This window comes from Georgenia sp. G2120, assembly GCF_055326485.1.
This window is the reverse complement of record NZ_JBUZNL010000003.1, coordinates 313,943-366,476: the sequence shown is the minus strand read 5'-3', so window position 1 is coordinate 366,476 and position 52,534 is coordinate 313,943. Positions and strand designations below refer to the sequence as shown.

General features: G+C 73.0%; 37 protein-coding genes and 1 riboswitch. Of the genes, 11 read left to right on the top strand and 26 right to left on the bottom strand.

Annotation, left to right across the window (positions count from 1 at the left end):
- From ACZLMO_RS05610 to ACZLMO_RS05575, 8 genes are all read right to left on the bottom strand, one after another.
- A partial coding sequence (locus ACZLMO_RS05610) for an ExeM/NucH family extracellular endonuclease (protein WP_463653108.1) occupies positions 1-2,830 on the bottom strand: 2,830 nt, incomplete at its 3' end.
- A 318-nt stretch (positions 2,831-3,148) separates the two neighbouring features.
- Complete coding sequence (gene pulA / locus ACZLMO_RS05605) at positions 3,149-9,709, bottom strand: pullulanase-type alpha-1,6-glucosidase (protein WP_463653107.1); 6,561 nt, start codon at positions 9,707-9,709, stop codon at positions 3,149-3,151.
- 278 nt (positions 9,710-9,987) lie between these two features.
- Positions 9,988-10,758: a hypothetical protein gene (locus ACZLMO_RS05600; protein WP_425715425.1), complete on the bottom strand. Its 771-nt coding sequence runs from the start codon at positions 10,756-10,758 to the stop codon at positions 9,988-9,990.
- A 29-nt stretch (positions 10,759-10,787) separates the two neighbouring features.
- Positions 10,788-11,093, bottom strand: coding sequence for a hypothetical protein (locus tag ACZLMO_RS05595; RefSeq protein WP_425715424.1), 306 nt, complete (start codon positions 11,091-11,093; stop codon positions 10,788-10,790).
- Positions 11,094-11,121: 28 nt separating this feature from the next.
- Positions 11,122-11,835 carry a hypothetical protein gene (locus tag ACZLMO_RS05590; protein ID WP_425715422.1) on the bottom strand — a complete coding sequence of 238 codons (714 nt, stop codon included), beginning with the start codon at positions 11,833-11,835 and terminating at the stop codon, positions 11,122-11,124.
- A 301-nt stretch (positions 11,836-12,136) separates the two neighbouring features.
- Positions 12,137-13,126, bottom strand: a complete 990-nt coding sequence (locus ACZLMO_RS05585; RefSeq protein ID WP_425715421.1) for a malate dehydrogenase — start codon at positions 13,124-13,126, stop codon at positions 12,137-12,139.
- Between the two features lie 93 nt (positions 13,127-13,219).
- Positions 13,220-14,701 (bottom strand): hemolysin family protein, encoded by a 1,482-nt coding sequence (locus ACZLMO_RS05580; RefSeq protein WP_425715419.1) that lies wholly within the window; start codon positions 14,699-14,701, stop codon positions 13,220-13,222.
- Positions 14,702-14,812: 111 nt separating this feature from the next.
- Positions 14,813-15,079: a hypothetical protein gene (locus ACZLMO_RS05575; protein ID WP_425715418.1), complete on the bottom strand. Its 267-nt coding sequence runs from the start codon at positions 15,077-15,079 to the stop codon at positions 14,813-14,815.
- Between the two features lie 22 nt (positions 15,080-15,101).
- Between ACZLMO_RS05575 and ACZLMO_RS05570 the strand changes: the two genes are divergently transcribed.
- On the top strand, positions 15,102-16,397 hold the full coding sequence (locus ACZLMO_RS05570; RefSeq protein ID WP_425715417.1) for an FAD-dependent oxidoreductase: 1,296 nt from the start codon (positions 15,102-15,104) through the stop codon (positions 16,395-16,397).
- A gap of 204 nt (positions 16,398-16,601) precedes the next feature.
- Here the strand turns inward: ACZLMO_RS05570 and purH are convergent, their stop codons facing one another.
- Positions 16,602-18,344, bottom strand: a complete 1,743-nt coding sequence (gene purH, locus ACZLMO_RS05565; RefSeq protein WP_463653118.1) for a bifunctional phosphoribosylaminoimidazolecarboxamide formyltransferase/IMP cyclohydrolase — start codon at positions 18,342-18,344, stop codon at positions 16,602-16,604.
- Between the two features lie 144 nt (positions 18,345-18,488).
- Positions 18,489-18,577, bottom strand: a riboswitch (ZMP/ZTP riboswitch).
- A gap of 4 nt (positions 18,578-18,581) precedes the next feature.
- Positions 18,582-19,205: a phosphoribosylglycinamide formyltransferase gene (gene purN, locus ACZLMO_RS05560; RefSeq protein ID WP_425713502.1), complete on the bottom strand. Its 624-nt coding sequence runs from the start codon at positions 19,203-19,205 to the stop codon at positions 18,582-18,584.
- A gap of 40 nt (positions 19,206-19,245) precedes the next feature.
- Here purN and ACZLMO_RS05555 point away from each other — a divergent pair, with 40 nt between their 5' ends.
- Both ACZLMO_RS05555 and ACZLMO_RS05550 read left to right on the top strand, forming a co-directional pair.
- On the top strand, positions 19,246-19,881 hold the full coding sequence (locus tag ACZLMO_RS05555; protein ID WP_425713503.1) for a hypothetical protein: 636 nt from the start codon (positions 19,246-19,248) through the stop codon (positions 19,879-19,881).
- A 122-nt stretch (positions 19,882-20,003) separates the two neighbouring features.
- Positions 20,004-21,182 carry a cystathionine gamma-synthase gene (locus tag ACZLMO_RS05550; protein ID WP_425713504.1) on the top strand — a complete coding sequence of 393 codons (1,179 nt, stop codon included), beginning with the start codon at positions 20,004-20,006 and terminating at the stop codon, positions 21,180-21,182.
- Positions 21,183-21,268: 86 nt separating this feature from the next.
- On the opposite strand, the gene ACZLMO_RS05545 is transcribed toward ACZLMO_RS05550, so the two are convergent.
- The 8 genes from ACZLMO_RS05545 to ACZLMO_RS05510 all read right to left on the bottom strand — a co-directional run bounded on the left by ACZLMO_RS05545 (position 21,269) and on the right by ACZLMO_RS05510 (position 32,973).
- Positions 21,269-22,936, bottom strand: a complete 1,668-nt coding sequence (locus ACZLMO_RS05545; RefSeq protein WP_425713505.1) for a cell division protein PerM — start codon at positions 22,934-22,936, stop codon at positions 21,269-21,271.
- 136 nt (positions 22,937-23,072) lie between these two features.
- Positions 23,073-23,999: a succinate--CoA ligase subunit alpha gene (sucD, locus tag ACZLMO_RS05540; RefSeq protein ID WP_425713506.1), complete on the bottom strand. Its 927-nt coding sequence runs from the start codon at positions 23,997-23,999 to the stop codon at positions 23,073-23,075.
- A 16-nt stretch (positions 24,000-24,015) separates the two neighbouring features.
- Positions 24,016-25,182: an ADP-forming succinate--CoA ligase subunit beta gene (gene sucC / locus ACZLMO_RS05535; RefSeq protein WP_425713507.1), complete on the bottom strand. Its 1,167-nt coding sequence runs from the start codon at positions 25,180-25,182 to the stop codon at positions 24,016-24,018.
- A gap of 183 nt (positions 25,183-25,365) precedes the next feature.
- Positions 25,366-27,690, bottom strand: a complete 2,325-nt coding sequence (locus tag ACZLMO_RS05530; RefSeq protein WP_425713508.1) for an acyltransferase family protein — start codon at positions 27,688-27,690, stop codon at positions 25,366-25,368.
- Positions 27,691-27,910: 220 nt separating this feature from the next.
- Positions 27,911-30,613, bottom strand: coding sequence for a UvrD-helicase domain-containing protein (locus tag ACZLMO_RS05525; protein WP_425713509.1), 2,703 nt, complete (start codon positions 30,611-30,613; stop codon positions 27,911-27,913).
- Between the two features lie 71 nt (positions 30,614-30,684).
- Positions 30,685-31,272, bottom strand: a complete 588-nt coding sequence (locus ACZLMO_RS05520; RefSeq protein WP_463653106.1) for a DUF4352 domain-containing protein — start codon at positions 31,270-31,272, stop codon at positions 30,685-30,687.
- Between the two features lie 32 nt (positions 31,273-31,304).
- A complete protein-coding gene (locus ACZLMO_RS05515) occupies positions 31,305-31,868 on the bottom strand; it encodes a DUF4352 domain-containing protein (RefSeq protein WP_463653105.1) in 564 nt (187 codons plus the stop codon).
- A 352-nt stretch (positions 31,869-32,220) separates the two neighbouring features.
- Positions 32,221-32,973 carry a DUF4352 domain-containing protein gene (locus ACZLMO_RS05510; RefSeq protein WP_463653104.1) on the bottom strand — a complete coding sequence of 251 codons (753 nt, stop codon included), beginning with the start codon at positions 32,971-32,973 and terminating at the stop codon, positions 32,221-32,223.
- Positions 32,974-33,133: 160 nt separating this feature from the next.
- Here ACZLMO_RS05510 and ACZLMO_RS05505 point away from each other — a divergent pair, with 160 nt between their 5' ends.
- Both ACZLMO_RS05505 and ACZLMO_RS05500 read left to right on the top strand, forming a co-directional pair.
- Complete coding sequence (locus ACZLMO_RS05505) at positions 33,134-34,531, top strand: sensor histidine kinase (protein ID WP_463653103.1); 1,398 nt, start codon at positions 33,134-33,136, stop codon at positions 34,529-34,531.
- A gap of 9 nt (positions 34,532-34,540) precedes the next feature.
- Positions 34,541-35,203, top strand: a complete 663-nt coding sequence (locus tag ACZLMO_RS05500) for a response regulator (RefSeq protein WP_463653102.1) — start codon at positions 34,541-34,543, stop codon at positions 35,201-35,203.
- A 116-nt stretch (positions 35,204-35,319) separates the two neighbouring features.
- On the opposite strand, the gene ACZLMO_RS05495 is transcribed toward ACZLMO_RS05500, so the two are convergent.
- The 5 genes from ACZLMO_RS05495 to ACZLMO_RS05475 all read right to left on the bottom strand — a co-directional run bounded on the left by ACZLMO_RS05495 (position 35,320) and on the right by ACZLMO_RS05475 (position 39,012).
- Positions 35,320-35,628, bottom strand: a complete 309-nt coding sequence (locus tag ACZLMO_RS05495) for a hypothetical protein (RefSeq protein WP_463653101.1) — start codon at positions 35,626-35,628, stop codon at positions 35,320-35,322.
- Between the two features lie 298 nt (positions 35,629-35,926).
- Positions 35,927-36,400 carry a DUF456 domain-containing protein gene (locus tag ACZLMO_RS05490; protein WP_463653100.1) on the bottom strand — a complete coding sequence of 158 codons (474 nt, stop codon included), beginning with the start codon at positions 36,398-36,400 and terminating at the stop codon, positions 35,927-35,929.
- Positions 36,401-36,463: 63 nt separating this feature from the next.
- On the bottom strand, positions 36,464-36,811 hold the full coding sequence (locus ACZLMO_RS05485; protein WP_463653099.1) for a hypothetical protein: 348 nt from the start codon (positions 36,809-36,811) through the stop codon (positions 36,464-36,466).
- Between the two features lie 126 nt (positions 36,812-36,937).
- Positions 36,938-38,542 (bottom strand): glutamine-hydrolyzing GMP synthase, encoded by a 1,605-nt coding sequence (gene guaA, locus ACZLMO_RS05480; protein ID WP_463653098.1) that lies wholly within the window; start codon positions 38,540-38,542, stop codon positions 36,938-36,940.
- Positions 38,539-39,012, bottom strand: coding sequence for a DUF3817 domain-containing protein (locus tag ACZLMO_RS05475; protein ID WP_463653097.1), 474 nt, complete (start codon positions 39,010-39,012; stop codon positions 38,539-38,541). Before ACZLMO_RS05475 ends, guaA begins: the two co-directional genes overlap by 4 nt.
- Positions 39,013-39,118: 106 nt before the next feature.
- Here ACZLMO_RS05475 and ACZLMO_RS05470 point away from each other — a divergent pair, with 106 nt between their 5' ends.
- Both ACZLMO_RS05470 and ACZLMO_RS05465 read left to right on the top strand, forming a co-directional pair.
- Complete coding sequence (locus ACZLMO_RS05470; RefSeq protein ID WP_463653117.1) at positions 39,119-40,990, top strand: ABC transporter transmembrane domain-containing protein; 1,872 nt, start codon at positions 39,119-39,121, stop codon at positions 40,988-40,990.
- Complete coding sequence (locus ACZLMO_RS05465) at positions 40,987-42,720, top strand: ABC transporter ATP-binding protein (protein ID WP_463653096.1); 1,734 nt, start codon at positions 40,987-40,989, stop codon at positions 42,718-42,720. The genes ACZLMO_RS05470 and ACZLMO_RS05465 overlap by 4 nt, the downstream gene beginning before the upstream one ends.
- Before the next feature lie 130 nt (positions 42,721-42,850).
- On the opposite strand, the gene ACZLMO_RS05460 is transcribed toward ACZLMO_RS05465, so the two are convergent.
- Entirely contained in the window at positions 42,851-44,020 is a 1,170-nt protein-coding gene (locus tag ACZLMO_RS05460) for an SURF1 family protein (protein WP_463653095.1), read from the bottom strand.
- A gap of 137 nt (positions 44,021-44,157) precedes the next feature.
- Between ACZLMO_RS05460 and pta the strand changes: the two genes are divergently transcribed.
- Together pta and ACZLMO_RS05450 are read left to right on the top strand one after the other, a co-directional pair.
- Positions 44,158-46,230, top strand: coding sequence for a phosphate acetyltransferase (gene pta / locus ACZLMO_RS05455; protein ID WP_463653094.1), 2,073 nt, complete (start codon positions 44,158-44,160; stop codon positions 46,228-46,230).
- Complete coding sequence (locus tag ACZLMO_RS05450; RefSeq protein ID WP_463653093.1) at positions 46,227-47,414, top strand: acetate/propionate family kinase; 1,188 nt, start codon at positions 46,227-46,229, stop codon at positions 47,412-47,414. Before pta ends, ACZLMO_RS05450 begins: the two co-directional genes overlap by 4 nt.
- A 312-nt stretch (positions 47,415-47,726) precedes the next feature.
- On the opposite strand, the gene ACZLMO_RS05445 is transcribed toward ACZLMO_RS05450, so the two are convergent.
- On the bottom strand, positions 47,727-49,121 hold the full coding sequence (locus ACZLMO_RS05445) for a class II fumarate hydratase (RefSeq protein ID WP_463653092.1): 1,395 nt from the start codon (positions 49,119-49,121) through the stop codon (positions 47,727-47,729).
- A 206-nt stretch (positions 49,122-49,327) separates the two neighbouring features.
- On the bottom strand, positions 49,328-50,452 hold the full coding sequence (locus ACZLMO_RS05440; protein ID WP_463653091.1) for a GuaB3 family IMP dehydrogenase-related protein: 1,125 nt from the start codon (positions 50,450-50,452) through the stop codon (positions 49,328-49,330).
- A gap of 65 nt (positions 50,453-50,517) precedes the next feature.
- On the opposite strand from ACZLMO_RS05440, the gene ACZLMO_RS05435 reads away from it, so the two are divergent.
- Together ACZLMO_RS05435 and ACZLMO_RS05430 are read left to right on the top strand one after the other, a co-directional pair.
- Complete coding sequence (locus ACZLMO_RS05435) at positions 50,518-51,234, top strand: exonuclease domain-containing protein (RefSeq protein ID WP_463653090.1); 717 nt, start codon at positions 50,518-50,520, stop codon at positions 51,232-51,234.
- A gap of 130 nt (positions 51,235-51,364) precedes the next feature.
- On the top strand, positions 51,365-52,486 hold the full coding sequence (locus ACZLMO_RS05430) for a DNA glycosylase AlkZ-like family protein (RefSeq protein WP_463653089.1): 1,122 nt from the start codon (positions 51,365-51,367) through the stop codon (positions 52,484-52,486).
- Positions 52,487-52,534 lie beyond the last annotated feature (48 nt).

The window sequence follows — 52,534 nt, the reverse complement described above, 5'->3', positions numbered from 1 at the left end:
ACCCACGACCCGGGGTCGGGGGAACCGGCTCGGGGTCGGGGTCCGGCGTCGTGCTGTCGTCGAAGGTGTGGCTCCACTCGGTGGTGGCGTCCTCGGCCAGCTCGTACCCGTCGGCGGCGCGCGCCGTGACGGTCACGGTCCCCTCGCCGGGGTGCGTGCCCGCCTCGACGACCTCGTCGCCGACCAGGTACTCCACGCCCTCGACCGCCGGGACCGTGAAGGTGTCCGCGTCGGTCCCGTCCGCGTCCGTGAACACCACGTCCTCAGGAGTCACCACGACCGGCTCCTCCGGCTCCTCGCCACCGGAGACCGGGATGTCGAGACCGACGATGCCCGGGTTGTGGTCGGAGGACCGGAACGGCGAGACCTCGTGGAAGTTCGTCACGTTGTAGTTGTGCCGGCTGTACTCGAGCGCGAGCGGCTCGTTGGCGTTGATCTCCCAGATCGCGGAGCCGGTGAACAGCTCCAGCGCGGCCTCGTTGGCGAGGATGTGGTCGAGCGACCCGTCCATGCCGTCGAAGTTGTAGCTGTGGGCGCCGGAACGCTCGAACTCGGTGAGGTTGGTGTAGCCGGCGCCGTAGAGGATCTGCATGGGGTCCTCGGCGGTGTAGGCGTTGAAGTCACCGGCGTGGAGGACGGGCTGCTCAGCGCCCCAGTTCTCCTCGGTGAACTCGACGAGCGCCTCGGCCTGGGCGATGCGGTCCGGGTTGGCGTTGCCCTGCCCGGTGCCGTCGTCCGTGCCGGAGCCCTTGGACTTGAAGTGGTTCGCGGTGACGACGAAGGTCGTCTCCGAGAGCTCCTCGTCCGCGCCGACGGCGGCGAACTCCTGGGCCAGCGGCTCGCGCGCGTTGCCGAACGCGGGGCTGTCCGTGAGGATCACCGAGTCGCCGACGGGCGAGATCGTGTCGATCCGGTAGATGAAGGCCGTGCGGATGACGTCCTCGTCCGCGGGCAGCTCGGCGGGCGACTCGACGTAGCCCCACGTGCCGGCGCCGGCGTCCTCGTTGAGGGCCTCGGTCAGCGTGGCGAGGGCCGCGTCGCGGTCCTGGCCGAACTCGGCCGAGTTCTCGATCTCCTCGAGCGCGACCACGTCGGCGTCGAGGGTGTTGATCGCCTCGACGATCTTCTCCTCCTGGCGGGCGAACGCCTCGCTCGACCAGGCGCCGCGGACGTCGCACCAGTCGGCGGTCGTCGGGTTGCCTTCGCGGTCGGGGTAGAACTCGCAGCCCTCCTCGTCCTCGCCGAGGGTGGAGAAGTAGTTGAGGACGTTGAACGAGGCGACCTGGATGTTGCCGCCGACCTCTGCGGGTGCGGCGTGCTCCGCGCGGTCGTTCTCGAACGAGACCCACTCGGTGTAGTTCTCGCCGGTCGCACGCGTCGTGGGCTGGAAGCTCCACGCGCTGTCCCCGTTCTGGACACGACGGAAGTCAACGACGACGGGCGAGCTGATCGTGGCCGACGCCCCGGTCCGCAGCGGCGCCTCCGGCGTGACGTACGGCAGCGGGATCTCGTGGTCCTCGAAGTTGAAGTTGATGAGGTTGAAGCTCGAGCCGTCGTTGAGCACGACGCCGCGGGCGGCGTTGTCGGCCTCGGCCGCGGCGACGCCCTCGGGGTCGGTGACCGGGTTCGCGACGTCGGTCGGGGTGACGAGCGGGCTGTCGCCGGTGGCGAGCCCGACCTCGCCGTACTGGAGCGTCCAGTACGTGTTCGAGACGGTGAACTCGTCGGTCGGGAGCATGAGCATCGACTCGTAGAGCTCGCGCTCGGCGTCCGTCTCGGGCCACGCGGCCTCGACCGGCTCGACGGCGGCGAACTCCTCCTCGAGCGGCGTGACGGTCGGGCCCGAGATCTGCGTGAGCCCGAAGTACTCGCCGGCCTCGCCGGAGACCTCGACGAAGTCACCGATCTCGACGTCTCCCACGACGTCGGGTCCGTAGACGAAGATGCCCGACGACGCGGTGTGCTCCGTCAGGTCGCCGCCCGTGCCCTCGGTCTGGATCGTGAAGCCGTTGAAGCCGCCGGTCGGGTAGACGGCGGTGACGACGCCGCGAGTGGTGACGGACTGGCCCGCGAGCGGGGTCGCGTCGCCCTCGCCCTGGATCTCCTCGATCGTCACGGGCTCGCCGGGCTCGGGGTCCGGGTCGGGGTCCGGATCGCCGCCGCCCTCGATCTCGGGGGTCGGGGCGGCCATCGTGAAGTCGGTCGAGTTGTCGTCCGAGTCGGCGAACCCGTCGCGCTGCCAGGACAGCGGAGTGCTGTTGTTTCCCTCGGAGGCGGCCGCGGCTGTCTCGAAGGTCGTGGCGGTGCCGGTGCCGACGAGGTCGACGATCGCGCCGTCGAGGTCACCGGTGGCCACGGTGCCCTGCGGGAGAGTGACGTTGTCCGTGCCGTCGACCAGCACGACGACCCCGTTGGTCCCGCCCGGGTTGAACGAGCCCCCAGCGTCCTGGTCGGCCAGCGCGGAGATGTCCTCACCGTTGCCGCCGTTCGAGGCACCGGAGACGACGAAGTGCTCACCGGGCTCGATGGTGCCCTCGAGGGCGACGTTGTTGTTCGTCGCGCCGCTACCGGTCGCGGACCGGTACTGCAGCGACATCCCGGACAGGTCGATCGGCTCGTCCGTCGGGTTGTACAGCTCGACGAACTTCTGCTGGTACGGCGCGTTCGCGGACCCGCCGCGCGCGTAGTACTCGGTGATGACGACGGCCGAGTCGTCGGGTGCGGCGGCGGCCGGCAGGGCGGCCACGGGGACGACCACGGAGGTCAGGCCGAGAGCGACGACGGCGCCCAGCCCCACCCCCCGTCGTCCGGTGGTGGGGCGATCAGTCACGTCGCGCAGCTCCTCGGTGGTGTGCGGTCGGCGGCACCGGTCCGGTGCCGCGCGCGGTCATGGTGACACGCGGCACCGACGCCGGGACCGCTCGCACGGACCCGCCCACCAACGGTCATCCCGCGTTCAGCGGGCCGTCACCCGGACAGCGGTCCTGCCCGCTACGCGGTCACTGCCCGTAGACGCTCAGCGTCTCGTCGATGGAGGCCGCGGAGTCGCCGTCGGCCGGCTCGTCGTCACCGCTGCAGGCCGCCACCCCGAGTGCGAGGAGCGCGGGCGTCGCGAGAGCGGGCGTGCCCGCCGGGACCTTCGGCCCGGTCAGGACGGCCGACGACGCACCCCCAGCGTGTCCGTCCCGTCGCCGTCCCAGTCGCCGACGAGCACCTCGTCGTCCGCGCGTCCGTAGGTGAGGTCGAGGTCGGCCCAGCCGTCGGTGAACGAGTTGCGCAGGAGGTACCGGTTGCCTCGGCGGACCGCGAGCGTGTCGTGACCGTCGCCGTCCCAGTCGCCCACGAGCACGACGTCACCGTCGCGTCCGTAGGTGAACTCCTGGGACGCCCACCCGCCAGCGAGGGAGTCGTCGAGGAAGTAGCGGCTCCCCCGGCGTACGCCGAGGGTGTCCGCTCCGTCGGCGTCCCAGTCCCCCACGAGCACCGGATCGCTCGCCCGGCCGTAGTCGAGCGTGACGTCCGCCGGGCCGCTGGTCAGAGAGTTGCGCAGGTGGAACCGGTTGCCGCGGCGGACGGCGAAGGTGTCCACACCGTCGCCGTCCCAGTCGCCGACGAGCACCTCGTCCCCGCGGTGCCCGTAGACCAGCACGACGTCGGCCGAGCCGGCGGCGTGCCGGTTGCGCAGGAAGAACGTCGCGTTGTCGCGCACGCCGACGGTGTCGGTGCCGTCGCCGTCCCAGTCGCCCACGACGACCTGGGCCGACGGGACGCCGAAGCGGAAGATGTGGTCGGGCGAGTCGTCCCAGCCGTTGTCGAGGAAGAACCCGTGGGTCGGGGCCGGCTCGACGGGCGGCTCGGCGTCCTGCTCCGCCACGAGGACGGCGACGGTGCGCGCCGGGATCGTCACCGTGCCGGTGGCCGCGTCCCACGTGGTGCCGCGGACCACCTCGTCGTCGCCGTTCGCCTGGACCTCGTGGAGGGCGAGCTCGACACCGGCCAGTCCGTCGACGGCCTCGGTGATCGGCTCGGGCGAGGCGTTGAAGACCGTGACGAGCCGGTCGAGATCCGGGTCGACGTCACGTCCCGTCGTGTCGTCCACCGACATGACGAGCAGACCGGGGGTGGCGTCCGCTCCCCCGTTGGGGAAGGTGACCATCTCCTGGATCGCATCGGCGTCCCCGAGGCGGAACAGCTCGGTCGATGTCCGCAGCCGCATCAGGTCGAGCGACTGCTCGTGCGCGGCCGCGATGTCCGCCGGCTCGGGGGTGAGCGCCGGATTCTCCAGCAGCGGCGTGAGCAGGTCCCAGTGGGCGCCGTTCTTCTCCTCCGGCGGCAGGCCGACCCCGAAGTTGTTCGACTGCCCGGACCAGTCGACCGCGTTGAAGTGATCGCCGGAGTTGTAGCTGTCCCGGTCCATCGACTTCGATCGGAGCAGGTCGGTGCCTGCGTGCCAGAACGCCGGGGACTGCCCGAGCGCGACCGTGGCGAGGGACAGGGTGTTCATCCGGACCCGGTCAGCCATCGACGTGTCGGTGGGCAGGCGCCAGATGCCGAGGTCGTAGAGCGTCTCGTTGTCGTGCGCGTCGACGTAGTTGACGGACTCCGACGGCGAGGAGGCGTACCCGGCGGGCGCCCCGTTGTAGTCGAGCTCGTCGCCGCGCTGCTCGGACCCGGTGCTCGTGACGAACGTGTAGTCCGCCAGGTTGCCCGCCATGCCGAGCCGGACGAGGTCCGTGCGGTGGAGAAGGTCGGCGCGCTGCTCCTCGGGTGTCGCCGTCGAGACGCCGTTGGGGTCGGTGAACAGTCCGGTGCCGAAGCCCTGGTTCTCCCGCTTGTCCTCGTCGAACGGGCCGCCGCCGTGGACGGCGTCGCGCAGCCGGTCGTTGAAGGCGCCGATGTCGGTGCCGTCGAGCTGGCCCTGCGTGGCCTGCTCGAACCGGGCGTTGTCCGTCACCTCGCCGAAGTTCCAGCCCTCGCCGTAGATGTACATCTCGGACCCGTCGACGCCGTCGTCCTCGAGGGTGAGCTCGTCGAGCGCGGCCCGGACGGCCTCCATGTTCTCCCGGCTGTGGTGGCCCATGAGGTCGAACCGGAACCCGTCGACCCGGTACTCCCGCGCCCACGTGACGACCGAGTCGACCATCAGCTGCTCCGCCATCGCATGCTCGGTGGCGATGTTCTGGCAGCAGGTCGAGGTCTCCACCTGCCCCGTCAGCGAGAGCCGGTGGTAGTAGCCGGGCACGACCCGGTCGAGCACGGACTGCTCGGACTGGCCCGACGCGGCCGTGTGGTTGAAGACCTGGTCGAGGACCACCTGGTAGCCGGAGCGGTGCAGCCCGCCGACCATCTCGCGGTACTCGACCACGCGGTCGCCGCCGTCCTGGTTCCCGTCGGACGCGTAGGAGCCCTCCGGGACGGAGTAGTGCAGCGGGTCGTAGCCCCAGTTGAAGGCGTCCTGGTCGGCCACCGCGCTCACCGCGGCCTGCTGCTCGGTGGACGCCGGTCCGGCGTCGGGGATCTCCGGGACGACCTGCTCCGCCCGGTCCTCCTCGATCGTGGCGATGTCGAAGGTGGGCAGGAGGTGGATGGTGTTCATCCCGGCGTCGGCGAGCTCCTCGAGGTGCTCGACCCCGTCGGTGCCCTCGAGCGCGAACGCGCCGTACGTGCCGCGCAGCTCCTCGGGGACCGTCTCGTCGGAGATGGAGAAGTCGCGCACGTGCAGCTCGTAGATCGACCGGTCGACGAAGTCCTCGATCACGGGGGCCTCGCTGTCCGTCCAGACCTCGGGGGCCAGCGCGGGGTCGTCGAGGTCGAGCAGCACCGAGTGCGTGCTGTTCGTCGTCAGTGCGAGGGAGTAGGGGTCGGTGACGACGTTGTGCTCGACCTGCCCGGTCGACGGGACGAACACCTCGACGTCGTAGCGGTAGGCGCGGCCCAGCCAGTCGGCGCTGCCCGCGGCGGACCACGTGCCGTCCTCGTCCCGGGTCATCTCGACCTCGGTGGGCTCACCGGTGCCGGCGGCGTCGTCGAAGAGCTGGAGGGTGACGGTGCGGGCGGTGGGCGCCCAGATCGCGAGGTGCGGGACCCCGCCCTCGACGACCGGGCCGAGCGCGGTCTGCCTCGCGCCGTCGGCGTAGAGGTCGTCGAGCACCCCGGGGACCTGCACGCCGGTGGCCGCCTCGACCGTGTCTCCGGTGCGGGTGACGAGGAGCTGGCCGCGCAGGGCCTCCTCGAAGACTGCGCGGTCCGCCTCGTCGACGCTCAGGGCCGACATGCCGGCGAGGTGCGGCCAGGTCGCGGCCTGCTCGTCGGTGGGACCGGCCGTGTCGTAGCTCAGGGTGATCGAGCCGTCAGCCCCGGTCACGGCCCCGTCGACGACGGCCATGCCGCCGTCGGCCGCGTGATGGAGGGTGTAGGTCGATCCGGTCGGGTCGTCACCGGCGAGGTCGGTGGGCCACAGGATGGTCCCCCGGTCGACCCAGTGGGCCAGCGTCTGGCCGGTGCCCGGCACCGCCGGGTTCTCCACCGAGATGTCGAGCACGTGGGTGGCGAGGTCGTAGGAGAAGGTGACCTCCTCGCCGTCGGAGGAGACGACGAACGGGTAGTTCGCGCCGTCGAGCTCGCCGCCGACCCCGTAGTTCTCGGCCCAGGAACGGCCGTGCGCGGCCTTGACCTCGTGGCTGCCCACGGGGATCTCGGTGGTGGTGAAGGTGTAGACGCCGTCGCCGTCCGCGTCCCACATGAGCGAGGCGAGGCAGTCGGGCGCCCAGTCGGAGCCGCAGCCGAGCGCCGGCTGGAACGATCCGGGAAGGGTGACGAGCGGCCCCTCGGCGGTGCTCGTGAACAGGTGGGTGGCGGGGTCGTAGACGAAGGTGATCTCGCCGCCGTCGTGGCTGTAGCTGACGTTGTCTCCGCCGGGGACGCCGCCGGCGCCGTAGTTGACGTCCCAGCTGTCGCCGATCGCAATCTTGTACTCGTAGTCGCCGGCGGGGAGATCGAAGGTGCCGACGTAGAGGCCGGAGGCCTCGTCGAGGGTGAGCGCGGAGTCGGCGCAGCCGGGCTGCCAGTCACCGGGGCAGCCCATGGCGGCCTGGTGGGAGCCGGGGACGGTGACGATCTCGCCGTCGCCCGGGCCGTCGTCCGCCGGCGTGCCGGAGAGGTCGTATCCGACGACGCCGAAGGTCGAGCCCGCGAACGAGGCACCGTCGGCGTCGGTCGCCACGGCGCGGTACTCGACGACGGTGCCCGCGGCGAGTCCCTCGACGTCGTGGAAGACGCGCGGGGTGTCGTCCTCGGCGACGCCGAGCGGCTGCCAGTCGGTCTCGCCGGCGACCCGGTAGGCGAACGAGGTCTCGAGGTAGTGGTTGTCCGGGACGTCGGCGGAGATCGGTGCCAGGGTCGGCGTGTTGCCGGACCCGGCGAGCTCGGTGCCGCCGGGGAACATCTCGAGGGTGCCGTCGCCCACCGGTGCGACGGTGGTGTCGGCGACCCACGCGAGGGCCGTGAGCGGCGGGACCTCGATCGTCACCTGAGCGCCGTCGGCGGTGAGGGCGGCGCCGTCGCCGAGGATCGGGGTGTAGGTCGCGTCGCGGCTGAGCGTGTCGAGGGTGACGGTCTGCGGCGTCGTCAGGTTGTTGACGGCCACGAGGTGCTCGACGGGGTCCGCGCGATCGACGCGGCTGAAGGCGTACACGCCGCCGCCCGACTCGGCGTAGAGCTCGACCTGGGCGCCGGTGACGAGGGCGGGGTGGTCCTCGCGGAGCTGCGCGAGCTCGGCGATGTGGGTGTAGAGCGGGGCGCCGGTGTCGAAGAGGTCGCGGGAGCCGACCTGCTCCCCGGTGAGGAGGGTCTGGTCGGTGTACTCGGCGGTCCGGGAGGCGAAGAGCGACTGCCGGGCGCCCTTGTCGTTGCCGGTCCCGACGAACCCTTGCTCGTCGCCGTAGTAGACGACCGGCTGACCGCGCGTGAGGTACATGAGGGAGTGGCCGAGCTCGGAGCGGGCGAGCTCGTCGCCGCGCCCCTGGAGGAGGTAGCCGACGCGCCCCATGTCGTGGTTGCCGAGGAAGGTCGGCAGGGAGGTCGAGGTCGAGTGCGGGGTCGTGTAGTAGTCGTCGGACGCGAAGAGACCCGCGAGGCCCTGGGCGGTGTAGCCGCTCGCATAGTTGAGGGCCGAGGACTGGTAAGCGAAGTCGAGCACCGAGGTCATGTCGGTGTCCCGCACGTACGGGGACGTGAGCGTCGCGTCGGCGTCGAAGACCTCGCCGAACGTGAAGAAGTCGGGGTTCGTAGCCTCGGCGTGAAGGTCGAGGGCGGCGGTGAACTCCTCCCAGAACTCGACGTTGACGTGCTTGACGGTGTCGATGCGGAACCCGTCGATGCCGAGGTCCATCCAGGTCGTGTAGATGTCGATGAACTCGGCGACCACGCGCGGGTCCTCGGTCATCACGTCGTCGAGGTTCTCGAAGTCGCCGAAGGTGACGGACTCGCCCTCCCAGGTCGAGCTGCCGCGGTGGTGGTAGACGGTGGGATCGTTGAACAGCTCGGGGACCATGTCGACGGCGCCGTCGTTGCGCACGGGCGTGTAGGGGAACGACGTGGCCGGGTCGAGCTCGGGGAAGTCGGGCGAGCCGGCGAGCGCGGAGACGTCGACGGCGGTGCCGGCCGCGTCCGTGTAGGGGTAGGTCGCGATGTCCCGGTAGGCGTACTCCCCCTCGGCGAACGAGAAGTTGTCGGCCGTGTGGTTGGTGATGATGTCGAAGTAGACGTCGATGCCGCGGGCGTGAGCGTCGTCGATGAAGGCCTCGAGCTCGGCGTTCGTGCCCAGGTGCGGGTCGATCTGCGTGAAGTCGGTGATCCAGTAGCCGTGGTACCCCGCGGAGGCGTCCTCGCCCTCGCCCTGGACGGGGCGGTTGACGAACGACGGCGTGAGCCAGATCGCGGTCGTGCCCAGGCCCTCGATGTAGTCGAGCTGCTCGCTCAGGCCGGCGATGTCGCCGCCCTGGTAGAAGCCTCGGTTCGTCGGGTCGAAGCCGTGGTCGAGCCGGTCGCCCGCGATCCCGCCGGTGTCGTTCGACGGGTCGCCGTTCTCGAACCGGTCGGTGAGGACGAAGTAGAAGCTCTCCCCCGCTCCCGCGTCGCGATAGGGCTCGGCGACGAGCGCGTCATCGGTGGACTCGTCGTACTCGCCCGGGAGGTCGGGCAGATCGATGGCGAGGGTGCCGGCGGCGTCGTCGACCCGGAAGGTGACCGTGGTGGGCGCGGCGAGGGTGATCGAGTAGTTGTCCTCGCCGTCGCCGATCGCGCCGTCCCAGACACCGTCGAGCGCGGCCTTGAACTGCCAGGTGCCCGCCGGGACCTCGGCGGTGAGCTCGTAGACACCCTCGACGTCGGTGCCCGTCAGTGTGGTCTCCGCACAGGCGGTGTCCCAGTCGGCGGCGCAGCCGAGTTCGGTCTGGAGGTCGCCTGCAAGGACGACCTGGCGGTCGCTCGCGTCGGGCGCGGGTACCGCGGGAGTGTCCGGCGCGGGAAGCGGCGCCGCGGGGCTCGGCGCCGCGGGCAGTGCCGTCCCGGCGGCGGGCGAGGCCTGTACCGCGCCGGCCGACGTCGCGGCGGCGAGCGTTCCGCCGGCCGCGAGGCCGGAGCCCAGCAGAGCGACCGCCGAGAGGACGGCGAGGGTGGACGTGACTGGGCGAGGTCGGGTGACGCTCATGGACCGGTGACTCCTTCGTCGGGCGCGGCGGTGCGCTGGCGCCTACCCAACCAGGCTGCAAGTCATCCTGCAAGAGGTGCTGCAATTTTCCGCACGCGATTTCAGACGGCCCCGCTCACTGGTCGAGAGTGCGGTTCGGGGCCCTCGGACGCCCTGCCGGGAGACCGATCGGCGAGGCTCGGCGCGCCGTCGACGGATGCCTCGCCGCGCACGACGACGGGGCCACCACCCGAAGGTGGCGGCCCCGTGAGGTCCGGTCCCGTGCCGGACCGGACGCGTCAGTTGATCGCGATGTGCGGCGGCCACGTGCCGCTGTCAAGGTTGGCGTGATTGCCGATGGGATCGTTGAGCATCCTCTGGAGCTCACCGAGAGCATCGACGGTGATGCCATCAAGTTCGGCCATGACATCGTCCCACTTGCCCGGGAGGGTGACCAGCGCGGTGATGGACGCGATCAACGCACTGACAGCCGCAACGATTCCCAGCGCGAGGAGACCTGCGGTGAGGCCGGTCGCAAGGCATGCCGCGATGAGTCCCGCTATGGATCCGATGACCCCGACGACCCCACCAACGAGCTGGCCGATGAACTCGAAAGCTTCTCGCCAGTAGTTTTCCAGGTGCTGCGCCATGTCTTCGAGCTGATCATGGATCGCATAGGCGATCTCGGGCAGAGCGGTACCGACTGCTGCGTGCTGCTGCCCCGCCACCGTCGAATAGACGTCCCCGTTGTCGTCCCATGAGTCGAGCGAGGGAAGATTGGTCCCCGTCGGGCTGATGCTCGTGGCATGACCGCCCATGTCATCGCCCCAGGTCTGCCAGTCCAGTGCGACCTCTCGGATGAGTTCCGCATCGCCCAGACGATCGATGAGCTCCTCGACATATTCGATGAGCACCTCGGCGTCCTCACGGAGAGGATCGATCGTCGGGTCCACAAGATATCGGAGGAAGCCTGGGCAGCTGTTCTGCACCTCGGTGCAGTCGGCAAGGAGCTGCTCGATCTCGAGTAGCGCCTCGCCTCCGTCGCTGATGATCGAGTCCTTGAGCGACATGTCTTGGTGTCCCTTCTATCGTGCTGCGCTCAGACGCGCGAGAAATCGATCTCGGACTGGTAGTCGGTGTCCTCGTAGATGTCGGCCGCTCGCCGCAGCACGCTGGCGACGGCGGTGAAGGCTGTCGGCCCGTCGCCCGCGAGCGTGTCGACCGTCGATCGGACCGCCTCGTACGCCTCCTTCACGCCGAGCTCGATCGCAGCACCTGGAAGTGCACCTTCCGGCATCGTGAGGTCGTCGACCTGGTTCGCGGTGGGGGTGAAGGTATCGGTCGAGAACGCCTCCCAGTGCGAGGCGTCCGTGCGAAGGTCGTCGGTGTCGACCCTGACGTTCATTCCATTGCTCCGATCGTTGGTGAGAGTGTCAGCGGTTCTGCGCGCGCGTGATGAGTTCGGTGGTTGCCGGGAAGTCCTGCGCGAGTCGTCGGTTCATCTCGTCGAGACGAGCGGCGGCGGCGTCGACGATCTCGAGCAGGGCGCGCGCGAGAGGCTCTGCCCGTCGACGCGTCCAGATCTCCCCGATCGACAAACTGACAGGAGAGCCGTGACGTGAGACGACCGCCAAGTTTTTCTCTGAGTTCGCATCCTCGAACTCGGTCGAGTACATCTCCATCAGGCGGTCGCGGTAGAGCTCACGCTCCTCCCGTGCCCGACGCGCAAGCTCGATCATGCGTTTCGCCTGTTCGAGCTGGTCGCCGCGGTTCGGTTCTGTCCCGATACCGCTATCCGGCTGCGCACCGGTGCTGCGACGGGCGGCATCCCTAGCACCGCCGGCGGTCCCGTTGCGCCGCGCCTCCAGCCGTGCGCGAACCTCATCCGCGATCGGGGTGACCTGCGGAATCCGTCGTCCTCCGGCCGACACAGGCTCGTCCCCCTCAGCCGGTACACGCGCCATCTGAGCGGCACCGTATGCCTCCATCAGCGCTGCAGCCAGCTCCTCCGGGGTCAGCTCGGACGCCCAACCGCCGTCGATCTCCACGTAGGCGATCCGCCCGGCCTCGTCCACACCAATCTGTGCGAACTGCCCCTCGTCGACACCGAATGAGAGCTCCGGCCCGGCATGGTTGTCCTCGGTCATGCGACTCCTTCTGGATGGTCGAGGTAATTGATCGGCAAAGATCCGCCACGCAGGTCGAGATGGGGCGTTCCGGCAAGTAAAACGCCTGCTTGAAGAACGGATGATCCAGGCCACGGGGAGTTGTCCCCTCGGGGTCGATCGACGCCTGATCCTTCGACGAGCGAAGAGGGGCGGTCGACCCACGACGACGGGGCCGCCACCCGAAGGTGGCGGCCCCGTGAGGTCCGCTCCGGCGTCGTGCCGGATCTTCCGCCAGCACATCGGCCGGGCAACCGCCGGCTCATCGGCCGACGGAACCCCGTCAGATCAGCCCGAGCGCCGCAACCGCGTCGCGCTCCTCGACCAGCTCGGCAGCCGTCGCGTCCATCCGCCCGCGCGAGAACTCGTCGATCTCGAGCCCCTCGACGACCCTCCACTCCCCGTTCTCCGAGGTCACGGGGAACGAGTAGACGACGCCCTCGGGCACGCCGTAGTGCGAGCCGTCGGAGTAGATCGCGGCCGAGGTCCACGAGCCCGTCACACCGTTGACCCAGTCGTGCACGTGGTCGATCGCGGCCGACGCGGCCGAGGCCGCCGACGACGCACCGCGCGCCTCGATGATCGCGGCGCCGCGCTTGGCCACGGTCGGGATGAAGTCGTTCTCCACCCACTCGCGGTCGGCGAGCAGGTCGGTCGCCGGCGCCCCGGCGATCGTCGTCTGCGTGAGGTCCGGGTACTGGGTCGAGGAGTGGTTGCCCCAGATGGTCAGCCGGTCGATGTCGCTGACGGCGGCGCCGGTCTTGGCGGCGAGCTGGCTGACGGCCCGGTTGTGGTCGAGCCGCGTCATCGCGGTGAATCGCGAGGCCGGCACGTCGGGCGCGTTCTTCGCGGCGATGAGGGCGTTGGTGTTGGCCGGGTTCCCGACGACGAGGACCCGGATGTCGTCCGCGGCCCCCGCGTTGATCGCCTTGCCCTGCGGGCCGAAGATCCCGCCGTTGGCGGCGAGCAGGTCGCCGCGCTCCATGCCGGCGCCGCGCGGACGCGCGCCCACGAGCAGGCCGACGTTGGCGCCGTCGAACGCCTTCGTCGGGTCGTCGAAGATGTCGACCCCGGCCATCAGCGGGAACGCGCCGTCGGCCAGCTCCATCGCCGTGCCCTCGGCGGCCGTGACGGCCTGCGGGATCTCCAGCAGGCGCAGGCGCACGGGGGTGTCGGGGCCGAGCAGCTGGCCCGAGGCGATGCGGAACAGGAGGGCGTAGCCGATCTGGCCGGCGGCGCCCGTGACGGTGACGTTCACGGGGGTGGCGGACATGCAGGACTCCTTCGTCGGGGTACGTGGACGTGGTCGGTGGGGTGCGAGCCGGTCGGATCGCGACCGGCCCGTCGAGCCCCGCACCACCCCAGGCTAGTGCGCCCCGGTACCGCCCGCGCCGGATCGTCCCTCGCCGCTCTCGATCCGGCCGTCGACGGCAAGCGGGTCCTCGCCCCGCTCCGCCGCGTTCCGGAGCTCGACCTGGGGGCCGGACGGCCCCCTGGGGGTTCCCGCCTCCTTCGGCCCGTCGGCGCCGATCTCGTCCGCACCGACGGCGAGATCGCGTCCGCCGTCGTCGACCGGGTCGCGCTCGGCCCGGGTGACGGTCACGCGGTCGACCCGGCGGCCGTCGAGCGTGCGGACCGTGAGGGTCGCGTCGCCCCAGGCCACGGTGTCGCCCTCGGCGGGCAGGCGGCCGAGCTCGGACATGATGTAGCCGGCGAGCGTGTCGTAGGGCCCGTCGGGCAGCTCGACCTCGAAGAGCCGCTGGATCTCCGCGCGGCTGAGCAGCCCGGAGACGTCGTCCGCACCGGCGCCCTCGACGACCTCGGGCTCCTCCCGGTCGTACTCGTCGTGGATCTCGCCGACGAACTCCTCGACGACGTCCTCCATCGTCACGATGCCGTCGGTACCGCCGTACTCGTCGACGATGACGGCGAAGTGCGCGTGCGTGCGGCGCATCTCGGTGAGCGTGGACAGGACCGCCTTGCCCGTGGGGAAGTAGAGGGTCTCGCGCACGAGGTCGCGGACGAACCGGATCTCCGGCCCGGGGTTGATGAAGTCGCGGACGTGGACGAAGCCGAGGATGTCGTCGTCGTTCTCGCCCCGGACGGGGTAGCGCGAGTGCTCCATCGCGCCGACGGTGGCGCGGGCCTCGTCGATCGTCGTGTCGGCGTCGAGGAACTCGACCTCGGTGCGCGGCGTCATCACCTCCTGGACGGACCGCTCCCCCACGGCCAGCAGGTCGGCGACGATCTGCCGCTCCTCGTCCCCGAGTCCCTCGTGACCGACGACGATCTGGCGCAGCTCCTCCGCGTCCATCTCCTCGGCGCGGGCGTGCGGGTCGCGGCCGAGCAGGCGCAGCACGAGGTTCGTCGAGACGTCGAGCAACCAGATGACCGGGCGCAGCACGAGGGCGATGAGGTTGAGCGGGCGGGCCACCACCATCGAGAACTTCTCGGCCCCCTGCATGGCGAGACGCTTGGGCACCATCTCGCCGAAGACGAGGGACATGTAGGACACGATGAGGGTGATCCCGATGAACGAGACCGTCCCGGCGGCGCTCTCGGACAGACCCCAGTCCACGAGGTACGGGGAGACGTAGGGGGCGATCGTCGACGCGCCGTAGGACGCCGAGAAGAAGCCGGCCAGCGTGACGCCGACCTGCACGGCGGACAGGAAGGTGTTCGGGTTCTCCGTCAGCCTGGCGACGGTCGCGCCGCTGCCGCCCTTCTGGGCCATCGACCGGACCTGCGACTCGCGCAGGGAGACGAGCGCGAACTCCGAGGCCGCGAACACACCGCCGATGAGGACGAAGACGAGAACGAGCAAGGAGTCCTGCAGTAACGGGTGCACCCGTCCATTATCAGGTCGGGGGCCCGGGAGCGACACGTGCCCGCGTGTGGCACTGCGCTCGTGCTGGGCACCGCTCCCGCGCCGGGCGGCGCGCTCCCGCGGGCGGGCCGGTCAGACCGCGACGGCCTCGCCCCAGGGCGCGAGGAACGCGAGGACCGCCGCCGCGCCGAGCAGTGTGACCAGGTCGATCGCGAGCGCCCGTCCGCCGATGATCTCCCGTGCCCCGAAGGCGGCCCGGACCACCGCGACCACGACGAGCATCCCGGCGAGCAGGTAGCAGGCCGTGGGGACGTCGACGACGACACCCACGAGCACGACGACGACGAGCCACCCGAGGATCGCGAGCCCCGGCAGCACGGGTGCGCGGTTGGTCGTCACGCGGCGAGGCTACCGTGGCCGGATGCAGGCTCCCGGCTCCCCCTCCGACGACGACGCCACCCCCGAGACCGCCGTCGACGTGCTCGTGGTCGGTGGTGGCGTGGCCGGCCTGAGGACCGCCGCCGCGCTGCGCGAGGGCGGGTTCGACGGGTCAATGCTGCTGGTCGGGGCCGAGGACCGCGCGCCGTACGACCGCACGACCCTCTCGACGCACCTGCTGACCCAGGACGCTCCGCCGGCCCTTGCCGACGCCGGGCTCGGCGACCTCGCCGCGCTGGACGTCGACCACCGGCTCGCGAGGGTCACCTCGGTCAGCGACCTCGGCGAGGAGGCCGCGATCACCCTCGACGACGGCGCCGTCATGAGGGCGAGGACCGTCGTCGCGGCCTCCGGGGCGCGGGCGGTCGACCCGCCGTGGCCCGGTGCGCGCGTGCTCCGGTCGGCGGCGGACGCGGCCGCGTTGCGCGAGGCGTTGGCCCCCGGTGCGCGGCTCGTCGTCGTCGGGGCGGGGTGGATAGGAGCGGAGGTGGCCGGGTCGGCGGCCGCGGCGGGCGTCGACGTGACCGTGGTCGAGGCCGGCGCGCAGCCGCTCGGACGGGCGCCGGGGGTCCTCGGCGCGCACGTGCGCGCGTGGTTCGACGCGGCCGGGGTCGGGCTCGTCACGGGCGCGGCGGTCAGGGACGTCACTGGATCGGCCGACGACGGGGCCGCGCGATCGCACCCGTCCGTGCGGCCCGCCGGACGGACCGTCAGGCTCGCGGACGGCCGCGAGCTGCAGGCCGACACCGTGCTCGCCGCCCTCGGCGCCGCGCCGGAGACGGGCTGGCTCTCCGGCGTCGCGGAGCTCACCGGCTCCGGGCACGTCCTCGTGGACGCGACCGGCCGCGCGATCGGTGGGCCGGCCTGGCTGCGGGCGGTCGGCGACGTCGCGGCCACCGCTCTCCCCGACGGCTCCGTCGAGCCGGGCGCCCACTGGAAGGGCGCCCTCCACCATCCCGCGGCCGTCGCCGCGGGACTGCTCGGTCTCGAGCCGCCGCCCCGCCCGGCGTCGTACGTGTTCTCCGAGATGTTCGGCCACGACGTGGCGGTGCTCGGCGCGCCCGCGGGCGAGCCCGCGGTCGTCCGGTCCGACGACGCCGGCACCACCTGGCTGTGGACCGATGCGGCCGGCCGGCTCACCGGGGCCGCGACGGCGGACCACCCGCGCGACGTCCCGCCGCTGCGGCGGTCCCTCGCCGGCGACGCCCGTCCGATGCTCGATCTGGAGGTCGCCGCCGACCCGGCCCGCCGCCTCCGCGACGCGATCGCCCGCCCCTGACCCCTCCGTCGTCGAGATTGCGGTTGGTGCCCATCGAGGTTGCGGTTGGTGCACGCCGAGATTGCGGTTGGGAGCCACGATTGCTCGAGAGTGCGGGTCAGGCGGTCCTCCCGCCACCTGAACCGCACTCTCGACGAACTCAACCTCGACGAACCGCAATCTCGGCGACGACGAACCGCAATCTCGACGAGGGGACGTGCGTCGTCAGTGGGCGAAGTGGCGCGTGCCCGTGAGGTACATCGTCACGCCGGCGGCCTGGGCGGCCGCAGTCACCTCGTCGTCACGGATCGAGCCGCCCGGGTGGACCACCGCACGGACGCCGGCGTCGATGAGCACCTGCAGTCCGTCGGCGAACGGGAAGAACGCGTCCGACGCCGCGACCGAGCCGCGCGCACGCTCGGGCGTCGCCCCGGCCGCACCGTCCTCCGCACCGGCCTGCGCACCACCGGCGGACTCGACGTCGGAGCTCACCTCGACCCCGAGCGTGTTCGCCCGCTCGACCGCGAGACGGCACGAGTCGACGCGGTTGACCTGCCCCATGCCCACGCCGACCGTCGCGCCGGCGTCGGCGAGCAGCACGGCGTTCGATCGCACGGCCCGCACGGAGCGCCACGCGAACTCGAGGTCGGCAAGGGTCGCCTCGTCGGCGGGCTCCCCGGACACGTGGGTCCACCCCTCGATCGAGTCGCCGGGCGCGTCCACGGCGTCGCGGGCCTGGACGAGCGCCCCGCCGGTGATCGGCCGGATCTCGGTGCCGCCGCGCGGTTCGGGCGTCACGGTGAGCACGCGCAGGTTCTTGCGCCGGGCGAGCAGCTCGCGCGCCGCCTCCTCGACCTCGGTCGCCACGAGCACCTCGGTGAACACGCCCGCCATCGCCTCGGCCATCGCCGCGGTCACGGGCCGGTTCGCCGCGATGACGCCGCCGTAGGCGGAAACCGGGTCACAGGCGTGCGCGGCACGGTAGGCGGCCTCGACGCTCTCGCCGACCGCGATCCCGCACGGGTTGGCGTGCTTGATGATCGCCACGGCGGGCCGCTCGTGGTCGAGCGCGGCGCGCAGGGCGGCGTCGGCGTCGACGTAGTTGTTGTAGCTCATCGCCTTGCCCTGGAGCTGGGTGGCGCCGGCGATCCCGCCCTCGACGCCGGCGGCCGCGTAGAGCGCGGCCGCCTGGTGCGGGTTCTCGCCGTAGCGCAGGGTGGCGCGCCGCTCGAGACCGAGCCCGACGTAGGCGGGGGCCTGCGCGGCGGGGGCGTCGGCCTCGTACCCGGAGGTGGCCGTCTCGGCGTCGGCGGCCTGCTCGGCGAACCAGGTGGCCACGGCGGCGTCGTAGGCGGCGGTGTGGGCGAACGCCACGGCGGCGAGGGCGCGCCGCTCGGCGAACGTGAAGCCGCCCTCGGCGAGCGCCCGGGTCACCTCGCCGTACCGGTCCGGGTCGACCACGACCGCGACCGACGGGTGGTTCTTCGCCGCGGCCCGCACCATCGTGGGGCCCCCGATGTCGATCTGCTCCACGGCGTCGTCGTACCCGGCGCCGGAGGCGACGGTCTGCGCGAACGGGTAGAGGTTGACGACCACGAGGTCGAACGGCTCGATCCCCAGCTCGTCGAGCTGCTCGCGGTGGTCGGCGAGCCGCCGGTCCGCCAGCACGCCGGCGTGGACGTTGGGGTGGAGGGTCTTCACGCGCCCGTCGAGGCACTCGGGGAATCCCGTGACCTGCTCGACCGGGGTGACGGGGATGCCGGCCTCGGCGATGCGGGCAGCGGTCGACCCGGTCGAGACGATCTCGACGCCCGCCTCCGCCAGCGCCCCCGCGAGCTCGACCAGCCCGGTCTTGTCGTACACGGAGACCAGCGCGCGGCGCACGGCGTGGCGGTCGGCGGCGGCGCGGGTCGTGCGCTCGGGCCCGGCGCCGGGGGCGGTGTCCGCGGTCGGGGTCGCGTCGGCCACGGGACTGTCGGCTACGGGGCCGGCGGCTACGGGGCCATCGGCAGCGGGTCCGGCGGTTGCGGTGCCTGCAGCGGCGTCGGGGGTCGGCTGGGCGTTCACGGGGTCCTCCTCTTCTCGGCGGTCCCGGGCGCGGTGCGCACCCGGCCCCGGCGCCCAGGCGAGCGGCGCGGTGAGGGGTTCGTCGGCCGCTCCCCGGTGGTCACCCACCTCGTTCGCCAGTCGCGGCCGTCCCCGAGTCTACGCGGGCGGGACCGCCCCGTGCCGGGGGGTCGGCAGGCTGAGATCGCTGCGCGCGAGACGCGTGAGGACGTCGACGAGCATGGCCCGCTCCTCGACCTTGATCCGCTCGTGGAGGGTCTCCTCGGTATCGCCGTCCTCGATCCGGACGGCCCGCTGGTCGACGATCGGGCCGGTGTCCACCCCGGCGTCGACCACGTGGCACGTGCACCCGGTGACGCGCACGCCGTGGGCGAGGGCGTCGCGGACCCCGTGGGCGCCGGGGAAGGACGGCAGCAGCGCGGGGTGGGTGTTGAGGACGGGCCGCGCGCCGAGCACGGCGGGGCCGAGGATCTTCATGAAGCCTGCGCTCACGACGACGTCCGGCTCGTACGCGGCGATCTCGCCGGCGAGGTGGGCGTCCCAGGCGGCGCGGTCCGGGTGGTCACGGAGGGGGGCCACGAAGGTCGGGATCCCCGCGCGCCGAGCCCGCTCCTCGCCGAGCGTCCCGGTCCGGTCCGTCCCCACGCCGACGACGACGAACGGCGCGCCCGGTGCGGCGGCGTCGAGGACGGCCTGCAGGAGGGTCCCGGAGCCGGAGACGAGCACGAGGAGGCGGAGCGGGCGCGGGGGTGCGGAGGTCACGACGTCCAACGGTAGACGCCCGGCGGGTGACAATGACCGGGTGACGACGCCATCGAACGGACGGCAGCCCGCCCCGACGACGGACCCGGCGCCGCCGCGGAGCTCCGAGGAGGAGCGCGCGCACGAGCTCGGCCGGTGGTCGACGGCGGCCAGCGTGCTCGTCATCGGCAGCGCGCTGGGCACCCTGGTCGTCACCCGCTTCCCCGCGACGATCGGGCTGGGCGTGCTCGCGCTCCTCGGCGTGGCGGCGGCCGTGTACGCCCGCCGGTTCCGGGAGCCGAGGAGCGGTACGGACGCGCGGTCGAACCCGGCGGGCGCGCCGGCGGGCCGGACGACGGACCCCCGGGGCGGTGCCGGCGTCCCGGGAACGGGCGTGCCCGGCGTGCTGCCGCCGAGGCGGGGCGGGAGCAGCCCTCCCGGCAGGGGCACGAGCGAGGACGGCGGGTCGTCGGAGCGTCCCGCGGGTCCGACCCTCGCCCAGCGCCGCGAGCGCTCGCTCACGGTCACCGTCGTCATCGGCTCGATCATCGCCGCCCTCCACCTGGTCCCGGCGTTCGCCTGGAACATGCAGATGGAGAACCAGGAGTGCCTCGACGGCGCCGTGACGAACCAGGGCCGCGACGCCTGCGCGAACGAGCTCGACGACCAGCTGCGGGGCCTCCTCCCGACCGGTTGACCGGGGCCGACGCCCGCTCGCGTCGGCCCGCGTCGAGCCCTCCGTCAAGTCCCCGTCCCACGTCCCGGACACCGCGAGGCACGCGCACCGGTCCCCCGGCTCGCACCGTTAGCGTCGGGAGCATGACGCAGCCGAGCACACGCACCATCCACGCAGGTCAGTCCCCCGACGAGGCGACGGGGGCCGTGAGCAGACCGCTCCACCTCTCCTCGACCTTCCGGCACGACTCCGTCGGCGTGCTGCGGGCCGGCTTCGAGTACACCCGCACGGGCAACCCGACCCGGTCCGCGCTGCAGGACACGCTCGCCGAGCTCGAGGGCGGGCGGTCGGCACTGACGTTCGCGAGCGGGATGGCCGCCGAGGACGCCGTGCTGCGCGCGCTGACCGGGCCGGGCGCCCACGTGCTCCTCGGGGACGACGCGTACGCCGGCACCCACCGGCTGCTCGAGTCGACCTACGGCGCCTGGGGCGTCACGCTCGCCACCGTGGACCTCACGGACGTCGACGCGGTCCGCGCCTCCGTGACCGCGCAGGCGCCGACCGTCGTGTGGGTCGAGACGCCGAGCAACCCGCTGCTGCGGATCGTCGACGTCGCCGCCGTCGCCGAGATCGCCCACGCGGTCGGGGCCGTGGTCGTCGTCGACAACACGTTCGCCACGCCCTACCTGCAGCAGCCGATCACCCTCGGCGCGGACCTCGTCCTGCACTCGCTGACGAAGTACCTCGGCGGGCACTCCGACGTCGTCGGCGGCGCGGTGGTCCTGGCCGACGACCGGTGGCGAGAGTCGCTCGCCGACCTGCAGAACGACACCGGGACGGGCCTGGCCCCGTTCGACTCCTGGCTCGTCAGCCGCGGGATCAAGACCCTCGCGGTGCGCATGGACCGGCACTGTACGAACGCCGCCAGGGTGGCTGACGCCCTGACGGCCCACGACCTCGTCACCGAGGTCGCCTACCCCGGCCTCGCCACGCACCCGGGGCACGACGTCGCCGCCCGCCAGATGAGCGGCTTCGGCGGCATGGTCTCGGTCCGCCTGCGCGACGCCGAGACCGCGCGTACCTTCGTCGAGTCCACCGAGCTGTTCACCCTCGCCGAGTCGCTCGGCGGGGTCGAGTCCCTCATCGAGCACCCCGCGACCATGACCCACCTCGCCGCCGTCGGCACGCCGCTGCAGGTGCCCGACGACCTCGTGCGCATCTCGGTGGGCATCGAGGATGCCGGGGACCTCGTCGACGACCTCCACGCCGCGCTCGACCTCGCGCGCAGCGCCACCGGGACGCGGGTCACCGGCCGCGCCTGATCAGGTCCCCGGGCCTGACGAAGGGCCCGTACCGGGCGAGACAGGTCCGGACCGACGACGACGCCGGCACGCGAGGGGCGCCCGGGTCAGCCGGCGGTGCCGCTCGCGGTCGCGCCGTGCCCGTACGCGCGGCGCGTCGGCGTCGCGCTGGCCATCGACCCGGTGGCCGACCAGCGGCCGGAGCGGGACGCGTTCCCCTGGGCCGCCGACGCTGTGCGGGTGGCGGTCGCGCCGGAGCCCGTGCCCGTGCGCGTGCCGCTCTTCGCGCTACCCGCTCCCGTCGAGCCGGCGGCAGTGCCCGCGCCCGTGCCGCCCTTTGCACTGCCCGCGCCCTTCGCACCGCTCGTTGCCGTGCCACCCGTTGTCCCGGTCGCGCCCGACTCTCCTGCCGCACCAGCGCGCGCACCACCGCCACTCGCGCCTCCACCGGGCGTGTCGTCGCCCGACGCGGCGGTGCCAGGCCTCGAACCGCGCGTGTCGTCGTCGGAGGGTGTGTCGTCGTCGGGCGCCTCGTCCGTGGTCCCGTCGGTGCGCTCGAGGCGCTCCCGGACCGAGCCCACTCCCCCGGCCAGCGCGGTGCGGGTGCGGGGGTGGAGGAGGGTGGCGACGAGGACGGCGCCGAGCGCGACCTCCCCGGTGACGAGGCCGGCGAGGACGAGGGCGTCCGGCCCGAGGTCCGCCATGCGACCCGAGCCGATGGCGCCGGCCGACACGAGGCCCGCCAGCAGCGTCGCGACGCCGACGAGGAGGGCAGCACCGAGCGCGGAGGCGACGGCGTCGAGCAGGCGGTGCGCGTGCCCGGGACGGCACATCCACCAGGCCCCGACCGCACCGGCGAGGACGACGAGCAGGGTGGGCCAGATCCCCAGCGGGGACGGGGACTCCGGCAGGGCTCCGAGCAGCGGGATCGCCGGGACCGCGCCCAGCTCGACGCCCCCGTGGCCGACCGCCGTCCCGGTGCCCACGGCGAACCCGGGCCCGGCGACGTAGGCGAACGCCCACACGCCGAGTGTCGGAAGGTAGGCGAGCTGGCCGAGGACGAGGACGGTTCCGCCGACGATCCCGGCGTCGTAGCTCTCGTGCAGGGCGAGGACCCGGTCCGCGTGCAGCGCGATCGCGGCGACGGCGGCGGCGAGCCCGACGACGACGAGCACGGCCAGCGTGGCACCCGCCCCGCGCAGCGCCCGCACACCGACGAGTCCCGCACGGTGGGTGAACCGGTCGCTCGGGGCGCCGGCCGCGTCGTCCTCGATGAGGTCCCGGGTCCGCGCGCCGGTCCGCCACCAGGACCAGGCGCAGCCCGCGGCCGCGACGACGGCGGACCCGACGGCGAGCCGCACGTGGTCGACCGCGAACGGCGAGAGCAGGCTGACGAGCTGGACGAGCACGACGTACCCGAGCGCGACCACCACGTGCGCACCGCCGCGGAGGACGTGCCGGCGGGCGGTGCCCATGACGAGGGCGGCGAGCACGGCACTGAGCCCGAGCGGGACGAGGGAGAGCGAGCCGGCCGGGGCGCCGTGGCCGAGCAACCAGGCGGCGGAACCGATGCCGAGCCCGGACTGCCACGTGCTGTCCCCGAGCGCCGGCGAGGCGGCGGTGGCGACGTACGCGGCGATCGCGGGGACCACGCAGACGAGCCAGCCGAGCAGCGCGGCCTCGAGCGCGGCGACGAGCGCGCGCAGCCAGCCCTCGGGCAGGAGCGAGGCGCGGGCGGCACCGGTCGCCTCGGGTCGGGTCGTCGTGGCGGTCATCGGAGCCATGGTCGCGCCGATCGCCCCCGGCGAGCGGGAGCCACGCCCAGGTGTCGGCGCTCACCACGGCGCGACCCCGCAGACGACGCACGCCCCCGACGACCACGGAGGTCGCCGGGGGCGTGCGTCGGAAAGGTCAGGCCTTCGCCGCGAGGATCTCCTTCGCGAGGTTTGCCGTCTCGGTGGGGGTCTTGCCCACGCGGACGCCGGCGGCCTCGAGGGCCTCCTTCTTGGCGGACGCGGTGCCGGCGGAGCCGGAGACGATCGCGCCGGCGTGGCCCATCGTCTTGCCCTCGGGGGCGGTGAAGCCCGCGACGTAGCCGACGACCGGCTTGGTGACGTTCTCCTTGATGAAGGCCGCCGCGCGCTCCTCGGCGTCGCCGCCGATCTCGCCGATCATGACGATGAGGTCGGTGTCCGGGTCGGCCTCGAACTCGCGGAGCGCGTCGATGTGGGTGGTGCCGATGACCGGGTCGCCGCCGATGCCGATGGCGGTGGAGAAGCCGATGTCGGACAGCTCGTACATCATCTGGTAGGTCAGCGTGCCGGACTTCGAGACCAGGCCGATGCGGCCGGGGCCTGTGATGTCCGGGGGCGTGATGCCGACGTTGGACTGGCCGGGCGTGATGATGCCGGGGCAGTTCGGGCCGATGAGGCGCACGCCCTTGGACTGGGCGTAGGTGAAGAACTCCGCCGAGTCCTTGACCGGGATGCCCTCGGTGATGATGACGACCAGCTCGACGCCGGCGTCGACGGCCTCGACGACGGCGCCCTTGGCGAACTTCGGCGGGACGAAGATGATCGACACGTTCGCGCCGGTGGCCTCCTTGGCCTCGGCGACCGTGCCGAACACGGGGACGGAGACGGCCCCGCCGGTGCGCTCCTCGGCGCCCGGGCCGACCGGCGTCACGTCGAAGTCGACGGTCGTGCCCGCCTTGCGGGGGTTGGTCCCGCCGACGACGTTCGTGCCGGCGGCGAGCATGCGGCCGGTGTGCTTGGTGCCCTCGGAGCCCGTGATGCCCTGGACGATGACCTTGGACTCGCGGTTGAGAAAGATCGACATGTGTGGGTCCCGTTCCTTACTTCGCAGCCGCGAGCTCGGCGGCCTTCGCCGCTCCGCCGTCCATGGTGTCCGCCTGGGTGACCAGGGGGTGGTTGGCCTCGGCGAGGATCGCCCGGCCCTCCTCGACGTTGTTGCCGTCGAGCCGCACGACGAGCGGCTTGGTCGCCTGGTCGCCGATGATCTCGAGCGCCTGCACGATGCCGCGGGCGACCTCGTCGCAGGCGGTGATGCCGCCGAAGACGTTGACGAACACCGAGCGGACCTGCGTATCGCCGAGGATGACGTCGAGGCCGTCGGCCATGACCTGCGCCGAGGCGCCGCCGCCGATGTCGAGGAAGTTCGCGGGGCCGACCCCGTGCGCCTCGCCCGCGTAGGCGACGACGTCGAGCGTGGACATCACGAGGCCCGCGCCGTTGCCGATGATGCCGACCGAGCCGTCGAGCTTGACGTAGTTGAGCCCCTTGGCCTTGGCCTTGGCCTCGAGGGGGTCCTCCGACGCCGCGTCGACCAGCGCCTCGTGGTCCTCGTGCCGGAAGGAGGCGTTGTCGTCGAGCGAGACCTTGCCGTCGAGGGCGATGATCTCGCCCTCCGGGGTGCGCACGAGGGGGTTGACCTCGACGAGCGTGGCGTCCTCCTCGCGGTAGACGGTCCACAGCTTCTGGATCGCGTCGGCCACCTTCGGGGCCACGTCCGCGTCGAACCCGGCGGCGGCGACGATCTCGTCGGCCTTGGCCTGGTCGATGCCGACGATCGGGTCGACGGGCACGCGGGCGAGGGCCTCCGGGCGCTCGACGGCGAGCTGCTCGATCTCCATGCCGCCCTCGACGGAGCACATCGCGAGGTAGCGGCGCTCGGAACGGTCGAGGAGGACGGAGAAGTAGTACTCGGTGTCGATGTCGGCACCGGCGGCGACGAGCACCTTGCGGGCGGTGTGGCCCTTGATGTCCATGCCGAGGATGGCCTGGGCGTGCTGCTCGGCCTCGTCCGCGGAGCGGGCGAGCTTGACGCCGCCGGCCTTGCCGCGGCCGCCGATCTTCACCTGCGCCTTGATGACCGCGAGCTCGCCTCCGAGCTGCTCGTACGCGGCACGCGCCTCGGCCGGGGTCGAGGCGACGATGCCCGGCAGCACGGGGACACCGTGCTTCTCGAACATGTCGCGCGCCTGATACTCGAAGAGGTCCACCCGATGGTTCCTTCCCTCGCTCATTGGCGGTGTCTCGGCTCCGGGACACCGCTCGGAGCCTAGCGCGGGACGAAGGTCCCTCCCGGGCCGTCTCACCGTGTGCCAGGCCACGTTCGACGCCGGTTTCCCGCCGTTTCTCGCGGTCGTGGCCGAGTCTTGGCACGCCCGTGGCGGGGTGTTGTGCTACCCCTGGCCGTGGCGTGCGGCGAGCTCCTCGAAGGCGGCGGTCAGGGTGTGCGTGTACTCGTGCGCCCCGTCGATGTCCGGGTGGATGTTGTCCGCCTGGAGCGCCCCGGGGTTGGCGGACGCGGTCGCGTTCCAGTCGGCGATCGCCACGTTGTCGCGCCCCTCGGCGAGGCGCTCGAGCTCGGCGTTGGCCTCGGGGATCCACGACGACGATCCGTAGAGGTTGACGAGGACGACCGGTCGGTCCGGGCCGAGCGAGTCGAGGATCCGCTCGGGGATGCTGGGGTCGGGCACGCCGCCGTTGGTGCCGTAGTGGATGACGACGGCGCGGCGCACGGAGTCGGTCGCGAACGCGGCCTCGACGGCGGCCTCGCCCTGCGGCCACTGGTCGTTCGACAGCGCGCTGACGTGAACGCCCGGGTAGTAGTACTCGAGCGCGTCGAGGGTCGTGACGACCATGGAGTCGCCGAACACGGACAGCTCGTCGCCCGTGGGGACGGAGAAGTCGGCGTCGGTCTCGATCGGGTCCTCGTCGCCGGGGGCCTCCTCCGACGGCGTCTCCTCGCCCTCGGGAGGCGTCTCACCCTCGCCGGGCTCCTCGCCGGGAGCGCCCTCGGAGGATCCCTCGCCCTCGGGGGGCGGGTCGCCCTCGGCGGGCGCGTCGTCGGAGGGGCTCTCCCCCTCCCCGCCCTGGGCGTCCTCGGCGGCGGCGAGCTCCTCGGCGCGCTGCTGGGCGAGGCGCTCCTCGTTGGTCGCGATCTGCTCGGCGGTGTCCGTCTGCTCGGGGGCCGTGGCGACGGCGACCCCGGTGCCGGCCACGAGCAGGAGACCGAGCGCGCCGGCGATCCGGGCGGGGGCGGTGAACGAGGGGCGCATGCCGGTGACGGCGGCCAGCCAGCCGCGCAGGGTCGCGCGGATCCCGTTGCGCCGGACCGGCTGCTCGAGCCACTCGTAGGAGGCGGCCGAGACGCCGAGGGTGACGACGAGCGCGGCGAGCCGGAGCACGGTGCGGGCGGCCGACCCCTCGGCGGTGGGCACGAGGGCGTCGAGGATGATGACGACCGGCCAGTGCCACAGGTAGATGCCGTAGGAGCGCTCGCCGAGCCAGCGCAGCGGGGCCAGCTCCATCACGCGGGTGAACCAGGTGCGCGGGCCGAGCAGGGCGGCCACGAGCACGGCGCCGGCGAGCGAGGCCGCGAACAGGCCGCCGCGGAAGGTCCACACCGACTCGAAGGGCACGAGGGTCGAGAGCAGGAGGAGGGCGGCGAGGCCCGCGAGCGGGACGAACGGGCGGGCCCGCTGCCAGGCGGGCGTCGTCAGCGGGCCGCGCGAGTCCTGGGCGACGAACGCCAGCGCGATGCCGAGCATGAGCCCGAACAGGTGGGTGTCGGTCCCGTAGTAGACGCGGGTCGGGTCGGCGCCCGGCGTGACGAGGACGGCCATGAGGACGGCCGAGAGCACCGCGACGACGATCGCGATGAGGGCCAGCGCCCGCGGCGCCCGGACGAGCTTGACGAGCGGCAGGGCGAGCAGCGGCCACAGCAGGTAGAACTGCTCCTCGACGGCGAGGGACCAGAAGTTGACGAAGAGCTGCGGAGCGGTCTGGTCGGCGTAGGAGGAGCCGGCGGCGATCTCGAGCCAGTTCGACGAGAACGTCAGGGCACCGAGGACCTGCCGCCCGATGTTGACCATGAGGTCGCGCTCGACCAGGGCCGCGACCGGCACGGTGACGACGACGACGAGCGCGAGCGCCGGCAGCAGGCGTCTCGCGCGCCTGCGCCAGAACCCGGGCAGGTCGATGCGGCCCGAGCGCCCGATCTCGCGCAGCAGCAGGGTCGTGATGAGGAACCCGGACAGCACAAAGAACAGGTCGACGCCGATGAACCCGCCCGGGGCGAGCACCGGGAAGAGGTGGAAGACGAGCACGGCCCCGACGGCGAGCGCCCGGACGCCGTCGAGCCCGGGGATGCGCCCCGACCGGACGATGTCCTTGGCGGAGGTGCCGCCGCGGGGCGGGGCCTGGTCGGAGGTGCCGGCTGAGCGCCCGGAGGTGCCGGTCGAGCGATCGGAGTGACCGCCGGTGCGCTCGGAGCGTGACGGCGACGCCTGGCGGGAGCGGGACGGTTCACGGCTGCCGGCCGGTGCGTGCGTGCGAGTCGAACCGCCGGTGCGGGGCGACCTCTCACCGGGGGTCTCCCGGCCGGAGCGGCCGGACGCCCCGGGCCCCGGAGCGAGCGGACCGCCGGCGAACGGGGACCCGGAGCGCGCGGTGGGGCCGCGTCGTGCGCCGGACCCCCCGTCCGGCCCGTGACGGCCGTCCATCGCTCCTCCACCAGTCGCTCGCTGTCCCGGCCGTGCCGGAACCACGTCTTGAGCGCACACGCTATGACCACGTTCCGACACCGAACAGGTCGACGCGCGGACAGACGTCCCCGATCGGCCGACCCCGCGCACCACTGTTCCCGCACGTCACATGCGCACCACAGGCACCTCACGCTCCGTCGCCCGCACCCCGGGCCGGAGCATCGGCGGCTGCGTTCCGTCAGAGCTTGGTGACCGGCGCGTAGCGCAGGAGGAGCCGCTTGACCTGTCCCCCGCCGAAGTCGACCTTGGCGACGGCGGACGGGCCGGGGTTCTCGAGGCTGACGACGGTGCCGAGCCCGTACGCGTCGTGGGTGACCCGGTCGCCCGGACTGAGGTCGGGCACCTCGACGTCGGCCCGCGGGGTGGCGGACCCGAACCGGGCCTCGCCGTCCTTGCGCACGTTCTCACCCGGCTTCCACGGTCCCTTCGGCGCCCCGCCGCGCGGCACCGACCGCGGTTCGGCCCGGGAGACGCGTACGCCCGACGCCCACGTGCGGCCGTCGGCGCCCCGGCCGGAGCCGCGGATCGCGTCGGTCGAGGACTGCTCGCGCCGCCACTCGACGAGCTCGGGCGGGATGTCGGAGACGAACCGCGACTCCGGCATCTCCTGGGGCAGTCCGAACGCGGTGCGCACGGCGGCGCGCGAGAGGTAGAGCCGCTCGCGGGCGCGGGTGAGCGCGACGTAGGCGAGCCGGCGCTCCTCGGCGATCTGGTCGGACTCCCCCAGGGAGCGCTGGTGAGGGAAGGTGCCGTCCTCGAGGCCGGTGACGAACACGACCGGGAACTCGAGCCCCTTGGCGGTGTGGACGGTCATGAGGGTGACGACGCCCTCGTCCCCGGCGCGCCCGGGGATCTGATCGGCGTCGGCCACGAGCGCGACCCGCTCGAGGAAGTCCCCCAGGGTGGCTTCCGGGTCGGCCTCGGCGAACTCCTGCGCCACGGCGTGGAGCTCGGCGAGGTTCTCCACGCGGCTCGCGTCCTGCGGGTCCTCCGAGGCGCGCAGCTCGGCGAGGTAGCCGGACCGGTCGAGCGCGGCGTCGAGGATCTCCGCCGTCGTCGACCCGTTCTCGGCGAGCTCGCGCAGACCGCTCATCAGCTCGTGGAAGCCGGCCACCGCGGTGCGGCTGCGGGTGGCCAGTCCGAGGACCTCGGGGGTCGACCGGCCGTCGACGACCTCCCCCACGGTGCCGGCGGCGTCGGCGATCGCCTGGCCGAACGAGACGCGCTCGCGGGCCGCGTGCCGCTCGAGCGCCTCCTCCGCCTTGGTCCCGAGGCCGCGCCGCGGGACGTTGATGATGCGCCGGAGGTTCGCCTCGTCGTCGGGATTCGCGACCGCGCGCAGGTAGGCGACGGCATCCTTGATCTCGCGGCGCTCGTAGAACCGCGTGCCCCCGACGACGACGTACGGCACCCCGGCGCGGACGAGCACCTCCTCGAGCGCCCGCGACTGGGCGTTGGTGCGGTAGAAGATCGCCATGTCGCCGTAGCGCATGCGGCGCTCGCCGGGACCGGGACCACCCGTGGTCGCGGACTCGTCGTCCCGCAGGCGGTCGATCTCCTCGACGACGAACCGCGCCTCCTCGTGCTCGCTGTCCGCCACGTAGCCGACGATCCGCGGCCCCGACCCGGAGTCGGTCCACAGGTTCTTCGGCCGCCGGCCCGGGTTCGGCGTGATGACGGCGTTGGCGGCGGTGAGGATGTTCTGTGTCGAGCGGTAGTTCTGCTCGAGCAGGATGGTGCGGGCCTGCGGGTAGTCGGCCTCGAACTCGAGGATGTTGCGGATCGTGGCGCCGCGGAAGGCGTAGATCGACTGGTCGGCGTCGCCCACCACCGTGAGCTCGGCCGGTGGGACCGCCGCCCCGGGACCCATGGGCGCCGTCGCCTCCTCCGTGCCGCCGGAGAGCTCGCGCACGAGGACGTACTGGGCGTGGTTGGTGTCCTGGTACTCGTCGACGAGGACGTGCCGGAACCGGCGGTGGTAGTGCTCGGCGATCGCGGGGAACGCCTGGAGGAGATGGACCGTGCGCATGATGAGGTCGTCGAAGTCCATCGCGCTGGCCTGGCGCAGCCGGGCGTCGTAGCCGCGGTAGACCTGGGAGACGATCTCGTCGAGCTCCTGGCCCGAGCCCATGACGGTGGCCGCGTGGTCGTCCGGGTCGACGAGCTCGTTCTTCAGGTCGGAGATCTTGCGGGCGAGCAGCTTGGCAGGGAAGCGCTTGAGCTCGACGTCGAGCTCCTTGGCCACGAGCGTGATGAGCCGCTGGCTGTCGGCGGAGTCGTAGATGGAGAACGACGAGCGCATGCCGAGCGCCTCGTGCTCGCGGCGCAGGATCCGCACGCACGCGGAGTGGAAGGTCGAGACCCACATCCGCTGGGCGGAGGAGCCGACGAGGTCCTCGACGCGCTCGCGCATCTCGGCGGCGGCCTTGTTCGTGAACGTGATCGCGAGGATCTCCCCCGGGCGGGAGCGGCCCGTGGCGAGCAGGTGCGCGACGCGGTGCGTGAGGACGCGGGTCTTGCCCGAGCCGGCGCCGGCGACGATGAGCAGCGGAGCGCCCGCGTGCGTGACCGCCTCGCGCTGCTGCGGGTTGAGGCCGACGAGCAGGGACTCGGCGCGCTCCTCGTCGCTCCCACGTGCGGCGGCGCGCGCGGCGTCGCGCTCCGCCCGGCTGGGCAGCTGCGCGCCCGAGCCGGCGCCCGGCAGCCCGGCGAACGGGTCGGCCTGGGTGGGCAGCAAGTCCGAGGGGCCCGCGTCCTCCTCGGGCGGCGGCTGGGCGGGCACCCAGCCGTCCTCGTCCGGGCGCGGGGCAAGGGTCGCGGGCAGGGCAGTGGTGCGGCCCGGGCGCGCGGGGAGGTCGAGTCCGTCGAACAGGGTGCTCATCGTCGGTCCAGGGTAGTTGGCCGGGCCGACACTCGAGAGCGAGGCTGTGGACGAGAGCGCAGTGGGCCTCTCTACGGCTCCGTGAGCGCCACTAGTTGCTCACCGGTCAGCGGGTCGCCCCACTCGGTCCCGCCGACGAGGCGGACGTGGTCGAGCGGCCCGAGGTGCCCGGCATCGAACACGAGCACGCGGCGGACCTCCTGCCCGGGATTGACGTGGAGGGACGGCGGCATGGCCCGGTCGCCGAGGAGCGTGTCTGCGAGCCCGGGCCCGCCCAGCCAGTCGGGCTCGGTCGTCGTGCCCCAGCGTCCCTCGTGGTCCACCAGCACGCTGTTGACGAGGCCGATGGTCCGCGGGTCGTCGGTCGGGTTGCTGATCGCGACCGTGACGAGCTCGATGTCGCGTCCGTACGACCCGGTGCTCTCCTCCGCGAGCGGGTCGCCCACGGTCATCGAGACGGTGTCGCCCTCGACCTCGACGACCCGCACGTCGAGCTCGCCCACCCGGACGGTGTCGCCCACGCCCGGTCCGTCTCCCTCGACCGTGCCGAACCTGCCGGGAAGTCCGTTCGACCCCGCCACCAGGATGAGCACCTGGACGACGGCGATTGCGAGCAGGACCGCGGCCACGACCGACAGCACCTTCTGGGGTCGCGTCATGGCGGTGAACCACCGCCGCACCCGCGCGGCACTCACTGCAGCTCCACGAGGACGTCACCGGTGCCGCTCTCCGGCGTGAGGTCGTCCGGGATCCAGAGCGCCTCGGCGACGACGTCGGTCGGCATGTCGACGACCATCTGTCGACCCGCCTGTCCACCGGGATTCACCGACAGGAAGTCCCCCAGCAGCCGCGGGTGCTCCCTCTCGAGCTCGTCGGTGACCTGGGTACCGTGCCGTCGGCCCTGATCGTCGATGATGCGGAGCCCGTCGGTGTGGATACCGAACGGGCTGTCGCCCGCGACCGACTCGAGAACGATGCGCAGGACCACGTACCGACCATCCGGATCCCCGAACCCGGTCGGACTGTTCGCGTCGAGGTCGACCGACTCGACCGTCAGCATGCCGGTGGGCCGGCTCCCCTCCTGAGACCCGTCGGAGTACATGTGCCCGACGCCCACCGGATCACCGGCCCCGACAGTCTCGGCGTCGCCGTCGGGGCTTCGCCCCCACGGGAGCTCGGGCCACCCGTCGAACCAGAGTGCCACGTTCGCGCCGAGCAGCAGCGCGACGACGACCACCAGCAGCCGTGTACGCACGCGTCGGGGGTCGTGGACGGAGCTGAGTCCCTCCATGGGTGGTCTCTCGGTCCGTTCGCTGTCCATCGCGTCCCCCGGTCGTCGTCGCCCCTCGGGCAGGTCGTCGAGCGGATCGTCGCAGCCCGGCGGGTGGTTCCGCGGCGGTTCCGGCGGGTCCTTCTACCTGGAGACTTGTCCCCTCGGGCTCGGCGGGTAGGGACGAGAACGGCCCGACGACGACCAGCGGCCCGACGACGGACCGGGTGGGGTTCGTCGTCGGGCCGCCGTGGTGCCCGGGAGTCGCGCGCCGGGGGTCGCGCGATCCCGGGGCCCGACCCGCGCCGGGGAGGGTCGCGGGCCGGGCGATCGGGGGTCAGCGCAGGCGGATGTCGACGTCGTCGGAGAACAGGCCCGCGGAGACCTGAAGGAGGTCGGCCTCGGCGTCGGCGGGGATGTCGAAGAGCAGGGCGCCGTCGGCCGTGTTGCCAGGGTTGATGTCCGTGATCAGCCAGGACGTCGACTCGTCGAGGTAGATCGACGCCGACGACGTGTCGTGCTGCCGGCCCTCGGTGTCGACGAGCACAGCGTCCTGCTCGAAGAAGGTGGCCGCGCTGTCGCCGGTGTTCGTCATCGTCACCTGGACGAGCACGAACTGGCCCTGAGCCTGCTCGCCGAGGTACTCGTCGCCGACCGACGCGATGCCGGGTTCGACCTCGGTGACGGTGACCTCGAGGTCTCCGACCTGGACGGGAGTACCGACCTGCGAGCCGGCGGCCTCCTCGGCCGGCGCCTCCTCGACGACGGCCTGCTCGGCGGAGGGCTGCTCCTCCGCCGGTGCCTCGGTCATGGCGTCGGGCGAGCTCACAGGGGCCTCGGCCGCTGCGGAACTGGTGTCGGCGTCGGCCGTGGTGTCCTCCTCGCCGCCGCCGACGATGCCGGCGACGGCCGCGACACCCGCGATGGCCAGCACGCCGGTGAGGATCTTGTGGCGGGCGACCCAGGGACGCGCCGCCTTCTGCATCCGCTTCTGGACCTTGAGCTCCTTCTTGCTCATCGGCGCCGCGGGCGTGCCGTAGGGGTTCGGCGCGGCGGTGCCGCCGGTCTCGGGGGTGTGCTGCGTGGTCATGGTGTCCTCCGGTGGGGGCTGAGCGGTACGGGTGAAGACTCGCCCGCCGGCCCTGCCCGCCGGATCCCCCGACCGGTCCGCCCCACCTCCTCCGATCGGTCGCGGGCGGCGGACCGTCCGGAGGGGGTCGGCGTCGGCGCATGCGGTGACAATGTCCGCCATGCCCATGTCGAACGCCGCCGGACGGCCCGCCGCGCGCACCGCGCCCGTCGGCGACGACGGCCAGCTGCGGCGCGACGTCGTCGGTCGCCTTGTGGTGCGCCCGGCGCGCGGGCTCGTACTCGGCGTGGTCCTCGCGGTCGTCGCCCTCATGGACCTCATCTACACGCCGTGGGTGCGGGGCTGGATGGAGGAGGACCCGGACACGGTCGCCGGCTGGAAGGTCGGCGTGCTGATGGCGCTCATGCTCGGCGCCATGCTGCACGGCCTCGTGCTGCGTGCCCGAGCCCGCAGGCCGACGGCGACGCTCGTGGTGGTGACGGTGATCGCCCTCGTGCTGCCGTTCTCCCCGCTCGCGGCCCTCGTCGTCCTCTCGAGCCACCTCTCCCACCGCCGGCTCGACCGCCCGGTGCTCGCCTGCACGGCCGTCGCACTGGCGACCGTGGTCTGTACGTGGCGGGACCTGCTCGGTCAGTCGACGTGGACCTCGTGGGTGCGGGTGATGCTCGCGAGCTCACCGTCCGACCACGCGCCGGCACCGGTGCCGTGGGTCGGGGTCGTGCTCTTCGTGGCGCTCGCCGTGGGGTCGGCGATCGGGGTCGGCCTGCTGCGCCGGTCCCGGGCGGACGCCCGGCGGGCGCGCGTCCTCGCAGAGGAAGCGCGAAGCGCCGAGGAGGCCGCCCGCAGCGCCGCGCAGCAGGCACGGACCGCCGAGTCCGACGCGCGACGCGAGCGCGACGATGCCGTGACCACCGCGTCCCGCACGGCCGAGCGCGAGCAGGTGGCCCGGGAGATCCACGACGGGATCGGGCACCGGCTCTCCCTGCTCAGCCTCGAGGCCGGCGCGCTCCAGCTCGAGGTGCAGGACGACCCGCGCCTGGCCGAGTCGGCGGCCCGTGTCCGCTCGCAGGCCGCGGCCGCCACGGAGGACCTGCGCTCGCTGGTCGGCATGCTCCGAGAGCCCACCCCCGAGCCGGTCGTCACGCTCGACCACCTCCAGACGGTGCTCGACGAGTCCGCCGACGCCGGCCAGCTCCTCTCGGCCACCGTGCGGATCGACGACGGCGCGTCCGCCCCGGCCACGCTCGCCCGTGCGGTGCACCGCATCACTACCGAGCTCATGACGAACGCCCGCAAGCACGCCCCGGGCGAGATCCTGCGCCTGCGGGTGACCGGTGGTCCGGGGCACGGGGTCGAGATCGAGGCCGCGAACCGCGTTCCGGAGTCGCTGGTCCGTGAGGGCGCCCGGCCGGCGGGCGGTCGGTCTGCCGGCCTCGTCGGCATCGTCGAGCGTGCCGAGCTGCTCGGCGGGGACGTCCGGTACGGGATCGACGGCGACCGGTTCCGGGTGACCGTCCAGCTCCCGTGGCCGGTGGGTGATGTCGGGGGCCGCTCCTAGACTGCTCGGGTGCCCCTACCGGTCCGCGTGCTCGTCGTCGACGACGACCCGATGGTGCGCACCCTCGTGCGGCGGATCGTCGAGACGGACGAGACGCTGGAGGTGGTCGGCGAGGCGGCCGACGGCGCCGCGGCTCTCGACGAGGTCATCGCCCACCACCCGGACGTCGTCCTCATGGACCTGACGATGCCCGGGACGGACGGCGTGGCCGCCACCCGTGCGATCCGCGCACGGCCGTCACCGCCGGCGGTCCTCGTCCTCACCACGTGGGACCTGGACACGAGCGTCGACTCGGCGCTGGAGGCGGGCGCCGACGGCTACCTGCTCAAGACCGCCGAGCCGGCGGAGATCCTTGCCTCGGTCCACGCGGTGGCCGCCGGGCACGGGGCGATCTCCCCCACCGTGCAGCAGGGCGTGCTCCGGCGGATCCGCGGTGATGGCGGCACCCGCCGGAGGGAGGCGCGGGCAACGCTGGAGACCCTGACGGAGCGCGAGCTCGCGGTGGCCCGGCTCGTGGCCCGGGGGGACGGCAACGCCGAGATCGCGCGTCGCCTGCACCTTGGTGAGACGACCGTGAAGTCGCACCTCAGCAGCGTCCAGGCCAAGCTCGGCGCCGCGAACCGCACGCAGGTCGCCGTCGTCGTCGACCGCGCGGAGCCCGAGGACCGCTAGACGAGCAGCCGTCCAGCGATCCCGGAGGCCCCGGCGGCGCCGTCCTCGACGAACCCGGGGTTCGGCTCCGCGAGCTCAAGGGCGTCCGCGACGGTCCACGTGTCGCGCGCCGCGGGTCATCCGGACGGCGCAGGAGCCTCGGACGGCGTCTCGTTGCGCTCGATCACGTCGATGTAGGCGACCGTGTTCGCGTCGACGACCTCGACGACGATGACGACTCCTCCCCATCGAGTGCCCGAGGCGTCGAACAGGTTGAGGTCGTCGAGCGGGGCGCCGGTCAGCTCGAGGATCGCTGGCGAGCAGACGGGCGGATACGAATCGCCGACGAGGTCGCACAGCTCGGCTCGCTCGTACTCGATGAGCGTCGCGTCGACGACCACGACATCGCCGGGCCGTGCTGTCTCTGCGACCTGGCGCGCGGACATGGGCGGCCCCGTCGGGTCCTCACGAGCCGGCGGATCGGTCGCGGTCGGCGACTCCGCCGTGGCGGTGCCGGAGGTCGGACCTGAGCCCGGCGTCGGCGACCCTTCGTCCTCCGCAACCCCGCACGCAGCGAGAGCGGGCACGAGCAGGAGCGAAACCAGCCCGGCCCGGGAGCGGGCATGTGCTCGGCCCCCGTCCCCGTGCTTCCCGCCGCGCCGTCCGTCGCCCGTCATGCCTGACATCCTGCCCGCCGGGTGCCGTCCGTGGGAGGTCTCGTGACAGACCGATGCCCGCTTGTGACTACCGCGCGATCCACCCGACGACGAACGCGCCGACCGCCACCATCGCCCCGGCGAGCTCGATGAGGATCGTCAGCCCGGCGGCCTTGAGCGCCCGGACGGTCGCCGGCCATGCGCGCGCGGCGCTGCGGGCGCGGCCGAGCTCGATGAGGAACACGGCGCCGACGAAGAAGAGGAACATCCCGACCACCGGGACGACGAAGAAGCCGACGACCCCGGCGATCGCCGCGATCACCAGGGTCGAGCCCTTCACGCCCCCGCGTTCCATGTAGCGAGCGGCGAGGACGTACTTGAGCACCATCGCCACGATCATGGCGACGACGGCGACGATCGCCACCGTCCAGCCGAGCGTCCCGCCCTGGTACCAGCCCCAGATCGCGACGGCGCCGGCCACGATCGTGCCGCCGGGGAAGACCTGGCTGACGACGCCGGCCAACCCGGCGACGATGGCGAGGATCGTGAGCAGCTCGGCCACGGTCGCGCTCCTGCCTCGTCGGTGCGCGCCGGTCGGCCGCGCGGCTCAGATCGTACGCAGGGGTCAGGTCCAGAGCACCGCGACGGCGACGTTGACGACGATGAGCGCCGCCAGCGTCGGGACCATCGGCGAGCCCTTCGTGCCGGCCTTGCGGTCGCGGTCGCCGAGGAACGCGACGACGGTCGCGCCGATCGCGACGAGTGCCTTGACGCCGATCTTCATGTGGTTGACGTCGCCGTCACCCATCTCGGCCATGCCGACGAGCAGGATGCCGGCCACGAGGGCCGTGAGCACGCCGTGGGTCGCCCCCTTGGGGAGCTCGCCGCCGCGCATGCCCGCGATCGCCATGCCGAGGGCCATCGCCCAGCCGAGGAGGTGGATGACGAGGAGGATGCCGGTGACGATGTCCATGCATCCAGATTATCTGTCACCGCGTCAGAACGGCCGGTCGACCTCGGAGAGGTCACTCACGTCGGCCGAGGTCGGAGCACTGCCCGACGACGAACGACGCCCGTGACGCCGGGCCCCCGCCCGGCGTCACTCCCACTCGATGGTGCCCGGGGGCTTCGACGTGACGTCGAGGACCACCCGGTTGACCTCCGGGACGGAGTTGGTGATGCGGGTCGAGATGCGGGCGAGGACGTCGTAGGGCACGCGCGACCAGTCGGCGGTCATCGCGTCCTCGCTCGTCACGGGGCGCAGCACGATCGGGTGGCCGTACGTGCGGCCGTCGCCCTGGACCCCCACGGAGTGGACGTCGGCGAGGAGCACGACCGGGCACTGCCAGATCGACTCGTCGAGGCCGGCGGCGGTCAGCTCCTCGCGGGCGACGAGGTCGGCGGCGCGCAGGATGTCGAGCCGCTCGCGGGTCACCTCGCCGACGATGCGGATGCCGAGGCCGGGTCCGGGGAAGGGCTGGCGGGCCACGATGGCCTCGGGGACGCCGAGCTCGCGGCCGACGGCCCGGACCTCGTCCTTGAACAGCAGGCGGAGCGGCTCGACGAGCTCGAACGTCATGTCCTCCGGCAGCCCGCCGACGTTGTGATGCGACTTGATGGTGGCCGCGCCCTCGCCGCCGCCGGACTCGACGACGTCCGGGTAGAGCGTGCCCTGGACGAGGAACCTCACCTCGGCGCCGTCCTGGCCGGCCTCGGCGACGATCGACGCGGCCGCCTCCTCGAAGGTGCGGATGAACTCCCGGCCGATGATCTTCCGCTTCTCCTCTGGGTCGGTGACGCCGGCGAGCGCCTCGAGGAACGTCTCCGACGCGTCGACGACCCGCAGGTCGACGCCGGTCGCGGCGACGAAGTCGCGCTCGACCTGCTCGGCCTCGCCCGAGCGCAGCAGGCCGTGGTCGACGAACACGCAGGTCAGCTGGTCGCCGACGGCGCGCTGGACGAGCGCCGCGGCCACGGAGGAGTCGACGCCGCCGGAGAGGCCGCAGATGACGCGGGAGTCGCCGACCTGGGCACGGATCGCCTCGACCTGCTCGGCGAGGACGGAGGCGGGCGTCCAGTCGGCGTCGACGCGGGCACCCTCGCGCAGGAACCGGGTGAGCAGGGTCTGCCCGTGCTCGGTGTGGTGGACCTCGGGGTGCCACTGGACGCCGTAGAGCCGGCGCCCGCGGTCCTCGAACGCCGCGACGGGCGCCCCGGTCGAGGTCGCGAGGACCTCGAAGCCGGCGGGAGCCTGCGACACCGCGTCGCCGTGGGACATCCACACGGTCTGGACGTCGTCCGAGCCGTCGAGCAGGGTCGAGCCCTCGCGCTCCTCGGCGACGCGCACGATCGTGCCGCCGTACTCGCGCTCGCCGGTCCGGTCGACGGTGCCGCCGAGCGCCTGGGCCATCGCCTGGAATCCGTAGCAGATCCCGAGGACCGGGACCCCGGCGTCGAACAGCGCGGGGTCGACCCCCGGGGCGCCGTCGGCGTACACCGAGGACGGGCCGCCGGAGAGGATGATCGCCGCGGGCTCCTTGGCGAGCATGTCGTCGACCGAGGCGGTGTGGGGCACCACCTCGGACAGGACGTTCGCCTCGCGCACGCGCCGCGCGATGAGCTGTGCGTACTGGGCGCCGAAGTCGACGACGAGGACCGGGCGGTGGTTCGTGGTGCCGGCGGTGTCCGGCGCGTCCGTGCTCACCGGCCCAGGGTAGTCCGACGCTCGGCGACCACCCGGGCGCGTCCCGTGACGGCGGGCAGGTCGGCCTCGACCCAGCGGTGCGCCTTGCGCTCGAGGACGAAGGACAGGACGGGGACGACGCCGGCGGCCACGAGGGCGACCATCCGGCCGAGCCCCCAGCGCATGACCGACCAGAGGTTGAGCACGGTGGCCGCGTAGACCACGTAGATCCAGCCGTGCAGGATCGCGACCCACGCACCCATGACGGGCCGCGCGGTCCACCACTTCGTCTCGTCCTCGTAGCCGGCGACACCGAACACGTACTTGAGCACCATCTCGGCGGTGAGCACGAGCAGCATGACGCCCGTGACGAACGCCATCGCGCGGTACCAGCCGAACGCGCGGTGCGCCCTGGTCTCGGCGGCCTGCGCGGCCGCCTGACCGGCGGCTCGCGCCTCGGCCGAGGTGGTGGTGGGACCGGTCTCCGACATGGGCCCATTGTCCCCCGGACCTGGGTCGGTGCGGGTGAGTCGGCCGTCACCCCAAATCCGATGGCCGGTGTCGGAGGCGCGGCGTAGCGTCCCGGGGGTGCTGACCATGCCCACCGACCACCCCGGGACGCCGCCGCTGACCTCCGCGAACGCGCTCCTGCTGTGGCTCGCACGTAGGCAGCGGCTCACCCTCGTGATCGCGGTCCTGTTCGGCGTGGCACGCAACCTCTCGACGGCGGCGATCCCGCTCGTGCTCGGCCGCGCGCTGGACGCCGGGCTCACCGACGGCCTCTCGGCGGCGACCTGGTGGGGCGCGGGAGCGGTCCTGCTCGTCGGCGTCGCCGCGACCCTCACCTCCGCCTACGGGCACCTGTTCGAGACCCTCGCGTGGGTCTACGGCACGTTCCACACGGGGCGCCTCGTGGGCCACCACGTCACGCGGATCGGCCCGAACGTCACGCGCCGTGCCGCGACCGGCGAGGTGGTCGCGACCATCACGAACGACACGTTCCACATCGGCAACGTCTTCGAGATGGCCCAGCGGTTCGTCGGGTCCCTCGCGGGCGTCCTGTTCGTGGCGCTCGTGCTCCTGCAGTCCTCGGTCGTGCTCGGCGTCGTCGTGCTCGTCGGCATGCCGCTCGTCTCGGCGCTCGTCGCGCTGCTCGTCCGCCCGCTCCAGACCCGGCAGCGCGCCCAGCGCGAGGCCCAGGGACGCCTCGGCGCGCTCGCGACCGACACGGTGGCGGGCCTGCGGGTGCTGCGCGGCATCGGCGGCGAGGACGTCTTCACCGACCGGTACGCCACCCGCTCCCAGGAGGTGCGGGCGGCCGGGGTCTCGGTGGCGACGATCGCCGCCTCGATGCGCGGCCTCCAGGTCCTCCTGCCGGGGCTGTTCGTCGCGTTCGTCGTCTGGTTCGGCGCGCACCTCGCGCTGTCCGGCGAGATGTCGCCGGGCGACCTCGTGGCCCTGTTCGGCTACACGACGTACCTGGCGGCCCCGCTCCAGGCGTTCACCCAGTTCATCCAGCTCCTCGTCCGTGCGCGGGTGGGCGCCGACAAGGTCATCAAGGTCGTCGGCACCGGGCCGTCGGCGGGCACCCTCGCCGAGTCGGAGGCCGCGGACGAGCGCCCGTGGCCCGCGCCGGCGACCACGGGGGCGCGCCTCGCGGACCCGACGTCGGGCTTCGTCGCCGAGGCGGGCGCGTTCGTCGCCGTCGTGTCCGACCCGCCCGAGGACGCGAACGCGCTCGCCGCGCGCCTCGGCCGCCTGCTCGACCCGGAGCGCTCCGACCTCGGTCTCGTCGACCCCGCGCTGGTCCCGGACGCGAGCGAGCCGCTGCCCGGACCCGACCGGCCCGACGCCGACCGGCCCGGCACCGACCGCTCCCCCGCCACCCTCGACGGCACGCCGGTCGACCGGCTGCCGGTGGCCGAGGTGCGCGAGCGCGTCGTCGTCGCCGGTTCGACCCCCGAGCTGTTCGCCGGCACGCTGCGCGAGACGCTCGACGTCCGCGACCGGGGCGACGACGACGAGCTGCTCGGCGCCCTCGCCGCCGCCGACGCCCAGGACGTCCTCGACTCCGTCGGCGGCACGCTCGACGGCGAGATCGCCGAGAAGGGCCGTTCCCTGTCCGGCGGCCAGCGCCAGCGCGTGGCCCTGGCGCGCGCCCTGCTGACCGAGGCACCGGCGCTCGTCCTCGTCGAGCCCACCTCGGCGGTCGACGCCCACACCGAGGCGCGGATCTCCGCCACCCTCGCCGCCCGGCGGGCCGGACGCACCACCGTGGTGGTCACCACCTCGCCGCTCGTGCTCGAGCACGCCGACTCCGTCGCGTTCCTCGACGGCGGCCGGGTCACCGCGCACGCCCCGCACACCGAGCTGGCCCGCCGGGCGCACGAGGGCGACCCCGCGGCCCGCCGCTACCGGTCCGTCGTCACGCGGACCACGGCCGACGACGAGCAGGAGGCTCTGCGATGAGGCTGCCCGTCGCGGACACGCGCACGACCACCCGGCAGGGGCTCGCGTTCCTCAAGGGACACGCCGGCCAGCTCGCCGTCGTCGTCCTCGTCCAGTCGCTCGCGGCCGTCGCCGCCCTGGCGATGCCGTGGCTCCTCGGCCGGCTCGTCGACTCGGTCGCCACCGGGACGACGGCCGCCGAGGTGGACCGGACCGCGCTCTGGCTGGTCGCGGCCGTGGTCGCGCAGACCCTGCTCGCGGCCTGGGCCCACCGGGCCTCCCTCGTGCTGGGCGAGCAGCTGTTCGCCGAGCTGCGCGAGGACTTCCTCCGCACGGTCACCCACCTGCCGCTGTCGACCGTCGAGCGCGCCGGAACCGGCGACCTGCTCGGCCGCACGACGAACGACATCGACCGCGTGCAGTGGGTGCTGCGCTTCGGCATCCCTGCGCTCCTCGTCGGCGCCACGACGGTCGCCCTCACCTACGGCGCCGCGTTCCTCGTCGACTGGCAGGTGGCGATCGGGCTGCTCGTCGGGCTGCCCCTGCTGTGGTGGAGCGCCCGCCGGTACCTGCGCAAGGCCATGCCCGCCTACCTCGCGGACTCCGCCGCCTTCGCGGACATCAACGGCGTCGTCACCGAGAACGTCGAGCAGGCCGGCACGGTCGACGCCCTGAGCCTGGGGCGGCAGCGCCGGCGCCGCTCGGACGGCGCGATGGCCGACGCGTGGCACTGGGAGGTCGTGACGATCTGGCTGCGCGTGCACCTGTTCCGCAGCCTCGAGCTCAGCTTCGTCCTCCCGCTGGGCGCCGTCGTCGTGTGGGGCGCGTTCCTCATCGAGAACGACCTCGCGTCGATCGGCGCGGTCACCACGGTGGCGCTCTACGCGATGCAGGTGCGGGCGCCGTTCACCGAGCTCCTCATGTGGATCGACGAGCTCCAGGTGGCCGCGGCCTCCCTCGCCCGGATCTTCGGGATCTCCCTCGTCGAGCCCGACCGCACCGCCCGTGACGAGCGGCCGCGCGGCGCCGAGCTCACCGCCCGCGGCGTGCGGTACGCCTACGTCGAGGGCAAGGACGTCCTGCACGGGATCGACCTCGACCTGCGCCCCGGCGAGCGCCTCGCGATCGTCGGCCCGTCGGGGGCCGGCAAGTCGACCTTCGGCCGCATGCTCGCCGGCATCCACCCGCCCACCGGCGGCTCCGTCACGGTCGGTGGCGTGCGCCTCGTCGACCTGCCCGAGGAGGAGCTGCGCCGCCAGGTCGCCCTCGTCACGCAGGAGCACCACGTGTTCGTCGGGACGCTCGCGGACAACCTGCGCCTTGCGGACGCGGGTGTCGACGAGGCCGGGATGCGCCGGGCGCTCGACGCCGTCGACGCGCTCGACTGGGTCGACCGGCTCGAGGACGGTCTGCACACCGAGGTCGGGTCCGGCTCGCTCGAGCTGACGCCGGCGCAGGCGCAGCAGCTCGCGCTCGCGCGGCTCGTCCTGCTCGACCCGCACACGCTCGTCCTCGACGAGGCGACCTCGCTGCTCGACCCGCGCGCCGCCCGGCACCTCGAGCGGTCGCTGTCGAACGTGCTCGCCGGACGCACGGTGGTCGCGATCGCGCACCGCCTGCACACGGCGCACGACGCCGACCGGGTCGCCGTCGTCGAGGGCGGGCGGATCGTCGAGCTCGGCTCGCACGACGAGCTGGTCGCCGCGGGCGGCGAGTACGCGGCCCTGTGGGCGAGCTGGCAGCAGGACTGAGCAGGAGCCGTCCCGGGAGGCGCATCGTCCGGCGCGCCTGGCGTCGGCGCGTCACCTGACATCGGCGTTTCACCCGGCGCCGGCGCGACCGACGGCGCCGGAGCGGTCACCACCCGGGCGGCGGGGAGGACTACTCGGACCGGTCGGCGTCGGCGTCGGCGTCGGCGTCGGCGTCGCGACGATCGGGGTCCCGGCCGCCACCCGCGAGCAGCAGCTCCTCGTCGCGGCGGTCGAGGGCGTCGTCGCGGACGAGGCGCCACCACAGCCACAGGGCGAAGCCCCCGAACACGAGCCACTCGATCGCGTACATGAGGTTCTGCAGGTTGAGGCCGGTCTCGACAGCGATCGTGGGGTCGGGCGCCTGTTCGAGAGCGCCCTCGAGCGGGACCCACTGCTCGCCGTCGTGGGCACCCTGGACGAGGTAGCCGGAGAACGTCGGCCCGCCCCACGTGCCGGCGAGGCCGGCGGTGGAGATCGACAGGGCGGTCCCGGGCGCGGTCTCGCCGTCGCGCTGCGCCTCGGAGTTCGACAGGTGCCCGGTGACGGCGACCTCGCCGTCCGGGAGCTCGAGGGCCGCCGGGTCGGCGACGCTCGCGCCGGCGTCGGTCACCTCGACGTCGGACTCCGGCAGCCAGCCGCGCAGGACCGGGATCATGGCACCCGAGTCAGGTCCCTCGGTCACGCGCAGGGCGGCGACGACGAGGACCGCTGGCTCGCCCTCGACGGCCCGGTCGACGACGAGGACCTGGTTCTCTCGCTCCCACTCGCCCGTCACCGTGACGCCGGTGGCGTAGACGTCCATGGAGAAGCTCGACTGGGCGGGCAGCACGTCGTCGAGCGGGACCGGGTCGGCCTCGAGGGTGGCCTCGTGCGCGGCGATCGCTCGGTCCGCCCCACGCAGGGAGGCGCGGTCGAGCTGCCAGGCGGCGAGCTGGACGCACACGACGGCGGCCGCGATGAGCAGGACGAGGAGCCCGATCATCCGCGGGGAGATCGCGGAGCGCCACAGCTCGCCCGCCGAGACGCGCGGCCGTCGCGGTCCCTTGCGCCTGCCCTTCCGCGCCGCGGCGTCGGCCCTGGCCTCAGCGGCAGCGGCCGCGTCGGCGGCGATGGCGGCCGGATCGCGCCAGGGATCGAGCCCACGCACGCGGTCCGTCCCCGGGTCGAGCCCCGTCGAGGTGACGTCGTCCGCGGAGGTTCGTGCCGCCGTCGCGCTCGCGCCCTCGTCTGCGACGGCGAGCCCCCCGCGCCCGGCGTCGCCCACCGGCTCGCCGTGGGGTCGTTCGGCCGAGGAATCCATCGTCCCAGGGTAGGCGAGCGCCCACGGTGTTGACTGGTCCGGGCGCTGCGTGGCCCGCCACTCCCGTGCCGCACGCGCGCCGCCGATCTGGAAGCATCGACCTCGCGAGCCACCACCTCCCGATAGGAGCCCTGAGCATGACCCAGAGCCTGTACATCGCCTCGATCGAGGGGTTCACGGGGAAGTCGCTGGTCGCGCTCGGGGTGGTCGACCAGCTGGCACGGCGCGCGTCCCGGGTCGGCGTCTTCCGACCGCTCGTGGAGTCCCGCGAGAAGCGCGACTCCGTCCTCGAGCTGCTCCTCGAGCACGACGCGGTCGACCTCGACTTCGACGAGTGCCTGGGCGTCACCTACGACGAGTGGTTCGAGGACGAGGACGCGGCCCTGACGAGGATCGTCGAGCGGTACCGGGCGGTGGCGCGGCAGACCGACGTCGTCGTCGTGGTCGGTTCGGACTACACGGACGTGACGACGCCGACGGAGCTCGCCTCGAACGCGCGGATCGCGGCGAACCTCGGCGCGCCGGTGCTGCTCGTGGTGCTCGGCCTCGGGCGCAGCATCGACGAGATCCGGCAGGTCGTGGCCGTCGGGCAGCACGAGATCGCCCAGGGGCACGCAACGACGGTGGGGGTGGTCGTCAACCGGTGCGAGTCCGACCGGCTCGACGAGGTGCGGGCGGCCTTCGCGGACGACGAGCTCGAGACCGGCGTGCTGCCCGAGCTCCCCGTGCTCTCCGCCCCGACGGTCGACGAGGTGCGCGAGGCCCTCGGCGGGCGGCTCTACATGGGTGAGCCCGACCTGCTCGCCCGCGAGGCCGAGCACATCCTCGTCACCGGGATGAACGCCGAGCACATCATCGAGCGGCTGCGCGAGGGCACGCTCGTCATCGCGCCCGCCGACCGGGTCGACGCGGTCCTCGCCGTCATCGCCTCCCACGCCGCGGACGGGTTCCCCTCGCTGTCCGGCCTCGTCCTCAACGGAGGCCACCTGCCGAGCGAGCAGGTGCGCCAGCTGATGTCGGGGCTCGTCGACCGCCTGCCCGTCATCACGACCGAGGACGACACGTTCGAGACGGCGCTCAAGGTCTCGGGCACGCGGGGCGTGCTCTCCCGCAACACCCAGCGCAAGCTCGACCTCGCGCTCGGCATGGTCGAGCAGCACCTCGACTCCGAGAAGCTCCTCGCCCTCATCGACGTTCCCACCAGCGAGGTGGTCACCCCGCTGATGTTCGAGGCCACCTTGCTCGACCGCGCCCGCTCCGACCGGCAGCACATCGTGCTCCCCGAGGGCGACGACGACCGGATCCTGCGCGCGGCCTCGACCGTCCTGTCCCGGCAGGTCGCGGACCTGACGATCCTCGGCAAGGAGTCGGAGGTGCGGGCGAGGGCCGCCGAGCTCGGCCTCGACATCGACGCCGCGCGCGTCATCGACCCCGCCACCTCGGAGCACGTGGAGGAGTTCGCGGCCGAGTACACGCGACTGCGCGAGCACAAGGGCATGACGCTCGAGCGGGCGCGCGAGGTCATCACGGACGTCTCCTACTTCGGCACCCTCATGGTCCACCTCGGGCTCGCCGGCGGCATGGTCTCCGGCGCGGCCCACACCACGGCGCACACGATCAAGCCGTCGTTCGAGATCATCAAGACGCGTCCCGGGGTCTCGATCGTCAGCTCGGTGTTCCTCATGTGCCTGGCGGACCGCGTACTCGTCTACGGCGACTGCGCCGTCAACCCCGACCCGAACGCCGACCAGCTCGCGGACATCGCGATCAGCTCGGCGCAGACCGCCGCACAGTTCGGGGTCGAGCCGCGGATCGCCATGCTCTCCTACTCGACCGGGACGTCCGGCGCGGGCGCCGAGGTGGAGAAGGTGCGCGCCGCCACGGAGGCCGTCCGCGAGCGGGCGGCCGAGCTGAGCGTCGAGGGACCCATCCAGTACGACGCCGCCGTCGATGCCTCCGTCGCCTCGAAGAAGCTGCCCGGCAGCGAGGTCGCCGGCCGCGCCACGGTGTTCATCTTCCCGGACCTCAACACGGGCAACAACACCTACAAGGCCGTCCAACGATCTGCCGGTGCTGTCGCCGTCGGCCCGGTCCTCCAGGGCCTCAACAAGCCGGTCAACGACCTCTCACGCGGTGCGCTGGTCAGCGACATCGTCAACACCGTCGCCATCACGGCCGTCCAGGCCCAGGCGCAGAAGGAGAACGCATGAGCGGCACCGTCCTCGTCGTCAACTCGGGCTCGTCGTCGATCAAGTACCAGCTGCTCGACCCGGACTCCGGCGACGTCGTCGCCTCCGGCCTGCTCGAGCGCATCGGCGAGCCGTCGGGCCACCTGCGGCACACCGTCGACGGCGAGAAGCACGAGCGCGACCTGCCGCAGGTCGACCACACGGCGGGGCTGTCGGCGGTCCTCGCGGCCTTCGACGAGCTCGGGCCGGCCCTCGCCGACGCCGGGATCCGAGCGGTCGGCCACCGGGTCGTGCAGGGCGGCGCCGAGTTCTCCGGCCCGGTCGCGCTCGACGACGACGCAGTCAGCCGGATCGACGCCCTGTCCCCGCTGGCGCCGCTGCACAACCCCGGGAACGTCGCCGGGATCCGCGTGGCGCGCGAGCTGCTGCCCGACGTCCCGCACGTGGCCGTCTTCGACACCGCGTTCTTCGCCGACCTGCCCGAGGCGGCGGCGACCTACGCGCTCGAGAAGGAGACCGCCACGAAGTACGCGATCAAGCGGTACGGCGCGCACGGGACCTCGCACCAGTTCGTCTCCGACGCCGTCAGCACCATGCTCGGCCGCGACGACCTGCGCCAGATCGTCCTCCACCTGGGCAACGGGGCGTCGGCGTCGGCGGTCGTGGGCGGGCGCGCGGTCGACACCTCGATGGGGCTCACGCCGCTCGAGGGCCTGGTCATGGGCACGCGCACCGGCGACATGGACCCGGCGGTGGTCTTCCACCTGCGCCGGGTCGGCGGGCTCGGGGTCGACGAGATCGACGACCTGCTCAACAAGCGGTCCGGCCTCAAGGGCCTGACCGGCCACAACGACATGCGTGAGGTCCGCGAGCTGGCCGGTGCCGGCGACGCCGACGCCCGCCTCGCGCTCGACGTGTACGGGCACCGGCTGCGGAAGTACGTCGGCTCCTACGCGGCCGTCATGGGTGGGCTCGACGCGGTGACGTTCACCGCCGGCGTGGGCGAGAACGACGCGCTGATCCGCGCCGAGGTTCTCGCCCCCCTCGGCTTCCTCGGGATCGAGCTCGACGACGCCGCCAACACCGCGCGCTCGAGCGAGCCGCGCGTGATCAGCGCGCCGGGGTCGGCCGTCACCGTGCTCGTCGTGCCGACCAACGAGGAGCTGGCCATCGCGCGCCAGACGATCGAGGTCAGCGGCGCCTGAGGCTCGTCGTCGGGCCCGGTCTCCGTCGTCGAGATTGCGGTTGGTGCACGTCGAGATTGCGGTTGGTGCACGTCGAGATTGCGGTTGGTGCACGCCGAGATTGCGGTTGGGGCCCGCCGAGATTGCGGTTCGTCGTCGGGCCTGAGGTTCGTCGTCGTCGGGCATGAGGTTCGTCGTCGTCGGGCCTGAGGTCCGACAGTGGTCGAGAGTGCGGCTCAGAGATCTCTGAACCGCACTCTCGACCACGGCTCCACGAGCGACGCCCGACGACGAACACCCGGCGACCACCGACCGGCGACCACCGACCGCCGCTCAGGCCTTGTTCGGGCCCATCATCGAGCGGACGTCGAGAAGCTCGTCGAGCTGGGCCTCGGTGATCTCGCCGCGCTCGAGGTATCCGAGGTCGACGACGGCCTCACGGATCGTCAGATCGGCCTTCACCGAGTGCTTGGCGATCGCCGCGGCCGCCTCGTAACCGATGACCCGGTTGAGCGGGGTGACGATCGACGGCGACGACTCGGCGAGGCGCAGGCAGCGCTCCTCGTCGGCCTCGAGCCCGTCGACGCACCGCTCGGCGAGCACGCGCGAGACGTTGCCGAGGATCGTCATCGACTCGAGCAGGTTCTGCGCCATCACCGGCAGCATGACGAGCAGGTCGAAGTTGCCCTGGGCGCCGGCGAAGGCGATGGCCGCGTCGTTGCCGATGACCTGGGCGGCGACCATGACGGCGGCCTCGGGCAGGACCGGGTTGACCTTGCCGGGCATGATCGAGGAGCCGGGCTGGAGGTCGGGCAGGCGGAGCTCGCCGAGGCCGGTGCGGGGGCCGGAGCCGCCCCAGCGCAGGTCGTTGGCGATCTTGGTGAGCGACACGGCGGTCGCGCGCAGGGCGCCCGAGGTCTCGACGGCGGCGTCGAGGGCGGCCTGGGCCTCGAAGTGGTTGGGCGCCTCGGTCAGCGGGAGTCCGGTGTTCTCGGCGATGAGGCCGATGACGCGCGGCGCGAAGCCCTCCGGGGTGTTGATGCCGGTGCCGACAGCGGTGCCACCCAGGGGCAGCTCGGCCAGGCGCGGGAGCGTGGCCTCGATCCGGGCGATGCCGTTGCGGATCTGCTGGGCGTAGCCGGAGAACTCCTGCCCGAGCGTGATCGGGGTGGCATCCATGAGGTGGGTGCGGCCGGACTTGACGATGTCCGCGAACTCGCGCGACTTCCGCTCGAGGGACTCGGCGAGGACCGTGAGGTTCGGGACGAGCTCGCCCGTGGCCAGGCCGACGGCGGCGATGTGGATCGACGACGGGAACGTGTCGTTCGACGACTGCGACGCGTTGACGTGGTCGTTCGGGTGCACGGCGAGGCCCGAGTCCCGCGAGGCGATCGTCGCGATGACCTCGTTGGTGTTCATGTTCGAGCTCGTGCCGGAGCCGGTCTGGAACACGTCGATCGGGAACTCGGCGTCGTGCTCGCCGGCGATGACCTGCTCGGCGGCGGCGACGATCGCGGCGGAGACGTCCTCGGCGATGACACCGAGCTCGGCGTTCGCGATCGCCGCGGCGCGCTTGATCTGGCCGATGGCGTGGATGTGGTGCGGCGTGAGGGTCTTGCCCGAGATCGGGAAGTTCTCCACGGCCCGCTGCGTCTGCGCGGCGTACAGGGCGTCCGCGGGGACGCGGACCTCCCCCATGGTGTCGTGCTCGATCCGGTACTCAGTCACGTCGTCGTATCCCTTTCGCTGCGCGGGTCGCAGGCGCGTCCGCGCGCCCGTCCGGGTCCATCCTCGCACCCGGGAGAAAGGCGGGTGCCCGACGACGAGGGCGCGCCCGCGCGGTGCGCGCAGGTGATCGGCGCCGGGACGGGTGTCCTGGCGCCGCGACGGGTGTCCTGGCGCCGCGACGGGTCGATACGCGCGGGCCGCCCCGGTCAGGACGCCTGGTAAGGCGAGACGACGACCTCGACCCGCTGGAACTCCTTGACGTCGGAGTAGCCGGTCGTGGCCATGGCGCGGCGCAGGGCGCCCATGAGGTTGACGGTGCCGTCCGCGCGGTCGGACGGGCCGTGGAGGATCTCCTCGAGCGTCCCGGCGGTGCCGACCTTGACGCGCGATCCGCGCGGGAGGTCGGGGTGGTAGGCCTCGGGGCCCCAGTGCCAGCCGCGCCCGGGGGCCTCCTCGGCGCGGGCGAGCGCCGCGCCGAGCATGACGGCGTCGGCGCCGCAGGCCACGGCCTTGACGAGGTTGCCCGAGTGGCCGACCCCGCCGTCGGCGACGACGTGGACGTAACGCCCGCCGGACTCGTCGAGGTAGTCGCGGCGCGCGGCGGCGACGTCGGCGATGGCCGAGGCCATGGGCACGTGGATGCCGAGAGACTGGCGGGTCGTCGAGGCGGCGCCGCCGCCGAACCCGACGAGGACGCCCGCGGCGCCCGTCCGCATGAGGTGGAGCGCGGCGGTGTAGGTGGCAGCGCCGCCGACGAGCACGGGCACGTCGAGCTCGTAGATGAACCGCTTGAGGTTGAGGGGCTCGGCCGCGGAGGAGACGTGCTCGGCGGAGACCGTGGTGCCGCGGATGACGAACAGGTCGACGCCGGCGCTGACGACGGTGCGCCAGTGCTCCTGGGTGCGCTGCGGGCTCAGCGAGCCGGCCACGGTCACGCCCGCCGCGCGGATCTCCTGCAGGCGCGAGGTGATGAGCTCGGCCTTGATCGGCTCCGCGTAGATCTCCTTCATGCGCGTGATCGCTGTGTCGGCGTCGAGCCCCGCGATCTCCGCGTACAGGGGCTCGGGGTCCTCGTAGCGCGTCCACAGGCCCTCGAGGTCGAGGACGCCGATCCCCCCGAACCGTCCGAGCGCGACGGCCGTCGCGGGAGACATCACCGAGTCCATCGGCGCCGCGAGGACAGGGATGTCGACGTGATAGGCGTCGATCTGCCAGGCGATCGACACGTCCTCCGGGTCCCGGGTGCGACGGGAGGGGACGACCGCGACGTCGTCGAAGGAGTATGCGCGGCGGGCCCGCTTACCGCGTCCGATCTCGATCTCGATGCTCACATGTGGAGGCTACCTGCACGATGTCGGGGTGCTCTGCGACAGTGGCCGGGACGACAGGAGGATCCATGACCGGGTGGACGCAGGACGTGTGGCTGGGCTTCGACACCGAGACCACGGGGATCGATGTCGGTCACGACCGCATCGTGACGTCGGCGCTCGTCGTCCGCGAGTCGGACGGCTCGATCGGCACCTCGAGGACGTGGCTCGCCGATCCCGGCATCGAGATCCCCGAGCAGGCGACGGCGGTGCACGGCATCACCACCGAGTACGCGCGGGAGCACGGCGCGCCGCCCGAGCAGGTGCTCGAGGAGGTCGCGCAGGTGATCGCCGGGGCGCTGGGCTCCGGTGCGGTGCTCGTGGCGTTCAACGCGACCTACGACCTGTCGATCCTGCGGGCCGAGCTCGTCCGGCACGGTCTGGCCACGCTCGAGGACCGGCTCGGCCGGGACGTCTCCCCCGTGGTCGACCCTCTGGTGGTCGACCGGAAGGTCGAGCGGTTCAGGAAGGGCAAGAAGACGCTCGAGGCCATGGGCGAGGCGTACGGCGTGGCGGCGAACGACGCGGCGCACACGGCCGACGGGGACGTCGCCCACACGCTTGCCGTGCTCGAGGCGCTCACCGCCAAGCACCCCCAGGTCGCGGAGATGGCGGCGGCCGACCTGCACCGGTCGCAGGCCGCGTGGCACGCCGAGTGGGCCGAGAACTTCGAGGAGTTCCTGCGCGGCAAGGGGCGCGCCGACGCGCACATCTCCCGGGCGTGGCCGGTCGAGCCGGTGGCCTAGGGCGCGAGGACGGGACGACGGCGACGACGACGACGGCGACGGCGACGGCGACGGCGACGGCGACGGCGACGGCGACGGCGACGGCGACGGCGACGGCGACGGCGACGGCGACGGCGGGAGCCTCCCAGAGATGACTCGCGCGATCGAGCTCGACGTCCGCCAGGCACTCGCCTGGCGGCTCGACCGGCACGGACTCAGCACCGAGGGAGCGTCGGACGCCGTCGACGTCGCACGACGTGTCGTGGCCCTCCGCGGCTGGCCGGCGGATCGCGCCGACCTGGCCGTCGGCGTGCGCCTGGCGTCGCCGCGACCCGGGATGCTCCGGCCGGCGCTCGACGACGACGAGCTCGTGCTCGCCTACGCCTTCCGCGGCGGCGCATACGTCATGGAGCCTCGCGCGGCGCGTGTGCTCCTGACGGTGCGCCGGACGACGCGCGTGTGGGAGTCGGCGCGCTACCAGCGTCAGGCGGGGTTCGAGCTCGACGACTGGGCCCCCTTCAGGTCCGCGGTGCGCGACCTGCTCAGCGAGGGACCGGCGAGCCGCGACGAGATCGCCACGCACCTCGGGGGCATCCCGTCCCTCGCCCACCTCGTCCCGGCTGCCGACGGGCGCGGCTCGGACGCCCTGTACAAGCCGCTCCACTGGTGGGGCGACCTCTCGTTCGGGCCGACTCGCGACGGGCGGACGACGTTCCGGCTCGCGCCGGATTCGGGCGACGAGACCGGCATCGGGGCCGACTCCGACGCGGCGATCGACGCGGCCGGTCGCGCCGCGGTCGAGCTGTACCTCGCCGCCTACGGCCCGGCGACGGAGGCCAACCTCCTCTACTGGCTGGGAGAGGGATTGAGCGCGCCGCGCAGCCGGATCCGCCGCTGGCTGGATGCGGCGGAGGTGGTCCCGGTCACGGTGCGCGGCGTGGACTCGTGGGTGCGTCCTGCGGATCTCGACGAGATCCGCTCAGCCCGGCCGTCCGGCGTCGTGCGCCTGCTGCCGGCCCACGACTCATGGGTGCTCGGACCCGGCACCGCCGACGAGCGCATCGTCCCGACGGCGCATCGCGCCGCCGTGTCGAGGGGTGCGGACCTCGTCGTGCGCGACGGCGTCGTCGTCGGGACGTGGAGGCTCCGAGGGCACAAGGTGTCCGTCAAGTGGTTCGACGATCGCGAGGCGGCGACGGCGCACGAGGTCGGGGAGGAACTGGCGCACGCGGGTCGCGCACGGGGCGCCACGCTCACGCTCGCCGACGGTTGAGACGATCGTGGCGCCACGCCGTCCCGCGCCACGTTGCTCGAGTGTGCG

Bases quoted from the DNA above. Each gene is read 5' to 3' on its own strand.
- pulA (WP_463653107.1), bottom strand. From the start codon at position 9,709: ATGAGCGTCACCCGACCTCGCCCAGTCACGTCCACCCTCGCCGTCCTC.
- ACZLMO_RS05600 (WP_425715425.1), bottom strand. From the start codon at position 10,758: ATGTCGCTCAAGGACTCGATCATCAGCGACGGAGGCGAGGCGCTACTC.
- ACZLMO_RS05595 (WP_425715424.1), bottom strand. From the start codon at position 11,093: ATGAACGTCAGGGTCGACACCGACGACCTTCGCACGGACGCCTCGCAC.
- ACZLMO_RS05590 (WP_425715422.1), bottom strand. From the start codon at position 11,835: ATGACCGAGGACAACCATGCCGGGCCGGAGCTCTCATTCGGTGTCGAC.
- ACZLMO_RS05585 (WP_425715421.1), bottom strand. From the start codon at position 13,126: ATGTCCGCCACCCCCGTGAACGTCACCGTCACGGGCGCCGCCGGCCAG.
- ACZLMO_RS05570 (WP_425715417.1), top strand. From the start codon at position 15,102: ATGCAGGCTCCCGGCTCCCCCTCCGACGACGACGCCACCCCCGAGACC.
- ACZLMO_RS05550 (WP_425713504.1), top strand. From the start codon at position 20,004: ATGACGCAGCCGAGCACACGCACCATCCACGCAGGTCAGTCCCCCGAC.
- ACZLMO_RS05545 (WP_425713505.1), bottom strand. From the start codon at position 22,936: ATGACCGCCACGACGACCCGACCCGAGGCGACCGGTGCCGCCCGCGCC.
- sucD (WP_425713506.1), bottom strand. From the start codon at position 23,999: ATGTCGATCTTTCTCAACCGCGAGTCCAAGGTCATCGTCCAGGGCATC.
- ACZLMO_RS05530 (WP_425713508.1), bottom strand. From the start codon at position 27,690: ATGGACGGCCGTCACGGGCCGGACGGGGGGTCCGGCGCACGACGCGGC.
- ACZLMO_RS05525 (WP_425713509.1), bottom strand. From the start codon at position 30,613: ATGAGCACCCTGTTCGACGGACTCGACCTCCCCGCGCGCCCGGGCCGC.
- ACZLMO_RS05520 (WP_463653106.1), bottom strand. From the start codon at position 31,272: ATGACGCGACCCCAGAAGGTGCTGTCGGTCGTGGCCGCGGTCCTGCTC.
- ACZLMO_RS05510 (WP_463653104.1), bottom strand. From the start codon at position 32,973: ATGACCACGCAGCACACCCCCGAGACCGGCGGCACCGCCGCGCCGAAC.
- ACZLMO_RS05505 (WP_463653103.1), top strand. From the start codon at position 33,134: ATGCCCATGTCGAACGCCGCCGGACGGCCCGCCGCGCGCACCGCGCCC.
- ACZLMO_RS05495 (WP_463653101.1), bottom strand. From the start codon at position 35,628: ATGTCCGCGCGCCAGGTCGCAGAGACAGCACGGCCCGGCGATGTCGTG.
- ACZLMO_RS05485 (WP_463653099.1), bottom strand. From the start codon at position 36,811: ATGGACATCGTCACCGGCATCCTCCTCGTCATCCACCTCCTCGGCTGG.
- ACZLMO_RS05475 (WP_463653097.1), bottom strand. From the start codon at position 39,012: ATGTCGGAGACCGGTCCCACCACCACCTCGGCCGAGGCGCGAGCCGCC.
- ACZLMO_RS05470 (WP_463653117.1), top strand. From the start codon at position 39,119: ATGCCCACCGACCACCCCGGGACGCCGCCGCTGACCTCCGCGAACGCG.
- ACZLMO_RS05465 (WP_463653096.1), top strand. From the start codon at position 40,987: ATGAGGCTGCCCGTCGCGGACACGCGCACGACCACCCGGCAGGGGCTC.
- ACZLMO_RS05460 (WP_463653095.1), bottom strand. From the start codon at position 44,020: ATGGATTCCTCGGCCGAACGACCCCACGGCGAGCCGGTGGGCGACGCC.
- pta (WP_463653094.1), top strand. From the start codon at position 44,158: ATGACCCAGAGCCTGTACATCGCCTCGATCGAGGGGTTCACGGGGAAG.
- ACZLMO_RS05450 (WP_463653093.1), top strand. From the start codon at position 46,227: ATGAGCGGCACCGTCCTCGTCGTCAACTCGGGCTCGTCGTCGATCAAG.
- ACZLMO_RS05435 (WP_463653090.1), top strand. From the start codon at position 50,518: ATGACCGGGTGGACGCAGGACGTGTGGCTGGGCTTCGACACCGAGACC.
- ACZLMO_RS05430 (WP_463653089.1), top strand. From the start codon at position 51,365: ATGACTCGCGCGATCGAGCTCGACGTCCGCCAGGCACTCGCCTGGCGG.